57 protein-coding genes, 1 tRNA gene and 1 pseudogene (2 of these 59 only partly in view) are annotated in these 57,671 nt (G+C 39.5%); 28 read left to right on the forward strand and 31 right to left on the reverse strand.

Annotated elements, in window-relative coordinates; all coding sequences use genetic code 11:
- Positions 1–1,141: the 5' portion of a serine palmitoyltransferase gene (spt, locus tag KZC02_RS05695; protein WP_221393226.1), read on the reverse strand. The gene continues 65 nt to the left of window position 1, outside the view; the window shows 1,141 of its 1,206 coding nt (coding positions 1–1,141); the start codon lies at positions 1,139–1,141; its stop codon lies beyond the left edge, outside the window.
- A 126-nt stretch (positions 1,142–1,267) separates the two neighbouring features.
- Positions 1,268–1,882, reverse strand: coding sequence for a TetR/AcrR family transcriptional regulator (locus KZC02_RS05700; protein WP_229254006.1), 615 nt, complete (start codon positions 1,880–1,882; stop codon positions 1,268–1,270).
- Between the two features lie 340 nt (positions 1,883–2,222).
- On the opposite strand from KZC02_RS05700, the gene KZC02_RS05705 reads away from it, so the two are divergent.
- The gene (locus KZC02_RS05705; protein WP_221393228.1) at positions 2,223–2,525 is read left to right on the forward strand and encodes a hypothetical protein; all 303 of its coding nucleotides are present in this window, start codon (positions 2,223–2,225) and stop codon (positions 2,523–2,525) included.
- A 9-nt stretch (positions 2,526–2,534) separates the two neighbouring features.
- Here KZC02_RS05705 and KZC02_RS05710 read toward each other — a convergent pair whose 3' ends face one another.
- From KZC02_RS05710 to KZC02_RS05735, 6 genes and pseudogenes are all read right to left on the reverse strand, one after another.
- The gene (locus KZC02_RS05710) at positions 2,535–3,557 is read right to left on the reverse strand and encodes a CorA family divalent cation transporter (RefSeq protein WP_229254007.1); all 1,023 of its coding nucleotides are present in this window, start codon (positions 3,555–3,557) and stop codon (positions 2,535–2,537) included.
- Positions 3,493–3,732 carry a hypothetical protein gene (locus tag KZC02_RS05715; protein WP_221393229.1) on the reverse strand — a complete coding sequence of 80 codons (240 nt, stop codon included), beginning with the start codon at positions 3,730–3,732 and terminating at the stop codon, positions 3,493–3,495. Before KZC02_RS05715 ends, KZC02_RS05710 begins: the two co-directional genes overlap by 65 nt.
- A 72-nt stretch (positions 3,733–3,804) precedes the next feature.
- Positions 3,805–4,794, reverse strand: coding sequence for a glycosyltransferase family 9 protein (locus KZC02_RS05720; RefSeq protein WP_221393230.1), 990 nt, complete (start codon positions 4,792–4,794; stop codon positions 3,805–3,807).
- Positions 4,791–5,432 carry a glycosyltransferase family 2 protein gene (locus tag KZC02_RS05725; RefSeq protein WP_229254458.1) on the reverse strand — a complete coding sequence of 214 codons (642 nt, stop codon included), beginning with the start codon at positions 5,430–5,432 and terminating at the stop codon, positions 4,791–4,793. Before KZC02_RS05725 ends, KZC02_RS05720 begins: the two co-directional genes overlap by 4 nt.
- A gap of 54 nt (positions 5,433–5,486) precedes the next feature.
- Positions 5,487–5,767: pseudogene (locus KZC02_RS05730) on the reverse strand (glycosyltransferase); the annotation flags it as partial.
- Positions 5,768–5,772: 5 nt separating this feature from the next.
- On the reverse strand, positions 5,773–7,581 hold the full coding sequence (locus tag KZC02_RS05735; RefSeq protein ID WP_221393232.1) for a carbamoyltransferase C-terminal domain-containing protein: 1,809 nt from the start codon (positions 7,579–7,581) through the stop codon (positions 5,773–5,775).
- A 360-nt stretch (positions 7,582–7,941) separates the two neighbouring features.
- On the opposite strand from KZC02_RS05735, the gene KZC02_RS05740 reads away from it, so the two are divergent.
- The 5 genes from KZC02_RS05740 to KZC02_RS05760 are packed head-to-tail and all read left to right on the forward strand — an operon-like array spanning position 7,942 to position 11,936.
- The gene (locus KZC02_RS05740; RefSeq protein WP_221393233.1) at positions 7,942–8,943 is read left to right on the forward strand and encodes a glycosyltransferase family 4 protein; all 1,002 of its coding nucleotides are present in this window, start codon (positions 7,942–7,944) and stop codon (positions 8,941–8,943) included.
- Positions 8,918–9,523 carry a glycosyltransferase gene (locus KZC02_RS05745; protein WP_221393234.1) on the forward strand — a complete coding sequence of 202 codons (606 nt, stop codon included), beginning with the start codon at positions 8,918–8,920 and terminating at the stop codon, positions 9,521–9,523. Before KZC02_RS05740 ends, KZC02_RS05745 begins: the two co-directional genes overlap by 26 nt.
- Before the next feature lie 49 nt (positions 9,524–9,572).
- Positions 9,573–10,244 carry a glycosyltransferase gene (locus KZC02_RS05750; protein WP_221393235.1) on the forward strand — a complete coding sequence of 224 codons (672 nt, stop codon included), beginning with the start codon at positions 9,573–9,575 and terminating at the stop codon, positions 10,242–10,244.
- Between the two features lie 11 nt (positions 10,245–10,255).
- Positions 10,256–10,825, forward strand: a complete 570-nt coding sequence (locus tag KZC02_RS05755) for an HAD-IIIA family hydrolase (protein ID WP_221393236.1) — start codon at positions 10,256–10,258, stop codon at positions 10,823–10,825.
- Positions 10,818–11,936: a glycosyltransferase family 9 protein gene (locus KZC02_RS05760; RefSeq protein WP_221393237.1), complete on the forward strand. Its 1,119-nt coding sequence runs from the start codon at positions 10,818–10,820 to the stop codon at positions 11,934–11,936. Before KZC02_RS05755 ends, KZC02_RS05760 begins: the two co-directional genes overlap by 8 nt.
- A gap of 102 nt (positions 11,937–12,038) precedes the next feature.
- Here the strand turns inward: KZC02_RS05760 and KZC02_RS05765 are convergent, their stop codons facing one another.
- Positions 12,039–12,368: a DUF3175 domain-containing protein gene (locus KZC02_RS05765; protein ID WP_221393238.1), complete on the reverse strand. Its 330-nt coding sequence runs from the start codon at positions 12,366–12,368 to the stop codon at positions 12,039–12,041.
- A gap of 130 nt (positions 12,369–12,498) precedes the next feature.
- Between KZC02_RS05765 and KZC02_RS05770 the strand changes: the two genes are divergently transcribed.
- From KZC02_RS05770 to KZC02_RS05780, 3 genes are all read left to right on the forward strand, one after another.
- The gene (locus KZC02_RS05770) at positions 12,499–13,113 is read left to right on the forward strand and encodes a hypothetical protein (RefSeq protein ID WP_221393239.1); all 615 of its coding nucleotides are present in this window, start codon (positions 12,499–12,501) and stop codon (positions 13,111–13,113) included.
- 122 nt (positions 13,114–13,235) lie between these two features.
- On the forward strand, positions 13,236–14,021 hold the full coding sequence (locus tag KZC02_RS05775; protein ID WP_221393240.1) for an SDR family oxidoreductase: 786 nt from the start codon (positions 13,236–13,238) through the stop codon (positions 14,019–14,021).
- A 216-nt stretch (positions 14,022–14,237) separates the two neighbouring features.
- A complete protein-coding gene (locus KZC02_RS05780) occupies positions 14,238–14,735 on the forward strand; it encodes a ferritin-like domain-containing protein (protein WP_229254008.1) in 498 nt (165 codons plus the stop codon).
- 89 nt (positions 14,736–14,824) lie between these two features.
- Here KZC02_RS05780 and KZC02_RS05785 read toward each other — a convergent pair whose 3' ends face one another.
- The 8 genes from KZC02_RS05785 to KZC02_RS05820 form a co-directional block, all read right to left on the reverse strand.
- On the reverse strand, positions 14,825–15,820 hold the full coding sequence (locus tag KZC02_RS05785; protein ID WP_221393242.1) for a YhdH/YhfP family quinone oxidoreductase: 996 nt from the start codon (positions 15,818–15,820) through the stop codon (positions 14,825–14,827).
- A 66-nt stretch (positions 15,821–15,886) separates the two neighbouring features.
- Positions 15,887–16,873 (reverse strand): chemotaxis protein CheB, encoded by a 987-nt coding sequence (locus tag KZC02_RS05790; RefSeq protein ID WP_221393243.1) that lies wholly within the window; start codon positions 16,871–16,873, stop codon positions 15,887–15,889.
- 329 nt (positions 16,874–17,202) lie between these two features.
- Complete coding sequence (locus tag KZC02_RS05795) at positions 17,203–17,754, reverse strand: hypothetical protein (RefSeq protein WP_221393244.1); 552 nt, start codon at positions 17,752–17,754, stop codon at positions 17,203–17,205.
- A gap of 9 nt (positions 17,755–17,763) precedes the next feature.
- Positions 17,764–18,033, reverse strand: coding sequence for a hypothetical protein (locus tag KZC02_RS05800; protein ID WP_221393245.1), 270 nt, complete (start codon positions 18,031–18,033; stop codon positions 17,764–17,766).
- A 494-nt stretch (positions 18,034–18,527) separates the two neighbouring features.
- Positions 18,528–19,244, reverse strand: a complete 717-nt coding sequence (locus tag KZC02_RS05805) for an outer membrane lipoprotein-sorting protein (RefSeq protein ID WP_221393246.1) — start codon at positions 19,242–19,244, stop codon at positions 18,528–18,530.
- A 53-nt stretch (positions 19,245–19,297) separates the two neighbouring features.
- Entirely contained in the window at positions 19,298–21,856 is a 2,559-nt protein-coding gene (locus KZC02_RS05810) for a TonB-dependent receptor domain-containing protein (protein WP_221393247.1), read from the reverse strand.
- 124 nt (positions 21,857–21,980) lie between these two features.
- Positions 21,981–22,454, reverse strand: coding sequence for a low affinity iron permease family protein (locus KZC02_RS05815; RefSeq protein WP_221393248.1), 474 nt, complete (start codon positions 22,452–22,454; stop codon positions 21,981–21,983).
- Positions 22,455–22,483: 29 nt separating this feature from the next.
- Positions 22,484–23,260: an IS5 family transposase gene (locus KZC02_RS05820; RefSeq protein WP_221389948.1), complete on the reverse strand. Its 777-nt coding sequence runs from the start codon at positions 23,258–23,260 to the stop codon at positions 22,484–22,486.
- A 361-nt stretch (positions 23,261–23,621) separates the two neighbouring features.
- On the opposite strand from KZC02_RS05820, the gene KZC02_RS05825 reads away from it, so the two are divergent.
- Both KZC02_RS05825 and KZC02_RS05830 read left to right on the forward strand, forming a co-directional pair.
- A complete protein-coding gene (locus tag KZC02_RS05825; RefSeq protein WP_221393249.1) occupies positions 23,622–24,386 on the forward strand; it encodes a hypothetical protein in 765 nt (254 codons plus the stop codon).
- 65 nt (positions 24,387–24,451) lie between these two features.
- The gene (locus KZC02_RS05830) at positions 24,452–25,747 is read left to right on the forward strand and encodes a YihY/virulence factor BrkB family protein (protein WP_221393250.1); all 1,296 of its coding nucleotides are present in this window, start codon (positions 24,452–24,454) and stop codon (positions 25,745–25,747) included.
- Positions 25,748–25,785: 38 nt separating this feature from the next.
- Here KZC02_RS05830 and KZC02_RS05835 read toward each other — a convergent pair whose 3' ends face one another.
- The 8 genes from KZC02_RS05835 to ligD form a co-directional block, all read right to left on the reverse strand.
- The gene (locus tag KZC02_RS05835) at positions 25,786–26,271 is read right to left on the reverse strand and encodes a response regulator (RefSeq protein ID WP_221393251.1); all 486 of its coding nucleotides are present in this window, start codon (positions 26,269–26,271) and stop codon (positions 25,786–25,788) included.
- 51 nt (positions 26,272–26,322) lie between these two features.
- Positions 26,323–26,790: a response regulator gene (locus KZC02_RS05840; protein ID WP_221393252.1), complete on the reverse strand. Its 468-nt coding sequence runs from the start codon at positions 26,788–26,790 to the stop codon at positions 26,323–26,325.
- A 29-nt stretch (positions 26,791–26,819) separates the two neighbouring features.
- Positions 26,820–27,272 (reverse strand): response regulator, encoded by a 453-nt coding sequence (locus tag KZC02_RS05845; RefSeq protein ID WP_221393253.1) that lies wholly within the window; start codon positions 27,270–27,272, stop codon positions 26,820–26,822.
- 37 nt (positions 27,273–27,309) lie between these two features.
- A complete protein-coding gene (locus KZC02_RS05850; RefSeq protein WP_221393254.1) occupies positions 27,310–28,578 on the reverse strand; it encodes a HAMP domain-containing sensor histidine kinase in 1,269 nt (422 codons plus the stop codon).
- Positions 28,560–29,897 carry a PAS domain-containing protein gene (locus tag KZC02_RS05855; protein WP_221393255.1) on the reverse strand — a complete coding sequence of 446 codons (1,338 nt, stop codon included), beginning with the start codon at positions 29,895–29,897 and terminating at the stop codon, positions 28,560–28,562. Before KZC02_RS05855 ends, KZC02_RS05850 begins: the two co-directional genes overlap by 19 nt.
- Before the next feature lie 29 nt (positions 29,898–29,926).
- Positions 29,927–31,888, reverse strand: a complete 1,962-nt coding sequence (locus tag KZC02_RS05860; protein ID WP_221393256.1) for a CheR family methyltransferase — start codon at positions 31,886–31,888, stop codon at positions 29,927–29,929.
- Positions 31,889–32,406: 518 nt separating this feature from the next.
- Positions 32,407–32,994, reverse strand: coding sequence for a chemotaxis protein CheB (locus KZC02_RS05865; protein WP_221393257.1), 588 nt, complete (start codon positions 32,992–32,994; stop codon positions 32,407–32,409).
- 390 nt (positions 32,995–33,384) lie between these two features.
- Complete coding sequence (ligD, locus tag KZC02_RS05870) at positions 33,385–34,416, reverse strand: non-homologous end-joining DNA ligase (protein WP_221393258.1); 1,032 nt, start codon at positions 34,414–34,416, stop codon at positions 33,385–33,387.
- A gap of 432 nt (positions 34,417–34,848) precedes the next feature.
- Between ligD and KZC02_RS05875 the strand changes: the two genes are divergently transcribed.
- The 11 genes from KZC02_RS05875 to KZC02_RS05920 all read left to right on the forward strand — a co-directional run bounded on the left by KZC02_RS05875 (position 34,849) and on the right by KZC02_RS05920 (position 47,456).
- Positions 34,849–35,142, forward strand: a complete 294-nt coding sequence (locus KZC02_RS05875; RefSeq protein WP_221393259.1) for a hypothetical protein — start codon at positions 34,849–34,851, stop codon at positions 35,140–35,142.
- Positions 35,143–35,307: 165 nt separating this feature from the next.
- The gene (locus tag KZC02_RS05880) at positions 35,308–35,553 is read left to right on the forward strand and encodes a hypothetical protein (protein ID WP_221393260.1); all 246 of its coding nucleotides are present in this window, start codon (positions 35,308–35,310) and stop codon (positions 35,551–35,553) included.
- Complete coding sequence (locus tag KZC02_RS05885; protein WP_229254454.1) at positions 35,514–36,269, forward strand: MBL fold metallo-hydrolase; 756 nt, start codon at positions 35,514–35,516, stop codon at positions 36,267–36,269. The genes KZC02_RS05880 and KZC02_RS05885 overlap by 40 nt, the downstream gene beginning before the upstream one ends.
- Before the next feature lie 304 nt (positions 36,270–36,573).
- Positions 36,574–37,074, forward strand: coding sequence for a hypothetical protein (locus KZC02_RS32820; RefSeq protein WP_310590409.1), 501 nt, complete (start codon positions 36,574–36,576; stop codon positions 37,072–37,074).
- Positions 37,049–38,422, forward strand: a complete 1,374-nt coding sequence (locus KZC02_RS05890) for a glycoside hydrolase family 2 (protein ID WP_310590410.1) — start codon at positions 37,049–37,051, stop codon at positions 38,420–38,422. Before KZC02_RS32820 ends, KZC02_RS05890 begins: the two co-directional genes overlap by 26 nt.
- A 345-nt stretch (positions 38,423–38,767) precedes the next feature.
- On the forward strand, positions 38,768–39,193 hold the full coding sequence (locus tag KZC02_RS05895) for a metallophosphoesterase (RefSeq protein ID WP_221393261.1): 426 nt from the start codon (positions 38,768–38,770) through the stop codon (positions 39,191–39,193).
- Positions 39,163–39,495 carry a hypothetical protein gene (locus KZC02_RS05900; protein WP_221393262.1) on the forward strand — a complete coding sequence of 111 codons (333 nt, stop codon included), beginning with the start codon at positions 39,163–39,165 and terminating at the stop codon, positions 39,493–39,495. The genes KZC02_RS05895 and KZC02_RS05900 overlap by 31 nt, the downstream gene beginning before the upstream one ends.
- A gap of 208 nt (positions 39,496–39,703) precedes the next feature.
- Positions 39,704–41,551, forward strand: coding sequence for a malto-oligosyltrehalose trehalohydrolase (gene treZ / locus KZC02_RS05905; RefSeq protein WP_221393263.1), 1,848 nt, complete (start codon positions 39,704–39,706; stop codon positions 41,549–41,551).
- Entirely contained in the window at positions 41,544–45,764 is a 4,221-nt protein-coding gene (gene treY / locus KZC02_RS05910) for a malto-oligosyltrehalose synthase (RefSeq protein ID WP_221393264.1), read from the forward strand. The genes treZ and treY overlap by 8 nt, the downstream gene beginning before the upstream one ends.
- Positions 45,765–45,945: 181 nt before the next feature.
- Entirely contained in the window at positions 45,946–46,305 is a 360-nt protein-coding gene (locus KZC02_RS05915) for a hypothetical protein (protein WP_221393265.1), read from the forward strand.
- Between the two features lie 506 nt (positions 46,306–46,811).
- Positions 46,812–47,456: a response regulator transcription factor gene (locus KZC02_RS05920; RefSeq protein WP_221393266.1), complete on the forward strand. Its 645-nt coding sequence runs from the start codon at positions 46,812–46,814 to the stop codon at positions 47,454–47,456.
- A 965-nt stretch (positions 47,457–48,421) separates the two neighbouring features.
- Here the strand turns inward: KZC02_RS05920 and KZC02_RS05925 are convergent.
- Positions 48,422–48,495 (reverse strand) — tRNA-Asp (locus KZC02_RS05925).
- 157 nt (positions 48,496–48,652) lie between these two features.
- On the opposite strand from KZC02_RS05925, the gene KZC02_RS05930 reads away from it, so the two are divergent.
- From KZC02_RS05930 to radC, 4 genes are all read left to right on the forward strand, one after another.
- Positions 48,653–49,753 (forward strand): Nif3-like dinuclear metal center hexameric protein, encoded by a 1,101-nt coding sequence (locus KZC02_RS05930; protein WP_221393267.1) that lies wholly within the window; start codon positions 48,653–48,655, stop codon positions 49,751–49,753.
- Between the two features lie 100 nt (positions 49,754–49,853).
- The gene (locus KZC02_RS05935; protein ID WP_221393268.1) at positions 49,854–50,600 is read left to right on the forward strand and encodes a zinc ribbon domain-containing protein; all 747 of its coding nucleotides are present in this window, start codon (positions 49,854–49,856) and stop codon (positions 50,598–50,600) included.
- Positions 50,601–50,703: 103 nt separating this feature from the next.
- Positions 50,704–52,239: a hypothetical protein gene (locus tag KZC02_RS05940; protein WP_229254009.1), complete on the forward strand. Its 1,536-nt coding sequence runs from the start codon at positions 50,704–50,706 to the stop codon at positions 52,237–52,239.
- Between the two features lie 63 nt (positions 52,240–52,302).
- The gene (gene radC / locus KZC02_RS05945) at positions 52,303–53,007 is read left to right on the forward strand and encodes a RadC family protein (RefSeq protein ID WP_221393269.1); all 705 of its coding nucleotides are present in this window, start codon (positions 52,303–52,305) and stop codon (positions 53,005–53,007) included.
- A 64-nt stretch (positions 53,008–53,071) separates the two neighbouring features.
- On the opposite strand, the gene KZC02_RS05950 is transcribed toward radC, so the two are convergent.
- The 5 genes from KZC02_RS05950 to KZC02_RS05970 form a co-directional block, all read right to left on the reverse strand.
- On the reverse strand, positions 53,072–53,209 hold the full coding sequence (locus tag KZC02_RS05950; RefSeq protein WP_221393270.1) for a hypothetical protein: 138 nt from the start codon (positions 53,207–53,209) through the stop codon (positions 53,072–53,074).
- Positions 53,206–54,021, reverse strand: coding sequence for a DUF3298 and DUF4163 domain-containing protein (locus tag KZC02_RS05955; protein ID WP_221393271.1), 816 nt, complete (start codon positions 54,019–54,021; stop codon positions 53,206–53,208). The genes KZC02_RS05950 and KZC02_RS05955 overlap by 4 nt, the downstream gene beginning before the upstream one ends.
- A gap of 31 nt (positions 54,022–54,052) precedes the next feature.
- Positions 54,053–54,787, reverse strand: coding sequence for a LytTR family DNA-binding domain-containing protein (locus KZC02_RS05960; protein WP_221393272.1), 735 nt, complete (start codon positions 54,785–54,787; stop codon positions 54,053–54,055).
- Between the two features lie 73 nt (positions 54,788–54,860).
- The gene (locus tag KZC02_RS05965) at positions 54,861–55,931 is read right to left on the reverse strand and encodes a sensor histidine kinase (RefSeq protein WP_221393273.1); all 1,071 of its coding nucleotides are present in this window, start codon (positions 55,929–55,931) and stop codon (positions 54,861–54,863) included.
- A 111-nt stretch (positions 55,932–56,042) separates the two neighbouring features.
- Positions 56,043–56,687 (reverse strand): histidine phosphatase family protein, encoded by a 645-nt coding sequence (locus KZC02_RS05970; RefSeq protein WP_221393274.1) that lies wholly within the window; start codon positions 56,685–56,687, stop codon positions 56,043–56,045.
- Between the two features lie 85 nt (positions 56,688–56,772).
- Between KZC02_RS05970 and KZC02_RS05975 the strand changes: the two genes are divergently transcribed.
- Positions 56,773–57,198: a hotdog fold thioesterase gene (locus KZC02_RS05975; RefSeq protein ID WP_221393275.1), complete on the forward strand. Its 426-nt coding sequence runs from the start codon at positions 56,773–56,775 to the stop codon at positions 57,196–57,198.
- A gap of 60 nt (positions 57,199–57,258) precedes the next feature.
- Positions 57,259–57,671 carry the start of a chorismate-binding protein gene (locus KZC02_RS05980; protein WP_229254010.1) on the forward strand. The gene runs 841 nt beyond the window's last position, so 413 of the gene's 1,254 nt are visible here — the first part of the coding sequence; its start codon is at positions 57,259–57,261; its stop codon lies off the right edge, out of view.

The raw sequence follows: 57,671 nt of genomic DNA on the forward strand, positions 1-57,671 counted from the left end.
CTTCTTCTATTTGGCTGAAAGTGTGGGTAGCCATCAATGAAAAACGTATCAGGGTTTCGGATGGTGGTACAGCTGGTGACACAACCGGATTTACAAAGACACCTTCTTCCAGCAGAAGTTTGGTCATCATAAATGTTTTGTCATTATCTCTGATGTAAATAGGCAGAATCGGACTTTCAGTTCCACCCAGGTCGAATCCGTTTACTAAAAGTAATTCCTTTGCATATCTTGTATTGGCCCAAAGCCTTTCCATATGATATGGTTCAGATTCAATAATATCAAGTGCAGCCAGAGTACTTCCTACACTGGCAGGTGTCATACTCGCGCTGAAAATAAGTGAGCGAGCACGGTGTTTGATGTATTCAATTGTTTCTTCGTCACTTGCAATAAATCCGCCGAGAGAAGCAAAAGACTTACTGAAAGTTCCCATGATAAGATCGGTAGACTCGGTAAGATCAAAGTGGGAAGCAGTTCCGGCACCAGATTTTCCTATTACACCAAGACTGTGTGCATCGTCCACTAAAATAGATGCGCCAAATTCCTGTGAAATTGTGTTCAGCTCAGGGAGCTTGGTAATATCGCCTTCCATGCTGAATATACCATCAGTTACAATCAGCTTTACAGCATCCTCAGGCAAAAGGTTTAATTTTTTCCTTAGATCAGCCATGTCGTTATGAGCATACTTAATCACTTTGGAAAAAGACAAACGGCTGCCATCAATGATGGACGCATGATCTCTTTCGTCTAAAATCAAATAATCATTTCTGCCGGTAAGACAGGATATAGCTCCAAGATTAGCCTGATAACCAGTACTGAAAAGTACAGCCGATTGTTTTCCGGTGAACTTTGCCAATCTGTTTTCAAGCTGCTCATGAATATCAAGAGTGCCATTTAAAAAACGGGATCCTGCACAACCGCTGCCATATTTTTCAAGCGCTTTTTGTGCAGATTCTATAACGTAAGGATGCGTCGTAAGCCCCAGGTATGAATTCGACCCAAACATAAGCACGGGCTTTCCACCGATAAGAACTTCGGTATCCTGTGCTGACTGGATTGGTCTAAAATAAGGATATACTCCTTTTGCCCGTACTTCGGCCGCTTCTTTAAATTCAGCGACTCTTTTATGTAGTCTACTTCTCATAATGATTACTGGTGTCTTATGTTAGAGAACCATTTAATAGTTCGCTAAATTGTTAAAATATTCGTTCCCGGACGACTACTTTTGTTAAAATGTCTTGTTTTGTTAGTTTAATTCTTATCAGCCTCATCAGGAACTGACAAAAAGATAGTTTGTTACCATGCCAATCACATGATTTTTATGTTGTTCTGTAAAATCATTGAATTCCCTTTCTGTCATATTATGCATTTTCATGTGCATGTTTTTTCCAACCGAAACAAACTGCAAACTCCCCAAAATAATTGGCATTAAATGCCTGACTTCTATATTGCGAATGGCCCCTTTTTTCACTTCCTCTTCAATCTGGCCAGACAATTTCCTGCTTAAAAGTTCCTTGTATTTCAAAATTTCAGGAATTAAACTTTCGCAATCACGGTGGATCTCATTCATTAAAAACACCACCAGATTCGGCTCCTGCATCATCAAATGATAATCTTCTTCGATCATTGCCACAATTTTCTCCTTTAAACTAATAGGCTTATCAAGGATTTTAATTGTATTAGTATAATATAAAGAGAACAGGTCTTTAAATATTTCAACAAAAAGTTTCTCTTTACTGCGAAAATAATAATTAGTAAGTGCAATATTCATTCCTGCCGCATCAGCAATATCCCTTGCCGTCGTCCCCGCAAAACCCTTTTTAAGAAAAACAGATTTCGCTGCTTCCTTTAATTTTTCCTCACTTGATAGATTGATACACTTCACAATACTACTTTGTTGTTTATGGAACAAAGGTCGCATGCTAAACCTAATTCTCCAATCATTTCAAACTCTAATTTTAAACAAACGTTTAAAATCATCTTTTAAAATGATTAAATATTGAAATAATTATATTTGCAAAAGTAGTTTTTATTAACCGGGAAAGAAAATCTGCTCTAAAAGTAATTATTGTAGAGTACGCATTATCTATTAAACGGCTGCCTGAGTGGCTATAAAACTTTAACCCGATTTTAATATATATTAAAGTTTTATTAACATATTGTTAAGCGTAGTTCTGCTATCTTTTGAATAATTACTTTTGTTTGGCCAATCAACAAGAGTAAATATGATACACGAAAAAAACTTTCTGCTTGACACGGGCAGAATGATCAAAATCATTATCCGGGGCTACAATTCACCGATCGAACCGGCAATCAGCGTCAAAATTGAAGTTCTTATCAAGGATCCCAGGGAAGAATACTTTCATGCTCCTATCGGATTGTTACATCCGCAGTTTTGGAAGCTAAAAAAAATGGATCAGGAAAAAGCTGCGCTTCTGCAGATAAAGTACAGCGGTGTTTCACAAAAACAGATCAACAAGGCAATCAAGGAATTTGAAGACATTGCATCCTCTTCCGTTTTATTTTAATCTGATGAATTAAAGCCAGCCTCTGCGTTTGAACCAAGTATAAATGATCCCGGTAATCGCTACCATCAGCAACATCACACCCGGGTATCCGAACTTCGTTCTCAGTTCGGGCATAAAATCGAAATTCATCCCATAAATGCCCGCTATAAAGGTGAGAGGCATGAAGAAAACCGAAAATATTGTAAGTACCCGAATGATTTCATTCGTCCGTTGGGATGATATTGAAAAATAAATGGTGAGCAAATGATTTGTATTTTCAAACAATGTATCATAAATGGTATGCAGCTTCACATACAAATCCCTGCAATCCCGCGTGTATGTATCGGAATGTTCTTTATCATCAATTTTTTCAATGATTTCATTCGATAATAGTAATATCCTGCGTGTTACATCCACCTTTCTTTTAAGATAATACAAACCTTCCAAAAGTGATGCTTTCCTGTTTTTGAGAAACATGTTTTCTTCAAAGTACTCAATCTCGTGCGTAAGTTCGTCCGCCCTGATTTCATAGGTATGCAGCCCGCTTTTCACAATTTCGTTCAGAATGTTATGTGCGGATTTACAAAGCCCTTGTTTGATAAAATTTTCATTGATTTCCTTAACCTGCGGCCAGTCTTTCCTGTGGATGGTTATGATCAGATCATCCTTCATGAAAATTGCGATCTTATCGGTCAGCTCCTGAACCGTATCTGCCTTGTCCGCAACTTTGTCGGTATGCAAGCGAAAAATTATGAAGACATATGAACCGACATTTTCATGTTTCGGAAGATGGTCCGGCTGCAGGCAATCTTCAACCGAGGAATTGTGAAGTTCATAATTATTGGCAATTTCCTGCAATTCTTCTTTGGAAGGGTCAGTTACATCTATCCATTCAAATTGGTAAGCGGATTTATCGGCTATTGTATTGATCATGTATGAAAACTGTAAAATCGCAAAACGGTAAAGATCGTAAATAGCCAGTGCTTTTTCAAAGATCAGATATTTTCCTGCGCGGAAGGTCGGGCTGGTCTTCCCTGAAATCGCCGGATTCAAATAATGTTTCTCTCTGCTTTATATTTGGTGAACAAACATTCACATCAGATTGGGAGGAATGAGCAAAATGATGATTTTCATTTGCATCCATGCTTAAAAAACTAACTGTGGGAAAAACTGCCATTGCACTGCCTGATCGGTAATGAAACTGGCGTCTTTTGTAAAATGATTCCATGTTGAAATTTTTTGTGCGTTCTCAAAATCATATGCAAGCTAAATCTGGATCTTAAACTCATGTATTTTGAACTCATTCTGCTTCAACCACCAGATGCTGCATTTCTTCCAAAACCATATCAAAATCCTGGTTTTTTGTCCAGTCTATTGTTTTATGCAACGTTGTATCCAAAGGTGCCCAACGCTCCGGTTCACCATCCATACTGATTACAACACTCGGCGTTTTGGTAGCGGCGGCTATATGCGAAACTCCTGTACAGTTACTTATCAGTAAAGCTGCGTCCTTAATTAACTGTCCTATTTCTCCGAGCCCGGTTTGTCCTGTCAGATCAACCGGGGAATAACTCATCCTGTTCACAACCTGGCGCGTTATAGTTGCTTCTTCCCTCGTACCCGTTACAATGATCTGGTAACCATTTTCGGCACAATGATCGGCAAGGCTGGCAAAATTGGCAGGTGGCCATTGTCGCCAGCTTCCTCTGGAACCTGGATGTACACACACATAATTTTTGATTTTCACGGGCAGATTTAACAATTCCAGATTCTTCACTTCTGTATCGGTTATCGGAAATTCCAGGTCAGTCCCTCTTTGAGAAATTCCCAGATTTTCCAGCATAAGTAAATGCCTCAGGATTTCGGAAATTCCGGCTGGGTACTGAATAAATAAATCTCCGGGCATATAATTGCCGGCACTGTGAAATCCTGCAATAACACCAGTTGAAATATTTTGTAACATCTCATTTACAATGCTGCCATTACCCTGCATCTGAAGAATGAGATCAAAATTTTCCTGCTTCATCCGCTGACTGAAATTTGTCCATTCTCTTTCATTAAATGGCTGTTCGGGCAAACCGGGGTAACCCGGGAAATGAATGAATGAATCGATATAGGCTGAAAACCTGCTTACAAAGGAAGCCGCCCAGGGCAACCCCAAAAGTGTAATATGTGCAGCCGGATATGCCGCCCTCAACGCCCTTAATGCAGGAACAGCACAAAGCATGTCACCCAATTGCAATGCCCTGAACACGGCTATTTTCCGAACGGTTTCTGGTTTTAATTTCATAAGAAAAATACTTTATACCTGATCGCACCACATAATGTCCAAAAGACCGATAAATATGGAATAAACAGACTGGTGACAATCATTTCCATGCCATGCGAAAACGACATGACAGTTCCTTTTAAACGTTTATAAATAAATTTTGCAATGAAAAGACCCCACATTCCAATTGTAACAAAACCCGCAGCAAGATGACCTAATGTAAACAATATGATTGCTGCCAAACTCAAAATAATGATAAGATAATAGCTCCAGACCGGATGGGAGGCGATTTTTTTACGATAAAAATCCGGGTACTTTTTAAACAGCAATGCATTAAACATACTTTTCTTTTGATCCCGAATACTTACACCCCAGGGCGCTTTTCTTACGGGATGGATTACTTTGGCATTATCTAATTTTACAATAGGAACCTGGTGTTTAAACAGTTCAAATTCCAGCGCGGAGTCTTCACGCCAGGCGGAAGGAAACGCTTCATCAAAACCATGAACAAGGTCAAGTGCAGGGCGGCTACACGCACAATTTGCTGTGATAAAATCAGCAGTTGCCAGTTGAGAAACATTTCTCTGATAATCCGTAGGTTTTTCTGGAACCGGAACAATTACCTTTCCTGTGAAACTAATTCGTTCTTTTCTGTTCAACTGATATGCGTCCCAGTAATCATCAATCCAGTTTCCGGAAGGAATACAATCATCATCGGTAAAAACTATCAGATCTCCCGCAGCATCTTTCCAGCCGAAGTTTCGAGCAGCGGCAGGCCCCTTTTTTCGGGCAAATGATTAGATTTTAACTGAAAGTTCAGATCAAAAGAGCTCATTTCAAATATTACCTTTTCAGTAGCCGGGTCTGGTCCGTCAGAAACAACAATTACTTCAAAATATCGCTTATCAAAGTTTTGATCATAAATAGCTTTCAAACAACGGGTCAGTAAATCTGGCCGCTTGAAGGTAGGGATCACAACGGAAACACAGATCATCTTATTCACTTTTCCAGGATAAAAGAATTGATAATCAGCGCATCAAAAGGAGACGTCCAAAAACATTCAACAGCATCTCTCGGAGAACAAACAATGGGTTCACCTCTCGTATTAAATGAGGTATTGACCAAAACCGGAACACCTGTCAGCGCTTTAAATTCCCTGATTAGGTCATAATAGACAGGATGCTGCTGTTGATTGATCGTTTGAATCCGGGCTGTTCCATCAATATGCCGCACTGCCGGTATCTGATCCGCTTTTTCCTGCCTAACCGGATAAACGAAGAGCATAAAAGGTGATGTTCCGGCTCCTTCAAACCACTCAGGAGCATCTTCTTCCAGTACTACCGGTGCTACCGGCCTGAAATCTTCCCGGTCTTTAATGTCATTTAGCCTTGCCTGCATATCAGCATGAATTGGAGACGCAAGTATGGAACGGCTGCCGAGAGATCGGGGACCAAATTCCATTCTTCCCTGATACCAGGCTATCACTTTATTTTCGGCAAGTATGGCGGCAGTTTCTTTTGCGATATTGTAAAGTCTTTTATAAGGAGTTTTAGTCCAGAGTAAAAACTTTTCAATTTCTTCGTCCGAATAAGAAGGTCCCCAGTACACATGATCCATTGGAGAGGTGTATTTTTCGGAACTGGTTTTTCCGTTCAGCTTCACATCAATCCACATAGCGGCACCAAGCGCAGTTCCGGCATCGCCCGCCGCCGGCTGAACCCAGATATTTTTAAACGGGCCATTATCACGGATTACGGCATTCATGACGCAATTCAGTGCCACACCACCTGCCATACAAAGATTATCCGTATCTGATTGTGTGTGCAGCCATGCCACTAATTTCAGTACCGTTTTTTCCAGTACTTTTTGAAGCGAATGAGCTATATCATGATGAATCTGCTCAAAAGGATCATCTTTTTTACGTCCGGTGCCCCACCATAATTCCGGATCGAAATCATCAATGGTATACATCCCGTTTTCTCCAGCATGCAGTACAGAATCAAAATGACCGACATAAACAGGACTTCCGTAAGACGCCAGCGCCATTACTTTATATTCGTCGGAAGAATGGAGAAAACCCAGGTAGGTCGTTATTTTTTCGTACAACATGCCCAGTGAGTGCGGCATTTCAACTGTTGCTAATTGTGTAAGTTTATTGCCTTCTCCAATGAAATATCCGGTAGTTGCTTTTTCGCCGCGGCCATCCAGAGTAATTACAGCTGCTTTATTGTAAGGAGAAGGGAAATAGGCACTTGCAGCATGCGCGATATGGTGGTTTACAAATTCCCACTTGTCAGTTAATGAACCCGCATTTTCAAACCGTTTTTGCAAATGATGCGGATAACCATCTCTGAGCTGTTCAGGAGCTTTTCTGATGTAATTCAAAAAAAGTGTGTCCCAGCCATTATAAATATCTGTTTTTGTTTCAAGGCTGGTTTGAAAATATTCATAATCTTCGACCAGGCCTTTGTTTTTCCCCATGGAAATTTCATCTGATAAATTATTCAAAATCTCATCCTTTGATCCATCCGGGATTCCATCCGGGATTCCATCGGGGATTCCATCCGGGATTCCATCGGGATCAAAGGAATAAGCAATCTTGTCTACGTCTTTTAAATGTATTCCGGCCGTTTTCAAACAATAGTCAATGGCATGAAAAGGAAGTTCGTAAGCTGAAAATGGAACAGGCCGCTTACCATGTTTAATATGTGTAAATCTCTCTTCTTCCGCAGCGGCAATGATTTTTCCATCTTTTACCAGCGCAGCGGCAGTATCATGAAAAGCGGCATTAATACCGAGTATATACATACAAAATCAGGTCAGTTTAAAATTTTGCCAACGGGTAAAAGTTTTATGCCAGACGTATCCTGAATTCTAAATCATTTATTAAGCGGTATTACTTCTGTAAATAACCTGCAGGATGATTAAAATAAAGGCAGATTTAGCGATTAAAATGTCTTTGGCAGGATTGAAATCTGCTCGATTTGTAGATTTAATTCCCTATTAACCAATCATTACCAACTAGTTAGACTACAATTAGAAGATATAATTTTTATAAACGCTTTGGAACCGCTTCTACCATTGATTCGGATAAAACGAGAGCCAACTGGCACCGTTTTTTAGCACGCCCTGTAAATTTTTAAAACTCAACGGATCTGACTAAAATGTATGAACAATGGCAATGAAAAAACAAGGCTCAAAATATTTACATGGCACGTTCACGGCAGTTATTTATTTTACTTATCGCAGGGTGAATATGACATTTATATTCCGGTCAATCATGAAAAAAGTGAAGGGTATTATGGCCGCGGACAAACATTTCCTTTTGGTAAAAATGTGATTGAAGTTCCCGCTGAAGAAGTCAGGAATATGACTTTTGACTGCATTCTGTTTCAATCGGAAAAGAATTTCTTAACAGACCAGCACGAAATACTTGCGGATTGGCAAAAGGGACTTCCCAGGGTTTACGTGGAGCACAATACGCCTGAAACCCATCCTACAAACAGTATTCACATACTGACCGACCCGGCGGTAGTGTTGGTGCATGTAACCCATTTTAACAAACTCATGTGGGAGAACCGGAATATACCGTACATCCGGGTAATTGAACATGGTGTAACCGAGCCACGGGTTTCTTACCAGGGGCACATTCCAAAGGGAATTGTAGTGATCAACCATATCCAGCAACGGGGAAGAATAACCGGCTGGGACATTTTTGAAGAAGTCAGAAAACATGTTCCGCTGGATCTGGTTGGAATGGGAACACATGAATCCGGCGGGCTGGGTGAAGTGCTCAATCCCGTACTACCGGAATTCATCAGTCAGTACCGTTTTTTTTTCAATCCAATCAGGTACACGAGTTTTGGTCTGGCTGTGTGCGAAGCAATGATGGCTGGAATGCCGGTTGTAGCACTTGCGACTACTGAATATGTTACGGTCATTAAGAATGGCCACTCCGGATTTATAGATACGAATATCGAAAATCTTATAAATAGCATGAAATACCTCATTAACAACCCGTTAAAGGCGAAAGAAATGGGAGAAAATGCTCAGTATATAGCCAAAGAAAAGTTTAACATCCAAAGATTTACAAGCGATTGGAAGCATACTTTCCAGGAGGCTATTCACTTAACTATCCACAATCATGAGGAAAAAAATAGCATTTATTAGTGAACATGCCTCGCCTCTGGCCGTTCTTGGCGGAGTTGACAGCGGAGGCCAGAATGTCTATGTTGCTGAAATCTGTAAACATCTCATACGCCAGGATTACAGCATTGATATATACACCAGAAAAGACTCTGACCAACTGGAAGAAACCGTTTCGTGGATGCCGGATATACGCGTAATCCATGTTGCAGCCGGCCCTGCCGAAAGTGTTCCCAAAGAATTGTTATTAAGTCATATGGCTGAATTTACAAGCAGTATGATCAATTATATTAAACAAAACCAACTCGAATACGACCTGGTCCATGCTAATTTTTTTATGTCCGGCTGGGTCGCTTCACAAATAAAAAGTCAGTTAAATATTCCTTATGTCATTACTTTCCATGCCTTGGGTAAAATTCGGATGATCCATCAGAAAGAATCTGATGCTTTCCCGCCGAGCCGCCTTATAATTGAACAGATGATCGTGCACGATGCAGATCAGATCATTGCCGAATGTCCTCAGGATGAACAGGATCTGCTGGATTATTATAATGCGGATCCTAAAAAAATAACGGTCATTCCCTTGCGGTTTCAGCTCAAATGAATTTTATCCTTCATCCAAACAAAATGCAAGGACAATGCTGAACCTTTCCATGAAAGATACCGTGCTTCTGCAGTTGGGCCGGATCGTACCCAGAAAAGGCATTGATAATGTGATCCGTGCTGTGGGCAAATTGAAGGATATTCCCAGCTTGAAACTGCTCATTGTAGGAGGTGCAAAGGAAAGCCCGGACTTTGAAAAAGATTCAGAATTTAAAAGGCTTAGAAAAATTGCGACAGATGAAGGTGTTCTGGAATCCGTCATTTTTACAGGGCGTAAAGACAGGGATGAACTTAAATATTATTATCAGGCAGCAGATTTCTTCATCTCAACTCCATGGTACGAGCCATTTGGTATAACGCCGCTGGAAGCTATGGCATGCGGAACGCCGGTGATCGGCTCGGATGTGGGAGGAATTAAATATAGTGTAAAACACCAGTATACCGGGTTTCTGGTACCACCGCACAATCCGGAAGCTCTCGCTTCGGCAGTAAGAAAAGGAATAGCAGATCCTGTGAATTACCAGAATCTGTGCAAAAATGCCCTGAAAAGAGTCAATGAAATGTTTACCTGGGATTGTGTTGCCAGGCAAACCCATATTTTATACGAACAGGTTATCTTCGCTTCCCGACAAAAATCTGTTTTTCTATTGGGCAGCAGTTATTTGAGAAGACGGCAAATGAGAGGATTACGCTATAATTCTCCAACGTATTCTGTACAATAACTTTATCAGAAATGCGCAAAGCTATATTTTTAGATAAAGACGGGACATTGGTAACCGATGTCCCGTACAACATAAATCCGACTTTAGTGCAACTCGAAAAAGGAGTTTTAAGAGGGCTCTCTGCTTTGCAGCATGATGGTTATTTACTGGTCATCATTTCCAATCAGCCAGGCATCGCCATGGGTCTTTTTTCTGAAAATGATTTAAAAAACCTGATCATTTATTTAACAAACCTCTTTGCAGAATTTGGCATCAACATTGACGGGTTTTACTATTGCCCGCATAAGCCACTGAATGGAAAGGAAGTAAAAAGCGGTTGCAAATGCCGTAAACCTGAGCCTGGACTGATTTTACAGGCAGCCAGGGATCTGGAAATTGATGTAAAGAAATCCTGGATGATTGGTGATATACTGAACGATGTGGAAGCAGGTTCGCGGGCCGGTTGCCGTACTATCCTGATTAACAATGGAAATGAAACGGAATGGGAAATGAACATAGACAGGACTCCAACTTATCTTGCCTACGATTTCCTTGACGCATCCTATTATATCCGTAATAAAACAATGGTTAAAAATGGATAGCTGGAAAGATTGCAAAAATATACTTTGTATCAGGGCTGATAACATGGGAGACCTTATAATGACAACTCCTGCTTTCCGGGCATTAAAAGAAACATTGGGTTGCCGGATTACTTTACTTACATCTAAAGCGGGCGGTCTGATCACAAATAATCTCGAAAATATTGATGATGTAATCATACAGGATTTACCCTGGGTGAAAAGCAATGCCAATAATATATCTGCTGAATTACTGTTATTAGCTGAACAGCTTAGAGCAGAAAAATACGATGCTGCCATCATTTTCACAGTTTATAGCCAGAGTGCTTTACCCTCTGCGGTACTTGCGTACATGGCGGGCATCCCCAAACGTTTATCTTATGCAAGGGAAAATCCATATGAACTTTTAACAGATTGGTTGCCTGACCGCGAGCCATACGATTTTATCCAGCATCAGGTAGAACGTGACCTTGCTTTGGTTGCACACATTGCTGCCTTTCCTTCATGCGATTTGTTGAAGGTGCTATATGAAAGTAAAAGCCTCGTTTCAATTAATAAAAAACTGTCTGATTTAGGTATTGAACCAACACAATCCTGGATCATATTACATCCGGGCGTTTCAGAAGACAAAAGAAAGTATCCGGTTGCTTACTGGATTAAAACCGGACAGTTGTTAACGAAAAAATACAGGATCCCGTTGTTAATTACAGGTTCGGCATCGGAAAAAATATTGGCTGATGAAATTGCGTCCGGTATAGGTGGTCAGGCTTTTTCTATGGCTGGTAGTTTTTCTATGGACGAATTTATAGCGCTTATTGATAAGGCAAAATGTGTGGTATCAGTTAACACCAGTACCATTCATATTGCGGCCGCTACCCAGTCGCCGCTGGTTGTATTGTATGCACAAACCAATCCGCAGCATACACCCTGGAAATCAAAACATGTGCTTTTACCATTTTCTGTGGAAGAAAATTTAAGAAGCAAAAATACCATTGTTCGCTTTGTCAGTGAGATGTATTATAAAGATACTATCCCCTATCCTGCTCCTGATATAGTTCTTAAAGCTATAGAGGAACTGATGGAACCTGTCGAAGCCGGTACTTTAAATAAAGAAGTTAGTTTGTCGGCAGCTTAACTTAAGAATTTCGATTAGAACATGGGAAAATCAGATGTAAAACGTGATTGAATTTAAAACATTTAGGGATTAAAATCATTCAAAAACTAGGTCAAAATGACATTATTTCTCAGCGTCTTTATTAGTTTTGTCATCATCTTTTCCAAATGCCTTTCTTAATTCGTCCTTTGCTTTTTCCAATAGGTTTTTTCGGGAATCGGATAAGTTTTTTCCTGCCCGGTTGATGTAAAAATTCAGGGCAGACATAGCGGACTGAAATGGTGTCCCCTTTCTGCGGTGACTTTTAACAGCCGAATTTTTCAGTGACCTGGCAATTTTTGCCGGGTCATCCGCTTTGAATATGTTGCTTTTCGTATCCATAGCATTGCTGGTCCGTATTACTTGCGCCGACCATTTTCTGCCTGATTTACTCCTGTTTCCTGTTCGTGCCATAATGATAAATTGAAAGAAGTTTGTATTAATCGATATAAAAAGAATAATACCAGTGAAATCATATACTATTTCCCATCCGACCTCATTTAAGAAGTTCTAAAAGGCATGATTTTAGTAATCCCGCAAAATTATGGACGAGAAAAATTACACCGGAATTATCCCTGGCCATTCAGATGGACTTGTAATTACTTCACAAAGTACGGCGCAATTGAGCGATGAAGAATCCGCCAGGATTTTGTTTGAAAAAGCAAAAACCAGGTTACTGCTTGTGAACAACTGGCAGGAACTGGCAGGAGAATTCATGGCAGCATTTCAGATAACGGACGAAAATGGAACGGCAATTTCAGGACCGGTTCAAAAAGGTAATTATTTCAAAATAGATATACCCGGCCCAGGAACAAAAGCGGGAGAAGGTTATGATTGGGCTTTGGTTGAAGAAATTGAAGAATATAATTCTTTAAATACCGAAAGTATCGGAATCCGTGTAAGACCTGCTCCAAATCCAATAACGGACAATCCGGATATTGCTCATTTTTATTCTGAGGAATCAACCAGCACATTCACAGTTACGAGAGAATTCACCAAAGTAACCGCGGCTGTATATGACCGGAATACAAAACCCAACACCGATTCGGGCGGAATGATGGATCATGTAAGAAATGTACTGGTAGGTATTGCAGGAATGTTCAGTTTCTCTAAAATCCAGTGGGAAAATTTTACCAATGGCTTGGTAAAAGATTTGTAAAATAATTACCAGGCGGCCTTACAATTTGTATTTCAAAAACAAGATAAAGTACCTGCTTCTCGAGGCACACTATTTTATATTAATCATTGAAAAAACTTCATTACAAAATTAAATTTCCAAATATGAAAAAGTATGCATTAATCACGGGTGCAACAAGTGGCATTGGTTACGAACTCGCAAAGATTTTTGTCCGGGAGCAATACAACCTTGTACTTGTTTCGCGCGATCAGCAGGAACTGGATGCCAAGGCCGATGAATTCAGGCACCTTGGAGCGGAAGTTACTACCATTGCCAAAGATTTGTTTAAGAAAGAAGATGCAATTTCATTGTATAACGATGTAAAAAGTAAAGGGATTGAAATTGAAGTATTAATTAATAATGCGGGTCAGGGCGTGTATGGCAAGTTTGAGGATACAGAAATTGAGAGAGAACTGGACATTATTGATCTGAATATTGCTTCTGTTGTAATTATCACCAAGAGCTTTCTGAAAGATATGATAGCGAGAAATTCAGGAAAAATATTGAATCTGGCTTCAATTGCGAGTAAAACGCCTGGTCCATGGCAATCCGTTTACCACGGAACAAAGGCATTTGTACTGTCATTTACTGAGGCCATCAGGGAGGAATTGAAAGAAACCAATATTACGCTGACGGCTTTAATGCCTGGCGTTACCGATACTGACTTTTTCAATAAAGCAGATATGCAGGAAAGTAAAGCAATACAGGATCCGGAGGCAATGGCTGATCCGGCCGATGTCGCAAAAGATGGTTATGAAGCGCTGATGGCCGGCAAGGATAAAGTCATTTCCGGATTCAAAAACAAAGTACAGATTGGCATAAGTAATATAATTCCTGATACTGTTTTAGCGCATCAGTTAAATGAGCAGCAAAAACCTGTTGATGAATAATTTTTTACTTTTCATAAAGTAAAAACCAACGTATGAAATGACCCAAAAATCAGCTGACCTGATGCAGTTCACATTCCTGAATCAGATTCTACATTCACCAGAAAATAGAATCTGAAAAATATAAACCTAAAAATCATTTCTGGCATGTTTTTATAATCACACCCAAAAATGTAATTCAATTATTAACATTTTAATTGGAAGATTATGGAAAAGGAAATGAAAAATTCAAAATTTCACCAGCTGTTCGTAACAGAGTTAAAAGATATATACTGGGCAGAAAATGAGCTTGTTAATACCTTGTCGGAACTGGAAAAGGCTGCTACGTCCCAGGCTTTATCCATGGCTTTTAAAAAACACAGAGCACAGACTCAGGAACATGTAAACAGGCTGACCAATGTATTCAGGTTACTTGAAGAGAAGGCCGATGGCAAGATTTGTGAAGCTATGAAAGGCCTGGTAAGGGAAGCAAGGGAGATCATTGCTGATACGGATGCTGATACGATGGTGCGAGATGCAGCCTTAATTATTGCAGCACAAAAAATTGAACATTATGAAATTGCAACTTATGGCAGCCTGGCTACGCTTGCCAGAATAATGGAACATATTGAAGTGGAACAGATTCTGGAAGCAACACTGGAAGAGGAAAAAATTACAGATGCTGATCTGACTGACCTGGCAGAAAGTTATATCAACGAAAGAGCATCACAAGAATAATTATGTCAGGATAATAGCTGGGAAAACCGGTAGTCATTTATATGCTACCGGATTTTCTGCTGAATAAGCTTTTGACAAAAAACCTTTATTCATTCATGTTTCAACACATAGCGGCCCGTTGCTTTTCCTGCTAATATATCATCAAGTTTTGGCACAAGTTCATTCAGTGTAATTTCCTGAATCATTTCTGTGAGGTGCAATGGTTTCCAATCGGAGGAAAGCGATTGCCATACTGATTTCCTTAAATCCATAGGTGCCTGTGCCGAATCTATGCCGGCCAGTGTTAGTCCTCTTAAAATAAACGGGAAAACTATGGTATTCAGTTCTGCCGAACCCACATTACCACAGCATGTTACGATGCCATTTTGCTTAACCGATTTTAAAATACCGGATAAAATCGTGCCTCCGACATTATCAATACCGGCAGCAAAATCAGCAGACGACATAGGTTTGCTATTATATTTTTCAACAAAATCTTCGCGGTTTATAATCTGTTTTACACCCAGGACCGAAGTCAGAAACTGGTCTTCGTTTTTACCCGAAACTGCTGCAACGTCAAATCCCAGTTTTGCTAAAATTGCCGCTGCCATACTTCCAACGCCGCCGGTTGCACCACTCACGACCACCTCACCATGATCAGGCCGTACTCCGGCACGGATAATTTTATCTATCGAAAGTCCCGCGGTAAGGCCGGCTGTACCCAGGCTCATTGCTTCCTTGGGCGATAATGCATCCGGCAATGGAATTACCCATTGCGCAGGAACGCTGATATACTGGCCAAAACCTCCCCATGTGTTCATACCCAGATCAAAACCTGTAACAAGTACAGAGGTTCCTTCGGGAAAATTTTCCTTGCTGGATTTTACCACAACTCCCGCAGCATCTATACCAGGCACGTGCGGGAATTTTCTTGTAACTCCTTTATTACCAGAGGCCGACAAAGCATCCTTATAATTTAGCGAAGAATAACTGACTTTGATAAGCACATCATTTTCTGGCAGGGCATCTGTACTTATTTCCTTAATTTCTTTGTGAAAGTTTCCCTCTGTCTGGCTTATCAGTAAAGCTTTGAATAATCTGGTCATGCTCTGGTTTTTGATAAATTAGAATTTACACTTTGCAATAAAGCATTTTTCAAACCAGATATCCCATTATTCAAAAATAAATGCATGGAGCCTTTTGGCTTTTTCCCGAACAATTTCTGCCTTTTCATAGTATTCCTCAGCAAATGATACATTGCCATTTCTTTCAAAAGCATCGGCACTTTCTGTTAATGATATTACAAGCTCCTCCATACTTTTGAGTGCTTCCCAAAGCCTGGATTCAACCGATTCGCTCAGCCCGCCAAGCAATGAACTTGAATGAAATGAATGCCCGGTATGGCATCGGTAACGGATCAGGTTTCCCTCGGTCAGCCGTATCAGTACACCTTTACATTCGGGGCAAGTTATTGGTGTGAATTCTCCCATATCCATAACACCGCTTTCAAATGCATTATTCTGGGCTGCAATGTCAATTTCAATCTTCATTCTTTCCCGCTCGGGTGTAAATAAAGGTTCAGGCTCAGGAACCCTTCCTTCCACCAGCTCACTCAGTAATGGAGCAATACCGAATATCGGGACAACGTGATCTACCTTTACATATTCGAGCACATTCAACGGCATTGCGGGATAGGCAGCTTCCTCAGGTTCCTGTACCACGCACAATCCACCCAATCGCTTGATTGACCACATCCCGGAAGTTCCGTCGTCCAGCATACCGGTCAGCACTACCCCTATGACACGCGATCCGAAATTATAAGCGGCGGATCGGAAAAGCGCATCTACAGATGGCCGGAAACGATTTTCCTTTGGACCCTTTTTAATGAGGATCCGGTCGCCTTCAATCAGCATATGACGATCCGGCGGAGCAATATAAATATACCCGCGTTGAATAGTTTCCCCGTCCGCTGGGTGTACCGTCGTAAGTTTTCCTTTATAGGATAAAATTTCCGGCAGCATGCTGATGGAATCAGCAGAAATATGCTGTACTATAAAAACGGACGCATTAAAATTAACTGGTAAGGACGCCGCAATTTCTTTTAAGGCATTCACTCCGCCAGCTGAAGAACCAATCACAACGATATCTCGATTTTCCATATTCGTTTCACCTCCCTAAGCAAATTGAATAGCTCTTTCTTCTACTTATAATATTATTTTAATTTTAAGAAACCCTGTAAATCATACCATTATTGTCATCCAATACCCGAAGTAAGCCATCATTAAGAACAGTATTTTATTCGAAAAGGACCAAAACACACAGAGATTTACACATAAAAATTATTCCAGAAATAATAAAAAAATACCTTAAAATAGAATTTTATATTTTCTTTTCTAAGGTATTTCCCGAATGGTGTAACTACATTTTTCGAGTGACATTGATTACCTCAGCCGGTTATTTTTTAGATCCTGATTAGTAAAACTTTCACCTAATCCAGTTCAGTATATCCGTCGTCCCCCAGAATATCATGGCCATTGTTTTCTTTAAAATCTTTCACAATGTCCCGTTTTTCCTGTTTATTTTTTGGGTCAACACTGATGATAATTCCTCCTTCCTTCATACTTTCTCCGTATGAATCAGTGTGTTCATCCGGAATACGTGAATTGATATATGAACCGGCCGTTCTATCCGCCGGCATCTCATTCGCACTTCCTGCTATTCTTTTAAACCAAGTATTGGAAATGGCAATACCCAGGCCAGGCAGGGAGATCATACTGGTGACGGAAATAATCGCTTCGGCAATAACAATCTTAGCTTTGTCCAATGCAGAATCAGGTTCCTTTTCCTCTTCCGTTCCTGCATCCACCAAAGATGGATTTTCGTAAATATTCAGTGTTTCGTCAGACATCAGCACTGAAATATCATCAGGCGTATGCCCTCGCCGGATCAGGGATTTATATGCTTTGTCAGCATCCTTTTTTGAGAAAAATACCGCTGAAACAGTGCCAGGCGAATTATATGATATTGCTGAACGATTCATTAAATTGTGTTAATCAAGTGGTATTAAATCCGCTTCTTTAAAATTCTCCTCTATATTTTCACCTTCTTCATTTTTGTAACGGCAAAGTACTTCTCCTGTGAATCCAGACTCGTTTTCGTCATTACTGACCACAGTCATTCCCTTTGTGCCGTTTTTCACTTTTACCCAGTCACCTTCTTTAAATTTTGGATCGTTCATAATTATAGATTTAGTTTTTGTTCTTTTTTTATTCTTTTTATCCTTCTTATCGTCTTTTGAAAATATTTTTTGTAAAAACATTTTCTTCTCTTCCTATTTGACCATTACAGGACCAATGCTGATCTCGCTGTCGATTGAAGATTGAAAATCAAGTATAAATGCATTTTGTAAAACGTTGGTCAATGCCAGCCAAACATTGGTCTTGGGATTGTCCGGACTTCCCTTTTACATTATCCTTGCATGCGCCTGAAAAAAATCATTCAGCTTGAACCAGGTTTGTATATTTCAACCCAGCCGGCATATGAAAAATGTGCACATTGGCCAACGGGCTTATTTTTCACTATATAGCCAGAATCCCTTTATAAATGAAAGCTGTTGATTTGATCGATTTAATTCCATTAACAGAAGTGTGGATATAGTGCAAACTGTACACGAAAAAAATTATACCATTACTTTCATTTAACAATAAATACGTCCTGATTAAAAATATTAAATAAAAAAAGGTACTATGCTTTTCGCATAATACCTTCTCAGCTAATAGATATACTCTACAAAAAAGAACAAAATTTCAGTTCTTATTTTACAGGTTTTTTAAATAATGAATCGTCAACTTTACTGTTGAGCGTGATTTTGTTTGTGATCAATGACATCACCCCCATTTGGTCGTTACTGATATCCATGGCATTTGGAAACTTAATACCTTCCACATCTTTATAATCGAAAAGGCCGATTTCGGCTTCCTGTCCGTTTACATCAACTTTTAATTTGCTCAATAAATACGTATTGGCATCCAGGAACTGGTCAATAGCCTGACCATCCTTTGTTGTTACTTTCAAATGGAAAACGTCTTTTTTATCCAATTTTTCTTTACCAACCAGCTCGACTTTATTCCCTTTTTCTTTGTAATTCACCAAAGAACCAAACGGATCGAGTTGTCCGATCTGTTGTTTCAGCTGATCCGCAGGCATATCCTGTGGTTCACCTGTTCCACCCATCATAGTCGGCAGTATCATCCACCCGGTAGTACCATCCACAACCTGCACCATCGAATTGCCCATGACGGTGGATTCGGTACGCAGGTATTTTCCTACTACAAGAATGGTTTTACTCGGGATCTCCATTCCCTGTATAGCCATAGAACGTTCTGTCACAATGGTTGTTATAGCGCTTATTTTATCAAGGCCACCCAATGCGGCAACGTGTTTGTCCACAATTTCATCGACAGTCTGCGCATAGGCAGAAACTGAAACGAATGCCGCGAAAAGGGTAACGAATAGTCTGTTTGTTTTCATTTTAAGGTATAATTAAGTTAGTCTGTTTGCTCAAATGTAATTATTTTCAAATACTATTTTGGCTGGCCTCCTGCCGGTGCCGGCCCGGATTGTGTCTGGCTTCCTCCCTCACTTTTCACATCATCATTATTTACCGACTTGGCTTTTTTTCTTGGTGCTTCCATAGTCATTTTACCAATTTTGTAAGTGAATGTGAGACGAACGCCGCGGTTATACAAGTACACATCGTTCACCTGGTTGAACTGTGCAGAATTTAATTCTGTATGGATGTTGTAACGGCGGCTCAGGAAGTTTTCAGCAGCCAATCCAACGCTTCCCTTTTTGTTCCCAAATTCCTTTTTTACACCCAGCGTATAAAATCCAAAACCACCCTGCCTGCCTTGCAGCTGTATCTGGGTTCCCTGCATGAATCCAAAAGCCTGAGCTCCCCAGCCATTTTTAAATGTAGCCTGCGAAAATACACCTCCGCTAACGTTGATGCCAGAGTTGCTGATATTTTGGGGCATACCATTTGCATCTGCTGTCTGCCCGGCTAATGTGGTATAAAACGCATTGGAAAATATTCCTACGTTAATTTTAGAGGTAGCGGCTAGATTCGCAAAAAGGTTAATTCCGTAAGCATGCTGTTTCCCGACATTTTCATAGGTAGTTACGATGGCTCCGGCCAGTGTATCAGATGGCTGGCGAACCTGTGAAATGGCATTGTTGGTAACGCGTCCAAAAAATGTAGCATTGATAAAAGTCTTCTTGATATTTTTACTTACACCCAATTCAAAATTATTGGTCAGTTCAGGCCTTAACTCAGGATTTCCGATCGTAATGTTCTGGGGATTGGCAGTATTGAAATTGGGATTAAGCTGCGCAAGCCCCGGCCGCTGGATACGACGGTTGTAACCAAGTTTCAGTGTAGTTCCTTTAATCGTTTTCGAAGCATTTACACTGGGAACCAGTACGCCATAATTACCGATTCCGATCTGCCCTTCCTGTGTACTTGCATCAATAAAAGTATGTTCGTACCGAACCCCGCCTTTAAATGTGTAGCGTTTTTTGGTCGTGTATGTGTAGGATGTATAACCGGCTGCAATGTTCTGATGATATGTTAATTCACCGGAAGGCTGTCCTGCTTCTGGTCGATAATCACCGGTAGACTCGGCTATCAGATAACTGTAATTACTGTTCACTTCCCGAAAAATACCTTTTCCTCCGAATTCCAGCAACTGGTTTTTCTTGATCGGCGTTTGGTAATCTGTTTGAAAAGTAAATTCCTGGTTGATATTTTTATTGATATTTTTCTGGCGGTTAGTCAGTTGGTTACTGCTATTAAGCAAATCCGCATCGAAATCATTGGTCAGGTCATTGCGGCTGTATAAGGTTGAAATACTCCACTCCTGCTGGGGTTTGAATGTATGAAGGTAATCTACATTCGCATCCACAGTTCCTGACAAATTTTTAGTGTCAACATTACGGCTTGATGTAAGATCCGGATCACCATTTTTGAAAAGCCGCGTAACCAGATCCTGCTGGCTTGTGAAATTCCGTACACCATAACGAACGCCGGCCGTAAGGCTTTGGTTTTTGGCCAGATCATAATCAAATCCTAAATTATACTGACCAAAAAGCCCTTTGCTGCTTCCATCCCCACTTTGTCTGGTTAAGGTTGTAACATTATTTACAATACTTGTCTGATCAAGGTTTGTTTTCGTGATGGTATTGTAGTTCCCACGCCCAAAACCACCAATGTTGAAACCTGCTTTACCCTTCCTGTAACTGCCGTTCAGCGAAAGAGATGAGCCACGATTACCAACTCCTGCGTCTACATTCAGGTTCAACCCTTGCAGGCTATTCTTTTTGGTAATAATATTAATGATACCGGCAGAGCCTTCTGCATCATATTTGGACGATGGACTCGTAATAACTTCAACCGTTTTGATCTGGTCAGCCGGGATTTGTTTCAAAGCATCAGAAACACTGGTCGCAATAATTGTACTCGGTTTATTGTTGATGAGAACCTTGATATTCTGGCTGCCTCTCAGCGACACATTACCATCCAGATCAACCGTAAGCAAAGGAACTTTACGCAAAACATCAGAAGCATCTCCTCCTTTTGAAGAAATATCTTTTTCAGCATTATACACGAGCCGGTCCACTTTTTCCTCAATCAAAGCAGCTTGTCCGGTAACAGTTACTTCTTCAAGCGTTTTGGTGTTGGACGCAAATTTTATAACGCCCAGATTCAATTCCTGCCCTTTGGCCAAAGTGATATTGTTAAGCGTTTTGTTTGCGTAGCCAATAAAGGAAATCAGTATCTTATACTCGCCTGCAACTACTTTTTCAAGTTCAAACTTACCCTTTTCGTCCGCCATTGTGCCATCCACTGCTTGTCCGGTTGCTTTGTTATACAGTGCAATGCTCGCAAATTCAATGCCTTTTGTGGTGGTGGAATCAACAATGGTACCGCTGATCTTTGCAGATCCTTTCGGGCTCTGATCACCCGCTGTTCCCGGCAATGCTTTTGGCGCCGCGTTTCCTGCCGATGGAAACTGTGCGAATGCAGGCACCGTGAAAGTGACTGCAAGAATGATAATAGCCAGGAAAAATTTATTCATGTTCATAGTTTCAGTTTTACGCAATAAAGGTGCGATAGAAATGAAACTTCCGAAAATTAAATGTGATGAAGGCATTGATAGCGCGGACGAATGTGTAGAAACGTCCGACAGGCGATTTTAACAATATTGGTCAATCTACTTCCGGTTCATTTTTTCTTGACTTGAATTTCTTCTTTTTCTCGTATAAATCATCGGCTGCGTCTATGGAATGTGAAAGGTGGATGTCGTGGTCCTTTTCTGAAATATCCGAGAGGCGCTGATAAAATTTGTGCAGTGTATCGAGTTCAGCTTCACTTAAATCCTCTATATCGACCATTCTGTTGCTTGCATGCCGGCTTGCTGCAATCAGTTCATTCAGTTTGAGTTGTATGGCTTTGGAATCTTTATTCTGGGATTTCTGGATAATAAATACCATCAGAAAAGTAATAATCGTAGTGCCGGTATTGATCACCAGCTGCCATGTATCAGAATATCCAAATAACGGCCCTGTTATTCCCCAAACTAAAATAATGGCAAATGCAACGCCGAATGCTAACGAACTCCCTGTCCATTTGGTAACCTTGGTGGCCACTTTTTCAAATGCTTCGCTGATCTTTTCTGACATCTAAATTTTGTTTAGAGTGTGTTGGGAAATTAAGTTTGGTTTTTAAGACATATTCGTTGTAACATTAATTGGGTATTTGCTAAATATAGCCATGCAACTGACGAAGATGTGGTATATTCATAGTCTTTGACTAGCCTGCGGAAATAATTAGTCCAAGATATGCTTCTTTCTACCACCCACCGTTTTGCCACTGGAACAAATCCTTTTGCTGATTCTGGACGGGAAGCTTTTTCAAAATCGAAACCAAATTCATTTATATTTTTAGCAAATACGCCGTTATACGCTTGGTCTCCATATATTTTTTCAAGACGATCACTATAATACAAAATATGTGGTACTAGTGCTAGAGCTGCTGGTCCATCTCCAATATTACCTGCGTGGACATGGGCAGCCCAAAGGCGACCACCGCTGTCAACAAGTAACTGTCTTTTACGCCCGTTAACTTTTTTGTTTGCATCAATTCCACGATCTTCAAAAATTCCTGGTGACAGTTTAACACTTTGACTATCAATGCAAAATATGGAAGGATATTCTTCTCTTTCTTGATTTTTTCTATCCAGTTGATTAACGACGCGGTTGATCCTTTCAAATAATCCATTACGTTTCCACTTGTCAAAATAATAGTAAACAGCTTGCCAATTTGGCCATTGAGCAGGAAGGTTTCTCCACTGACAACCAGTTCGGACTACATAAAGTAAGGCATTCATCACCTGCCTAAGATCTAATTTTCTTTTTCTTTTTAAATTAAAAAATGGTAAAATTGCCTCCCATTGGGGATCGGTCAGTTCCAAAAACTGTTTGTTCACATCTTTGAAGTTTGGTCACAACAAAGTTGATACGATCCCTAATATTTTCAATATCCCAACACACTCTTAACTGATAATGGTACGGTTTTAGAATTTCATATTGCTAACAACACAAAAGTCTCCTTTTAATCATATAAACCCTTACGCAAATCATTAATTTTCAGTTAAAATTATGTATTCGGCAACATGTCGCAAACTATCTTTTCTGTGTAGTATGGGGGAAATGTATAAGTTGCAAAAATTAAAAATCAGAACTAATAGCTTATAAATTCAGATTTTCGTGCAAAATCATCTACAATTTTATTTCAAATATATTCGATTACATTTTCCATCTCAACAACCAAAATTAACTTTCGATTTTATGGCTCTTTCTCTACCTACCTCATTTTATCATAGAAAATCTAAATTTCAGCTTATATATTTCCAACTTTTCTTAATTGCTTTTCTTTTTACTTTCAGCAGCTGCAAAAGCATCAAAGACAGCCCGAAATTTAAATTTGAAGATGGTATATATACGTCAAAGGTAAATGGTAAAAAACAATCGGTTTATATCGAGAATACGAACGATTCCATAGTTGTATATGCATTGGCAAAAGGCTGGCAACGATTGTCACTCAATGCTGCCTCTATTCCCAAGCTTACTTATCCGCAAAAAACTTCCACCAAAACAATCCGTACAAACAAATACCAGCAGAATAGCTTTGATATTGATATCCTGACGATTCCGCTCAAATTCCGCCCTTCCGTATCTTCTTTCCCAAGTCAGCTTAACAACAGCCTGAACGGAACGGTATACGTAGGATACAGAAATGACACTTACAGCTTGTCTTACGACAAAAACCCAATAGGGATACTTAGTCAAAAAATTACCCATTACGGAATTTCAGCTGGTATTATTACAGGAATTGGCACGACAGCAATGAATCCCTTTGTAACCAATAACCAGATTGCAATTGAATACGAAGGATTTGTATGGTCAAAAGGAATAGCTGTCATTATGGGTGTTGATAAGTTTACATTTGGAATTGCAGCCGCACTGGATCACCTGATAGATAAAAACCGGAGTTACTGGCAATATCAGGGAAAACCGTACGTCGGCTTGGCATTAGGGCTGAACCTTAACTAAATGGTGGTTGGCATAAAAATTTGTAGGGTATAACAAACTACGTTAAGCCAATAATAAATCCCGTTATGAATAAAGTCAAATTTACTTTCACTCTTGTTAAGGACAGTTTCACAGAATTCATGAACGATAACGGCCTGAAATTAAGTGCCGCACTGTCCTATTATACAATATTTTCCCTGGCTCCTTTACTACTGGTAATCATATCCATAGTTAGCCTTGTGTATGGACGCGATGCTTTTCAGGGAGACCTTTTTGGTCAGATCCGGGGACTGGTTGGTAATGAAGCAGCAATACAGCTTCAGGAACTTATTAAAAATGCAGCTATCTCTGATAAGTCTGGTATAGCGTCGGTTATTGGTATAGTTACGCTTATTATTGGAGCAACGGGGGTTTTTGCCGAAATACAGGATTCCATCAATTATATCTGGGCTATTAAGTCAAAACCAAAGAAAAGCTGGTTGCAATACCTGAAAAACAGGTTGTTGTCCTTTTCGCTGATCCTTACCTTAGGATTTTTACTCATTGTTTCTCTTGGTGTAAATACCGTGGTTGATTTGTTAAGCAGCCGGCTGGAACGTTACTTTTCAGAAGTTTCGGTTATAATCTTTGCCGGTCTGAACATTGCACTCGTACTATTTATTATCACCGCATTATTTACAGTTATTTTCAAAGTGCTACCTGACGGGCACGTCCGTTGGAAAGAATGTATGGTTGGCGCTGCATTTACTGCAATACTTTTTGCAATCGGAAAATTCGGTATCAGTTTTTATCTGGGACAACAGGATTTAGGGGCAACCTATGGGGCATCTGCTTCGATTGTGATACTGCTTACCTGGGTGTATTATTCCTCAATTATTTTATATTTTGGAGCTGAATTTACAAAAGTCTATGCCAAAGTAGACGGAACAGCCATATCTCCGAATGAACATGCAGTACTGATTGTACGGGAAGAAGTAGAGGACAAAGCGGCAACTGCTTTTGCAAGAGCCGCTGATCCGGATGCTGACACTGTTGTACCTGAACGGGAAGAAGCAGAGAATCTCATGCAAATGATCATCCGCTTCATTGATGACAAATTTGATGCGCTTGCAAAAGAAGCAGGTAAACGAATAGGCCAGATTCCGGCTACCGGGGTATTTTACGTGTTAATTTTCGTAGTAGTTTTCGCCGTTGTAGTAACATTTTTATTGCTGATCGGGCAATTGATTAACCGGGGGCTGAATAGTGATTATCTGGGTTATCTGATCCTCCTTGCCTTCTTCGTAGTCGTGATTGTTTTAGGTATTGTATTCCGCAAAAATACAACTGAATTGGTGGAAAAAGTAATATCCCGCTCAGTGAAAGACAATATGAAGGAATAAACCCAATGTAAAATTTACTTTGAATTCGTGATATTACATCAAATGATAGTGGTATCATTAATTTTTTCTGCCTCCTTCGCTGATGGCAACCGATTAAAATCAAGCCAGTAATGACAGATCGTTTCAAGCGTTGTGCGCAAATCCTGAAATTCAATGGGTTTCGTCAAAAACGAGTTTGCACCTGCCTGGTAACATAATGTCACATCCTGAGGTGTTTCATCGCCTGTCATAATAATTATTGGCAGCGTTTTCCATTGTATATGTTTGTTATCAGGCGTTTTCCGAAGTAATTTAAGCAATTCATAGCCATTAAATAATGGCATTCGCAGGTCAAGAACGATCAGTCCGGGATAATTTCCGTTATAGTCATCTCCTGACTGTAAAATCAGAAAATTGTATAAATCTTCTCCGCCGGTAAAGAACCTGACAGGATACTCTGGCAAAAATTTTGTAAAAATGCTTTGTACCAGAAACCTGTGATCGGCAGAATCGTCAACAATGTATAATTCTTTTTTATCGCTCATGTGTGTTCAATTTTGAAAAAAAGAATAAAAAAATATGTTGTTTAAATTGTTTTAATATGGAAGTATTACAGTTTCCATCCAGTGTTTACGGATATTGTTAAAATAATCCAGCCAGGACGCATAATTCAACGGCTTAACTGTATATGCACTGCCTCCATTGGAATAAGCTTCACGAATATCTTCCTGATCCTCGGAACCGCTTAAAATGATAACAGGAAGCATCTTTATTGATGACGTATGCTCCTTTATCCATTTTAAAACCTGCCAGCCATCTTCCTTTTCCGGCAAATATAAATCCAGCAGTATCAATTTCGGCAAAGCAACCTTTAATGCAAGCATTTCATCCAGCAACATCAGAGCCTGGACAGGATCATTGGCAATGATTAGTTCAACCTCAGGAATACATTCCTTTATTGCCAATTTGATAATTTCAGTCTGATCCGGATTATCTTCTACCAGTAAAATTTTACCGTTCCGGAAATTATGTTTTTTAATCTTTTCAATTTCTGTATCTATCATCTTAGTTGATTTAACAACTCATTATTTGTTTACCTGCCTATCAATTCCGGCACTTGATTTATCTGAAGCCAAAAATAGCAAACTGAATTTAAAAGCTCTTTCAGGTGTTCGAACTCAATAGGTTTTTTAAGAAAAGCGTTGGCTCCTGCTCCGTAACAGGCTGATACTTCATCTGGTGTTTCGTCATTGCTCATCATCACGATCGGAATCAGGCTAACAAAATTAAAATCCTCATTTACCGGATCTTTAATCTGTTTTAATGTCTGATAACCGCTCATTTCGGGCATATTCAGATCCATCAGAATCAGAGATGGTGGTTTGTCTACAGAACCCTCTTCCAGCAATAAAAGCTGCTTCAAAACAATTTCCCCTCCAGAAAAAAACCGTACAAAGTACTGTGGTAGGAATTTATTAAAAACCTGCTGAATGAGAAACCGGTAATCATCAGAATCGTCAACAATGTATATTTCCTTCCTTTCCATTATATAAGTTGAGTAAAATTTTCGCGTATTCTAAGTTTTAGTGTTCATTGTAATATGTTGGTAAACTTATGACGAACTTAGTTCCTTCACCAGGCCTGCTGGTTATTTCAATATTTGCCTGAATGAGCTCACATAATCTTTTTACAATAAACAGACCAATACCCTCTCCAGAGGAAGAATTTGAAGATTTTAATTTTGAATTCTCCTCATGAATATGCAACACAGGTTCCTGCAAACCGGTTTTTTCAGAATTATTGGTTAACTTTTCAATAAGAACCGATGAAATCCCCATTCCGGTGTCTTCCACGATAAACTGCCAGCGAGGTGCATTGGATTCTTCTGTATCTTCCGAACCCCAGCTTACAGTTACTCCCCCTTTCTGGATATATTTAATTGCATTTACGATAAGATTTTGCGCAATCCGTTGCACCTTCACAATATCCCCTGTGATCCAAAGACTTTGAGGCCCATCGAAACGGAGCCATAACCCCTTGTCATTTGCCATAGGTGTGATACTCTGAACAAGTTGGGTCAGCATTTCGGCAGCATCAAACTGAGTAATCTGTAATGTTTCCTGCCCGGTTTCAAGCCTGGACAAATCCAGTAACTGGTTCATCATGCTGGCTACCTGTCTGAGGTTACGCTGTATCATGGATAAAGTACGAGTGCGCTCCTCTTCCGTATCCATGATATCCAACAGGGCCGTAGCTCCCATAATGATACCAAAACTTCCACGCAGGTCATGGGATGTTGATCTCAGGAATTCTCCCCTTTTCAGGCTGTATTCACGCATATTGTCGAGAGATTGCAGCATTTGGTTCGAACCAATCAGTTCCTGCATCCAGAGTGCATGCTGGTTCTCAGCTTCTTTTAGCACTGTTATATCCAAGGCTGTTATTACAAGGCCATGGTCGTGGCGCGTAACAGACAGCCCGATCCATTTATTTTCGGTTGCGTTAAAATTTTCCTCATAAAAAGGTTTCCCGGTTTCGAGTACCTCTTTTATCGTTTGCTGAAGTTCGGAAGGATAAAGCTCGCTGGCGTATTTTCCAATGATTTGCTCCACCGACATCTGAAATAATGCGGCATAATTCAAGTTGCACACCACTACCTCGAAATCATCTGAATTTCCGTGCGAAACGGCCTTCAAGAAACCAATTGCTCCCGGAAAACTATCCAGAACTGCCTGAAGGCTTCCTATAGTATTTGTCAGTTCGAGCTCTGCTGCTTTACGCTGGGAAATGTCCAGTATGCTCACAACCACGCCAGTCTGGTCAACCTGGCGTGTTACAAAAAAGCAAAACAATCATTAGGCTGCCGCAGGTTATGAACTTCCCGATATGCCGATTCTCCGGTTGCGAGTACCTGTGCATACAGATCAAACAATTCCTGCTCACGCATTTCCGGCTGTGCTTCCAGCAATGTTTTGGATGTAATATCTTCGTTATTCTGGCCCGTCAGATCCAATGCGGTTTGATTATAAACCGAAGTAGTAAAATCAGTTACTTGGCCTTCGGGTGAATCCTTAACGACTTCAAGTAATGTAATAGCGGCTGGTACTCCGTTCAAAACACTCTGTAAGCGGTGTGCCGTCTGAATCAGTTCTTTATTGGCTTTTTCAAGTTCTACATTTGCCTTTTTTAGCTCTCTCGTACGCTGGTCTACATGTGTATTGAGTTGCTGTGTCAGCGTCTTTTGAATGTGAACTTCTGTACAGGTTCCTATAAAACCGGTAAATTCACCGTCTGGGTTAAACGTAGGCTTGGCGTTTTCCATCATCCAGCGGTATTCTCCGTCAGCACGCATGAGCCTGTATTCAAAATTAAAAGATTCACGGTTCGTAAAACTGCTGAAATACAGGTTCAGGTAATCGGATTTCTCATCGGCATGAATAAACTTTCCAATTTCGATGCTTTCCTTGTCACCTAAACTCTGCCCTGTAAAATCCCGCCAGGCTTTGTTTAAAAAACTTACTTTTCCTTTTACCGAAGAAACCCATATCAGTGCAGGTGCATTTTCAATCAGGTCTTCAAACCATAATTGCCGTTCTTTAAGCAGGCTTTGTACTTTTCTGTGTTCAGTAATATCCTCAATAACAAGCAAAATAGCTTCCTGGCGCTGATGCTGAACTACTTTCCGTGCATGAAGAAGCATTACTTTTTCACCAATTTCTGTAAAGTTCAGTTTTTCTTCAAAAGCTTTGATATCAACATTATGTATAATTACATCTTCGAGCATTTTACGGATATGAGGCATATCCCATTGCCGGTTATCGAGCTCATAAAGCATGCGTCCTTCTGTGGCTTTTTCTGAAACCCGGAAAATCTTGTAAAATGCTTTGTTTGCACTTTTCACACGCAGGTCTCTGTCCAGTATCAGTGTCGCTTCATTTATTGTGCCCAAAATTGCCTCTGAGTAACCATAAGCCTCAGAAAGCTGGTCGTTGCGTACCTGAAGTTCCTGGTTAATGGTCAGCAGCTCTTCATTGGTAGACTCAATTTCTTCCTTACTCGTTTCAAGCTCTTCATTAATACTTTGAAGCTCTTCATTGCTGCTTAAAATTTCTTCATTAGCGGATTGCAGCTCTTCATTTCCGGCTTCCTGTTCTTCCAGGATCGCGTGCATATCTTCCCTGAGCGTAGAAAGCTCGATCTCTAATCCTTTAATGCGCTGGTCACGTGCATTGGATGAATTTTTTTAGATACAAAATGATGTGTTACTTCATCAAAAAGTATCAAAAACAAATTCTGCTCATTGGCATAAAATAGCGGGACTGCTTCAATCTCTACCTGATGCGTTTCATCTTTGATCTTGATTTCAAGGCCCGTTTTTCTTACCGGTTTACCTGATTTATGGGCTTTATGAATGATATTCCTGAGTTCAAAAACCAGGGTCGGCCTTGCCATTTTGAGCAGATTGAAACTTGGTTTTCCTGGCGAAGGCTCTAAAAATAATCCCGTCGCTCCCCTGAACTGAAGTATTTCTAATTCAAGATCCACCACGATACTGACCGGCACATATTTATTTAAAAGAAGGCTGTCAACCATCTTATCCAACTCATTTCCAGGTGCCACGGGCATAATTTTAGATTCGTTTCTCTTAAAATCATGCTTTTCCTGCATGGACCCAAACAGGCGCGGCCTCAATTCGAAAGATGTACTGCTGGAAGCTACATTTCTTCTTGTAAATATTTTATGATTTTTATCAATCTGTGTAAAAAGAGAAGGCGAGCTGCTCACCGCTTCCGATTTGCCCAAAAGTAAAATACCGCCGGGATTCAAAGCATAATGAAAAGTAGCGATTACTTTCTGCTGTAAAATAGTATCAAGATAAATCAGCAGGTTCCGGCAACTGATCATATCCAGTCTGGAAAAAGGCGGATCACGGAGCACGTTATGCGGAGCAAATACGCACATATCCCTGACTTCCTTTATGATCCTGTAATGATCGTCTACTTTAACAAAGAAACGCTGTAACCTTTTTGATGAAACATCCTGAACTTCGCTTAATCCATAAGTGCCGAGCCGTGCCCTCGTAATAGCTACTTCGCTCAGGTCGCTCGCAAATATCTGGATCGGCATAGTTGAGGCACGGTCTCCCAGTATTTCGAGTAAAATAATTGCCAGCGAATACGCTTCCTGCCCCGTTGAACAACCGGCAATCCAGATACGCATGGGTTCATTGAGGGATTTATTCTTAATCAGCTGTGGAAACAGTTCCTTTTTCAGATAGTCCATCGTATTACTATCTCTGAAAAAATTAGTAACATTAATTAGCAGATCGCCATAAAGTACGTGTGCTTCACCAGGATTTGATTTAATGTATTCAATATAATCTTTAAGTGTTTCCAGTTTATAAAGCAGCATCCTTCGCACTACCCGTCTCCTGATTGTGGTCACCTTATAATGGTCGAAATCCACTCCGATTGCCGTTTTCAGATACTGGAGTATGTTGCTCAGGTCCTGATCGGCGCTCTCGTCAGCCTGTTCTTTTTCGGCAATGGCAGTTAACCTGAAAATTTCGGCTTTACCGCTCAGCCTTTCCAGTTCGCTCGCAATTTCACCCGGTGAAAGCACCAGATCTACTACATCTTCGGCTATGGCCGATTTTGGCATACTTTGATATTTGGCACTTTCATCCTGGACTATGGTAATTCCACCCGCAACTTTGATTGCTTTCATCCCCAGTATTCCGTCATGTCCCATACCTGATAATAATATGGCTATGGCTCCATCTTTTTGACGCTCTGATAACGACAGAAAAAACTGATCGATAGGCAAATGGACTTCCGGTTGCGGTCGCCGTTCCATCAGGGTTAAAACGCCGTCAATTACCTCCATATCTTTATTAGGAGGAATAATATATACATGATCGGGCAAAATACGAAGCATATGCTCAGCTTCCTTAACGGGCATATCAGTAACTCTTCCTAAAATATTGGAAAGCTGGCTTTCAAAATTTGGTGAAAGATGCTGGATGTATACGTAAGCTAATCCTGTTGTTGGCGAGAGATTCTCTAAGATCTCTGAAATTGCTTCCAAACCTCCTGCCGAAGCACCAATCGCAACAATGGGAACCGGTAAATCCGAAGATTGTATTTTCTTTCCTTTTGACATTTTTTAAACATTTTGAAGCACCATATTGACTAAATATGCCAATAAAGGAACAGGGGTTCAATCCCGAATTAACCTCGTTTTTTATATTTAATTTTAGTGTGCTGTTTGTTCGAAATGCAAACAAGCCGTATCCGAAATTCAGAATATTTTTACAAGCATTCCGAAAATAACAGGCGAGTGCATCCGATCAATTAATACTATTTCAATTAAAAAAATAATTCGCAGTTAAAAATTTTACACGAACTGCAAATATGAATATACAGACAAAATATAAAATTTATTTTACCTATAAACAATTCAAATGCACTTAAGCATTAAAATATTTATCACGGCAATATTAACACATTCTGATTAAAACAAAGAAGTAGATTTGATAAAATTCTGTCGCATTTCAAACATGCCCGAAAACTCTGATATCTTCCTAATTTATAAATTGGCACCAATTGATCAACTTATTTTTAGGCTCATGATACTGCTCAGAAGCAAAAAGGTTTTTTAATACAGGGCCAAAATTAATATTAACCTATCAGTTGTAAGTCTAAAAACGTCATTAGCGCATTCGCCAGGTTTTTCGGTGAAAGTATTTTAAACGGATGATCTTTAAGGATCACCGCATTAGGCATACCTACAAAGAGTGCAGTTTCCGGATCCTGCACCATGATCATTCCATCTTGCTCATACATGCTCACTGCTCCCAAAGCTCCGTCCGATCCGGCTCCTGAAAGGATAATTCCAACCCCCATCGCTTTTACATGCTCTGCCATAGATTTAAAGAAAATATTAATTGCCCAATTACTTTTATCCAGCGGATTCCTGCTATAAGTTTCAAGATATCCGTTTTCAATGGTCATAAATTTGTTCACCGGAAGCATATAAATATGATTTGGCTCTACCAGATGATGGTCTGTTGCCCAACTGACCGGCATGTGTGTATGTTTGGCCAGTAAAATATCCGCGATGCTTTCAGTATGCCGCCATAGGTGCTGGATTATAACAAATGCTACATTTGGATTAGGTGGAATCTGACTGAAAAAATCATGCAGATCACTTGCTCCTCCCGACGAAAAGCCAATAGCCACAATAAAAAACTTTTCTTTCTTAATCATGATTATGAAGGGTTGATAGTAAAATGTTATCAATAGAGATAGGTAATTTTATTAACCCAGTCTACAAGCTGATGCTAATTTTTTGCCTGCTGAATAAGAAGAAATACTGACATTGTAAGTTAATCATTATAATCAACACTAAATAACATTACGTTTAATATCACGATATGTAGCTGATCATTAACCAGTTTATAATTTCCTGGCCTTCTTTAACCCGTCAATAATTGTTTGTAAGTTAAGGTCAATAGACAGCAAAATATTCTACTCCTGAAAAACCTTATGAATTGCAGTGGAATCGTCTTTGATCAGTAAGTGAATAAATATACTACCAATGGCTTTTCAGGGCTTTCGCTAAGGCCAGGCAGAGAAAAACGAACTGGTATGTCATTATCAATATAGAAGATTTATGGAATCAATGCCGGCTTCCGTTTCTATAATTACTTCTTTTGCCTGCTTGTCTTCTCTGAGCCCGACAAATGATGGATGACGGAAAACACCGTCTGTCGTAACTTCGGAAAAATGTACTTCACAAACAATTACCGGCTTTATCCATACGATACCGGAACCGGATAAACTGCCCCGAAAACGCTCGAACCTATTGTAAGCAGATTTTGCAGTAAATGGGCTGCTGCTTATAATCAGTGTTTCGAAAATTTTCAGGAGCTCTTTTTGCTGTTTGTCTTTAAATCCTGTACCTACTTTTCCTGCATATTCCAGTATATTATTGTTATAAACGCCGAGCAAAAGTGAACTGAAAAGTTTTGATGTGCCTTCGTTTCTTGTATAACCGACAATAATGACTTCCTGGCGCTTTTGTATCTTTATTTTCAGCCAATCCTTTGTGCGGACACCAGGCAGATAATTACTATCTGACCGTTTGGCCATGATTCCTTCCAGACCTAACTTTTTTGCCGCTTCAAAAAAACTAATTCCATCGGATTTTACACTATAACCGCTTCGGATTATACTGTTTTTTGGCAGAATGCTTTTTAGTAAAGCTTTTCTTTCCGAAAGTGGTATTCCTGTCAGGATTTTCCCTTCCATCCATAAAATATCAAAAACATAAAATAACAGTTCGCCGTCTGATTCACTCCGCCAGTTTTGTAAGGAGCCGAAATCGGCAATTCCGTTTTTGTTTACAACGACTATTTCCCCGTCAACAACTGCATGAACATTCCACTTTTTAATAGCTTCCAGAACCGGTGGAAATTTGCGGTTAAAGGAAATATTATTTCTTGATTTTAGCTGGGAATCCTCTTCATTAACGAATGCAAGCGCCCGGTAACCATCCCATTTGACTTCATATTCCCAGCCCTCATTTTCAAAGGGAGCATCCGTTAATGTTGCAAGCATTGGTATCCAATCAGGGTCGAAATCTCCTATTGGTGCCTTTTCCAGCACAGAACTTACCTTTTTCTTCATGTGGCTTATTCTTTTAGTATTGCTCGGCATATTGATTTTTGACGAGAGGTATAAATTTTAATACCAAAAAGATGCCAGAACCTGAAAATTCAGGAACCAGTTTTCATACAATCAGTACAAAAATCCCTTAAAACCAACTAACTCTTGCCTTATACGTTTAAATAGTTAAGAATAGCCCATTTTGAAGAATTATACTACACTTGTGGATATACGGAGCAAAATATCTACAATAAACTATGAATCAATTTTTTACATATTATCCAGTCCGTATAGTTAGGACGTTAAAATTTGAATAATTGCAGGGATTTTGATCACAAATTATCTAAAGTCAGCGAAGCGGCTTTCGTATAAGCAGGATTTGAGCTGAAACTGGAACAAATTTTGATACCACAAATTCTGATATAACTCAATATCAACTAAATAAGTCACAATATGAAAAATCTTACAAAGATTGCCTTACCAGCACTCCTATTTGTGTCAGGCATCACGTACGCTCAAACAACAACGACTCCGTCTACTCCGCTCAATTCACAGCCAAGTACCCCATCAACCGGGAATCCTTCCGAAGACACACTGATCAAAGGTAAAAAACCAGGAATGGCTATGGATACAACAAACAAAAGCACTACCGAGATGAAGGCAGACACTACAAGCAAAACTCCTAATTCAACAGGAACAACAAACAGTAGTGACACAACTGCAAATCCACGCAAACCGAATGACTAGAATTATTTAGTGGTTCGCAAGGTACAGGTCAGCATGCCGCACGGTTCAGAATAGTACTAATTATTCATTTTTTGGTATATTACAAAATGAATAGTAATTGAAAGCAAACATTACTTGACTAGTTACACTTAGCCTAACGTATTTTAACTATGAATACATTTAACTATGAAAGGTAAGCGAACCGTTAGTGATTATTTTGAAGTAGCACCGGGTGTTTGGGGACTGAAAGATATACTTGTAAACATTTATATGATTCAGGATGAAGAAGATTACTCCTGGGTGTTACTTGATACTGGATTTAAATCATCTTACTCAAAAATCAAAAATATGGCGGTTGAGCTTTTGGTGAACAAAATCACCCGGAAGCAATTATTCTTACACACGGCCATTTTGATCATGTCGGTTCGGTAGCACAACTGGCAGAGTGGTGGCAGATTCCAATTTATGCACATTATCTGGAGTTGCCATATCTAACAGGAAAATCATCGTATCCACCTCCGGATTCAACAGTCGGAGGTGGTGCAATGAGTTTTCTTGCAGATTTTTATCCCAACGAACCCATTGATATTAAAAGGCATATCAAATCATTACCGAAAGACTCCAGCGTTCCCGGCTTGCCCGACTGGCGTTATATACACACTCCAGGCCATGCTCCCGGCCATATAAGTTTATGGCGGGAAAAGGATAAAATACTTATAGCAGGAGATGCGTTTGTTACCACCCGGCAGGAATCTGCTCTGTCGGTTATTTTACAATATCAGGTCATAAGCGGCCCTCCGAAATATTTTACTTACGACTGGGCACAGGCAGAAGAATCAGTACAGATCCTTGCTGCCCTTGAACCTGAAATCGTCGCTGCCGGACATGGTAAGCCCATGAGCGGGAATGAAATGCTGCTGGAATTAGAAGAACTTGCCGAAGAGTTTAAAGACCAGGCTATTCCAAAACATGGACGATACGTAAGTGAACCGGCGATTGCTGATAAAAACGGGGTTGTGTATGTTCCTCAAAAGGAAGCGGATTCCTATACAGCCATTGTAGCAATAAGTGGAATAGCCGCAGTACTTGTACTTGGCTGGATATTAATTTCCAAAAATGCCAGAAATAAACGGGAAGCAGGAGTTTAAATTATTAAGGTTTAATTGTTAATGCTTTGACATGTAAGTCGAACGCTTAATCCATCAATGTTTATCCTGCAACTCTAAACCTAAATAACCTTAATTCCTTAATGGTTAAATAATTGATTCAAGGTTAAACCATCGAAATGTTTGACACCCGGAGGTAAAACTTCGTTCGGTATTGATAAATTAACATGTTATATTATTTCTTAAAGGTCGCACACAGCGGCCTTTTTATTTGTAATATGCAGGTACATGGAATGATTGTTTTTTATGTAACCGTAAAGGCGTATTATTTAAGTATAAGTAACTCATGACCACAGTGGCAATACATCCAAATTACGGGTTTTCTAAATCGAAGGAAGAATTAGTTGACAATGAAAATTATGTTTATCCATTACCACGTGCGGTAATCCGTCCAAATGAATACTTGCTGCTCGACGGAGAATGGAGGTTTTCACATGATATTCACGACAATGGTTTACAGGAAAAATGGTTTATAAAACATGACTATGAACAAATTGCACACTGGCCGGGAAGTGTGGAGACTCATATATCACAGGCAATAAAATCTGAGTCCTGGCAGGACAAAGTGGTGGTTTGGTACGAACGGAATTTTGATCTTCCTCAGCTTGAGGCTGATCCACAAGATCCGGGTTCGCTTTTTCAGCTCTCTTTTGGAGCCTGCGGATATGAAACACAGGTTTGGCTAAATGGTTTTCCGCTAACTACCATTGAAGGTGAAGAAGTGCATACAGGTGAGTATACTTCCTTTTCGTACGAACTGGATGAAAAAAATCCTGCTCCCGGTTAATAGAATAACAGTCAGGATCGCCAGTTCTATGGATGCGGATCTTACGCGCGGCAAACAGGAATCACGTGTTTATAAACGTGGAGGTATCTGGTATCAGACTTACACGGGTGCGGTAAGAAGTATCTGGCTCGAAACGGTGGAGAGAAACCGTTTACGCTCGAGGGTTGGTGTTATTAGTATTATTGAGGATAACCTGGTACGTTTTAACCTGACTACACGTATACAAGATCCTGGTTCATACAAAATCCATTTGAAAGTTTATGATGACAAATCCGGTAATCCTAATCCGATTGCAGAAGACGAATTTCCAATAGTTTTGCATTCCGGGCAAAAATCGCAACGGCTGGTAATGAAAATCCCTGACGCAAAATACTGGTCTCCACAATCCCCTGCTTTATATCGCCTTGTAGCGCAGCTCATTGATAAAGATGGTTATATAGCAGAAATAGAAACCGGGTTTGGGCTTAGGAAAATTGAAGCGCATGGAAGCTGTTTATACCTGAACCATGAACCTGTTTATATGGATGGTATTCTATATCAGCCAGGTGCATCTTCTTACGAAGAAATAAAGAGGCATATGTATGCCATGAAAGATTTGGGCTGTAATCTGGTAAGGATCCATATTTCCGGGGTCGATCCGCGTATCTATAAACTGGCTGATAAAATAGGAATGCTTCTTTGGGTTGAAGTACCAAGCCCGCATCAGTCGAGTATGAAAAGCCGGGACAATCACCGAAACGAATTATTAAGAATGCTGGCGCTGATCGGAACACATCCTTCGGTTATTATCTGGAGTTTGTATAACGAAGACTGGGGCGCACAGGATATTGCTACCAATCCCGAAACAAGGCAGTACATTATGGACACTTACCATTATATGCAAATTGCTTATCCGCAGTTTCTGGTGGTTGACAATGATGGCTGGCAGCATATTTCGTATGAAGGAAGTCTCAAATCAGATTTGTTAACAGCCCATTTGTATACCGCAGACCCTCACAGATGGAACCAGATGCTGGACGATCTGTCGGCTGGAAAACTGGATACCGTTGCTGCGTTTCCGCTGGTGGTAGGCGACCCATACTTTTTCCGCAAACAGGTTCCATTGATCGTTAGTGAATGGGGAGGTTTTGGTTTTGCCAATTATGGCGGCCCACAAAATGATGACGCAAGAGCGACTTTAATAAAATCATTCAAGGACGAATTGCGAAAAAGGCCAGTAGCAGGTGATATTTATACGCAGGCTACCAACATTGAAGAAGAGCAGAACGGCCTGATTGACGCTAAAACGGGTAAATTAAATGTGCCGGCTGGTTTATTGAATTCGCAGGATTTTGGGTTTACAAAGTAAAATGCTTATTGCCAACGAGTTACCACCGCACAAATTCAAGGTTGATACTTGGTGTCCCGGTAACTTGGTGGCAAATATATTTTACATTAGTATCTCTTTTATCCTTCCAATACTTTAATAATATTACTCCCCAACGTATCAATGGAATAGTATGCATGTGAGCACATTTTGGAATCGGATAGGTTTGTGAATTTTCCTTATTTTTAATATTGACTCCGCCGTATTTTAAGGAGATTTTATGTCGAATTCTTTCGTATTACTATCAGCAATCGTCAGCCATCAAATTGATGAAAGGAACGAGATTTTGTATGATAGCAGAAGCAATACTGTCTTACAATACAATTCATGAAAAGGTCTGATACAATGAAATCAAAAACCTGGGTGTTAGGAGATATTCACGGAGCATACAAAGCGCTGAAACAAGTGATAGAAAAAGCTGGTATCGGTCAATATGATCAATTGATCTTTCTGGGGGATTATGTTGACGGCTGGCCTGAGTCTTATCAGGTTATTGATTATCTCATGAATCTTTCCAGGCATTACTCATGTACCTTCATTCGTGGTAATCACGATATCTGGTGTGGTTCCTGGCTTGCAGAAAATGTGGCAGATCAGGCCTGGCTGGAAAATAAGGGCAGTTCTACTATCACTAGTTACGCCGGAATCGGCCAGGAAGAAAAAGCTTGCACTCCGTTTTTTTTGAGGGTTTCAAAGACTATTATCTGGATGAAGAAAACCGGTTGTTCGTCCATGCAGGATTTACAGCTATAAAAGGCGTAACCGAAGAACCTTTTACTTTTCATTTCAATAACGACAGAACGCTCCTTGAAACAGCACTGGCCATGGATCAGAAAATGGACACTGAATCATTATTTTTCCCAAAACGATTAAAACTTTATAAGGAGATTTACATTGGCCATACTCCAACCACGAAATATGCTATTACCGTCCCGATCAATGCCTTGAACTTATGGAATATGGATACCGGTGCATCACAGGGCGCCCGTATATCTATTATGGATGTCAATACAAAAGAATTCTGGCAAAGTGATAATGTAGAGGATCTTTATTGAATTTTATGGAATTCAAAATATTCTACAAACAAATTTTCATCATCAATTTTCCATGGAATTAATTCAATTGATTCTACATTAGTTATTCATTTTAACCTACGAAATTGAAAGAAAGGGAATAATTTTCTACTATTCCCCTGTTCCTGATTGGCATAGTATTTATCTGCAATCACTTCAACCGGCAGCTAACTAAATTCCGGTTGATTATATGAACAATGTGAATATTGCCACCCGGATCATTGGCGTGAATTTCGATAAAAAAGGGCAGGCAAATGTAGTTTTATGGGCACCAGAAGTACAACAAGCCGAAATTGTTATTCTGTCCCTGGATCAAAGCATTCCGTTAGTAAGAAAAGAACATGGCTATTGGACGCTCACAACCAATGCCCTGAAAGCAGGTGAACTGTATCGTTTTATATTAGACGGCAACGAGCAGTTTCCTGATCCTGTTTCTTTATCACAGCCGGATGGCGTTCATGGTGCTTCACAGGCTATGGACATCACATCATTTGAATGGTCGGACCAAAACTGGAAAAATCATCCGTTGAAAAATTTTATCATATATGAGCTCCATACAGGCACCTTTACGACTAAAGGTACTTTCGCATGTTTGGAAGATAAACTTGATTATTTGATAGATCTTGGCGTCACGGCCATTGAAATTATGCCGGTTGCGCAATTTTCCGGAGACCGTAACTGGGGATATGACGGGGTTTTTCCGTTTTGTGTTCAAAATTCGTACGGAGGAGCTGAGAGTTTACAGCATTTGGTTGATACATGCCACGATAAAGGACTGGCCGTAATTCTGGATGTTGTATTCAATCATATTGGCCCGGAAGGTAACCATCTGGAAAGCTTTGGCCCTTATTTTACAGACAAATACCATACACCCTGGGGTAATGCAATAAACTTCGACGATTCGTGGTGTGATGGTGTCAGGCAGTTTTATATTGAAAATACATTGATGTGGTTCCGTGATTTCCATATTGATGCATTACGTATGGATGCGGTTCATGCCATCAAGGATTTCAGTCCGGTTCATATTCTGAAAGAGATTAAAGAACATGTTGACCAGCTGATGCAGGAAACCGGCCGCCGCTATTACCTGATCGCCGAACTGGACTTGAATGATACGCGGTTTATTAATGCGATTGATAAAGGCGGATATGGAATGGATAGCCAGTGGATTGATGAATTCCATCATGCATTAAGGGTCAGTTCGGGACAGGAACGATCCGGATATTATTCAGATTTTGACGGAATCACATCTCTGGCAAAATCATTTCAGGACGCCTACGTATACGATGGACAGTACTCGGATCATCGTAAAAAGAGATTCGGAATTAAAGCTTCTGACAATCCCGGACAGCAGTTTGTTGTATTCTCCCAAAACCATGATCAGGTAGGAAACCGTATGCTTGGAGAGCGCACCAGCGAACTGGTTAGCCCGGAAATGCAAAAACTATTGGCAGGAGCCGTTTTCATAAGTCCCTACATTCCAATGCTTTTTATGGGAGAAGAATATGGCGAAACAAACAGGTTCCAATATTTTGTCAGTCACACAGATCCTGAGCTTGCAGAAGCCGTTAGGAAAGGCCGGAAGAAAGAGTTCGAAGCATTTCATAGGGAAGGACAAGCTCCCGATCCAATGGGCGAAGAAACTTTCATTAATTCCAAACTGCAATGGGAATTAACTGATAAAGAAACACATAAAACATTACTCAGCTATTATACCAAACTAATTGAAATCAGAAAGCAGCAGCCGGCAATACATGTTTTAAACAGAAAAGAATTATCTGTGGAATGTAATGTAGAGCAGAAGATAATCATTTTACACCGGCAGTATAAAATTCAGGATATTATCTGCCTGATGAATTTTTCAAGAAAAGCGCAGCAAATCCGGGTTCCTGTTTATGCACCAGTATGGTCAAAACTGTTAGCATCATCTGACAAAAAATGGAACGGGCCAACCGATTTACCTGAGTCAGTCTCAGAAGAATTATCACTGGTGCTGCCGCCGGAATCGTTTACAATTTACACCAACATGTATGAATAACCCAATTGCAACGTATCGTTTACAATTCCATAAAGCGTTTACTTTCACAGATCTTGAAGAAATCATTCCTTACTTACAAAAGTTAGGAATAAGTACCATTTATGCTTCTCCCGTTTTTAAATCAACATCCGGAAGCACACACGGTTATGATGGAGTGAATCCCAATGAAATTGATCCGGAAATTGGTACACTTGAAAAACTGTCTGAAATAAGTAAAACTTTAAAAACACATCAGATTGACTGGTTACAGGATATTGTCCCCAATCACATGGCTTTTGGTTCCGAAAATCCCTGGCTGATGGATATTTTCGAAAAAGGCAGGCAGTCGGTATACGCATCGTTTTTTGACATTGCCTGGAACAGCCGATTGTTTCATGGAAAACTCATGGTTCCATTTCTGGAATCGGATTTGGACGAAGCTTTGGAAAACAATAAAGTAACGGTTGAATTTGCTTCCGGCCGGTTGGTGCTCAAATATGAAGAATCGGCTTTCCCGCTTAACTCAGGTTCATACCTTACCATATTGAGTTCGGAAGAGCTTACTAAAAACCAATCCATGGCTCAGATTTCGGCTCAAATCAAGGAAATTAACGAATTGGAAGAACCACAGGTTTTTTCCCAAAGATGGAATGAGCTTGTATTACAATTGGCTTCTCTGTACAACAATGAAACAATAAAAAAACTCATTGAAGTTAGACTTGATGAAATAAATGAAAGCAAAGAAAAATTATCCGAGATAATTGATCTGCAAACGTATGAATTATGCCACTGGCAAAAAACAGAGCACCAGATCAACTTTCGGAGGTTTTTTACTGTTAACGACCTCATTTGTATTAATATTCAAAATGAAGAAGTTTTTCAGGAATACCATACACTTATTAAATCCCTGATTGAACAAGGCGTTTTTCAGGGATTGCGGATTGACCATATTGATGGCCTTTATGATCCGGAGTTGTACCTGAACCAGATCCGGGAACTGGCTGGCAATGATACTTATATAGTTGCTGAAAAAATTCTTGAAAAGGATGAAAATTTGCCTCAAAACTGGCCAATTGAAGGCACAACCGGATATGAGTTTCTGGCAATGGTCAATAATTTACTGACTGATAAAACAAGTGAACAAACATTTACAAACTTTTATCAGGAATTAAAAGGAGAAAAACTACCCGTAAAAAATCAATTGCTCACAAAGAAATCGCACATTCTATATGACCAGATGGGCGGAGAACTGGAAAACTTATTTCAGTTATTTGCAGAGTTGAATCTCGCTGAGAAGGAACATATCGAAGAAATCGGCAAAGAAAACGTCAGGAACGCTATTGGTGAATTTTTAATTCATTGTCCGGTTTACCGCTATTATGGCAACCGTTTTCCAATTGATCATGAAGAGTTTACCGCATTGGAAAATATTTTTAATGAGGTAAAGAAAATCCATCCCCAACTTTCAGCAGCCGCCGGGTTGATAGAGCAATCCTTACTGGAAAAGACAAAAGAGGGTAATAAGGAATATAATGAAAGGGCATTAGAGTTTTATCAGCGATGTATGCAATTTACTGGTCCGCTTATGGCAAAAGGCGGTGAAGATACATTGATGTATACTTATGAGCGCTTCATTGGGCATAATGATGTTGGCGATACTCCTGAAAGTTTTGGACTTTCAATGGAGGATTTTCATAAAAAAATGAAACAACGCCAAAATGACTGGCCCCTCTCGCTGAATGCTACATCCACACACGATACCAAGCGCGGGGAAGATGTGAGGGCAAGATTGAATGTACTCACTGAACTTCCTGATTACTGGATTGACAACGTTAAGAAATGGCAGGAGATCAATGCTCCACTTAAGAAAAAGTTGTCCGCACCAGACAGCAATGATGAATATCTGATCTATCAAATGTTACTGGGAGCATTTCCCATGCCAGACGAAGATGAGGACGACTTTGCCAATCGGTTTGATGAATATTTGCAAAAAGCCTTACGCGAAGCAAAAACAAATTCCAGCTGGGCTCAACCTAACGAAGATTACGAAACCGGAACGAAGGAGTTTGTACATACCATAATGAGTAAAAACAGTGATTTCTGGAAAGAGTTCTCAAAATTCCAAAGTGAAATAGCCGATTACGGTATTGTCAATTCACTTGCGCAGTTATTGTTGAAGTTTACTTGTCCGGGTATACCGGATGTGTATCAGGGTTGTGAATTGTGGGATTTCAGCCTGGTTGATCCTGATAACAGGCGACCGGTTGATTTTGCAAAGAGACAACGATGGCTTACTGAACTTGAAAATGATCAGGAAAACTTTTTGGAAAACCTCTGGAAAGATCGTAACAACGCGTGTATTAAACTTTGGCTGACACAGCAGCTTTTCAGTTTACGGAAAGAAAATCATGCACTTTTTTCAAACGGCAATTATGTTCCGCTGAAGGTGAAGGGAATATACAAGGATAATATTCTGGCTTTTGGACGTAGTTATAAAAATACTTTTCTGGTTGTAGCGGTGCCTATACATTCTGCTGGTTTGTGTAAAAAACAAGGAAAAGATTTATCCGAACTGGATTGGAAAAATACGCAGATTGTTATTCCCAAAGGCCTGAATGCCGGGTGGGAAAATATATTGGATGGAAACAAAACAGAACATTCCTCCAATTTTTCACCTTTTGAGCTGTTTAAAAATTTCCCCGTCGCAGTTTTACAAGGAAGTAAAATGGCTAACGAGCGAAATTCCGGGATTCTGGTACATATTACTTCGCTGGCTTCGCATTTTGGTATTGGTGATATGGGTCCCGAAGCCTTTGCTTTTGCTGACTTTTTGAACCGTGCTAACCAAAAAGTATGGCAATTACTTCCTCTAAATCCAACAGAAGCCGCTCAGGGAAACTCCCCATACAGTGCTTTATCAAGCCGGGCCGGAAATCCGCTTTTGATAAGTCCGGAAGTGCTCGTTAAAGATGGTTTACTGGAAAATACGAATTTGCAAGAATATTATTTACCGCAGAATGGTAAAACAGACTACGAAAAAGCGGAGCGAGTTAAAATAGATTTGCTTGAAATGGCTTATGCTAATTTTACAGAGGATACTATTTCGTTTCCAAAAGAAAACTTTGAACAGTTTTGTACAGATAATAAGGAATGGCTGGATGATTTTTCAATTTATATGGTTTTGAAAAACTTAAATGAATGCAAACCATGGTATGAATGGGAAGAAAAATTCAGGCTCCGGGATGCTGAAACGTTAACAAATCTGGAAGACGCTGAAGCTGATCAGATACAGTTTGTAAAATGGGTGCAGTACATTTTTGACAAACAATGGAAATCACTCAGAAAATATTGTAATAATCTGGATATTAAACTACTCGGAGATATTCCGTTTTATGTAAGCTATGATTCAGCCGATGTTTGGGCACATACAAATCTTTTTCTCATAGATAAAACCGGAAAAATGACAGGAGTTGCAGGCGTACCTCCCGATTCCTTTTCAGAAGATGGCCAGCTTTGGGGAATGCCGGTTTTCAACTGGGAAGCAAATAAAGAGCAGGAGTATAAATGGTGGATAGCTCGTTTGCGCAAAAATACTGAGTTATTTGATGTGGTCCGTCTGGATCATTTCCGTGCTTTTGCCGATTATTGGGAAGTTTCGGGCGGAGAGAAAACCGCTGTTAACGGAGAATGGAAACCTGGACCGGATGCGGCTTTTTTCATAACCGTTGAAGCTGCGTTGGGAGGATTACCGTTTGTTGCTGAGGATCTTGGAGAACATAGCGCCGCAGTTTCCAGGTTACGGGATGAATTTAATTTGCCGGGCATGAAAGTACTGCAGTTTGCTTTTGAGGATAACATGCCACAATCAGATCATATTCCGCATAATTTCACACCCAATTTTATCGGTTACACAGGAACACACGACAACAATACAATAAAAGGCTGGTTCAGACAGGATATAGATGAGGAAAAGCGCAAAAGACTGGAAGAATATGCAGGACGCAAACTGGATGAAAACAATATAAATCAGGTGATGGCAGCCATGATTTATTCTTCTGTTGTAAAAACGGCGATGCTTCCGATTCAGGATGCATTAAATCTGGACGAAACCAGCAAAATGAACATTCCTGGTTCCAGTAAAGACAATTGGTTATGGCGTTTAAAACCCGGACAACTGACCCGGGATGTAGAAAAGCGGCTTAAAAAATGGACTGCACTATACAACCGTGATTGATATAAATTATTTGGGAGATGAAGTTGGGAGATACCTTATGCCCTTCTTCACTTTTATTTTTCAACTTCATCCGTTTGGTACTTCCGGGGAATAATTCTTTTATCAGGTTTAAATACAAACTATTGATTATCAACAATATTTAAGATTAAATCTTATCAAGGTCTGGGGATCAAATATGCAAATGGAAAAAGTAGATTTAAACCTGCTGGCTATCATTAATCAGATTATTTCGGATCTTTCCGATCGGTCAAAACACTATCTGGTTTTAGCCAATTATTATTTTTATCATGACAAGCTAACCAATTTTGCTCCGGTGTATTTTAATAATGATGCTATTGACGATATACAATTAACGGAAGACGGAATGAGATGTAAACTGGTTTTTTACAAAGAGGATAGCGATGACAGATTTACGATTCGGATTCCCTATAACCAGATTGGGAAAATTACAAAATGCGAGGATTCGGAATTTGTTAAGGAACACACCCTTTTTTTAAATGAAGAAGTCATGCTGCGGTACGAGGTCTTTAAAGATATTTGACAAAGCTAATTTACATGTAAAATTGCAGTGGAAGTCATTAGTTTTAATTCTATAATAAATAATCAAATCCTATATTTGTTCTATATCAATAGAAAACATTCCCCATCCAAACAGATATTATGTATTTAGCTGTATTAATAAATACGTAAAAAAAACTGCACTAATTTAAAATGTAGCCGCCTTGTACAATTTTTTAAAAAATACTCATAGTATTTTTGCCATCAGCTACAAACAATATGGCGATATCAGTCAGTTTATTAGCAATTAAAAACCCTTTTGATAAATCATTGTCATTTATGTTTGACATAAAAAATTAGAATTAATCCCATAGCGGGCAAAATAAAACAATAAGCATTTCTTGTAATAGAGCTACCATAATTGTAGCTGCATTTCAAACCGATTTTATAACGTTGAGTTTAAACTTTCATACTCCTGGCTTTGCCGGGAGTACTGATTCTTTTTTTGATTGCAAAATATTGAAAATATTCACAACAAACCATACCACAATGACAATTGCATTAATCGACAAACATCCCATTCTACGCACTGGACTGGTTTTTTTCATTAAAGATCACTTTACTGAGGCGACAATACTCGAATCTGACAGTATAGTTACTTTTTATGAATCCTACCGTGATCAAAAACCAGATCTTATCATTTTAGGGATCAGCCAGGATTCCAATAGTAACAATCTTAATTTTATTAATCTTGTAAAAAAGAAATATCCAAAGGCAGCAATTGTACTTTATGATGAAAAGCCGGGAACATCAATGGGCTTCCATTATTTGAAGGCGGGCGTTAAAGGATATTTGTCAAAGCAAAACAATCTAACTGAGTTAATTGACTGTATTACAGACGTTTTAAAAGGAAAAAGGTATATTTGCAATGATGTATTAGAAATTATACTGGACGGAAATTTTGTAGAAAAAATTGATTCCCAGGAAGAAAATATCTCCCTTACATCCCGCGAATACGAGATCGCGCAATATTTAAGCCAAGGCATGAAAACATCCCTGATTGCACAAACGTTGGGAAGAAAAATGTCAACAATCAGTACAATCAAGACCAATATCTTTAAAAAGCTGGAAGTAGATAATATTCTGAAATTAAGAGAGGTATTGTTACCAAAAAGCAGCGTATCGATGAGATAAAAACCAACAGGAAGACAGCAGTTATTTTATACGTTCATAGAGAAGCGTCAGCATCACATTTAATTCCTGGTTGGTAAAATTTTAGGATTATACCAATCAGGATTTTTTGTATTTTTATTCGAAGACAATTCAACATGGTTACCTAATTTCAATCCATGTTCAAATCAACAATGCTCCAAGACGCTTTTTGATATTGCCCCAAAATCTAACTTCCGCCAAGACCAATAAATAATTTATTCTATCTGACTACTTCGGTAAATAGAATTTAGTATTATTTGTATTTTTCATTCCTTACATATTATTGTTGAGAGCGAAATTTATTGAATAGAAAATTTATCTGTATTCTTCAAATCGAGTTTAATCGTAATTGTTTTACTTTCAAAAGGAATTTGAATACTAACAAGCTTACAAATCCCAAATAATTGTAAAACAGCAAGAAAAAATTATTAGCGAATACTACAAAAGATATTGGCATTGAGCTTATTAAATTCACATGAATTTTAAGGATTATATGACTTCGAAGATAAATTCGGATATCATTTTAATAGGATCACAATAATCCAAATCAGTAGTCTTCTTTTTACTTCCAGTATTTGAAAGATGATTCAAATATATAATCCTGCAAAAATTAAATCGTACTGGTTTTTTATAACTAATCTTATGGAGGAAACTCTGTTCATCCGCATTAGGCTAAATGGCGATCCGTTACGAGTTGATTTATTTCAGGCATGCATTTTCCAGGTAACGAAAAAATCTAAGGCATAAAAAAAGCCCAGATTTCTCTGAGCTTTTATTCGGCGGTCTGGGGATACGGCCATCCGGCGGGACTTGAATTGCGTGGCAATCGTAGCACCTGCGAAACGTCTTACCCGGACTACTACATGTGTGGCATATATATATATCCAAACCAACTTAAATCTCTAATTCATAAAAAAAAGCCCAGATTTCTCTGAGCTTTTTTTCGGCGGTCTGGACGGGACTCGAACCCGCGACCCCATGCGTGACAGGCATGTATTCTAACCAACTGAACTACCAAACCGTTTCGTTTGTACCATCTTTCTGGTTAACGTGGTGCAAAACTAGTATTTTTATTTTCCATTGCAATACTTTTGGTTTTAAAATTGTTATTTATTTGCAAATAAAATGTGAAATAATCAGAAGCATTCTGATTATGAAATAGTTGTAACTCGTTAAAAATGTCACAAATTAAAGATATTACCAGGGTGCTGGAAAAACTTGCGCCTCTATCCTATCAGGAAAGCTATGATAACGCCGGATTACTCGTTGGAAGTCCGGAAACTGAAATTACCGGCATTTTATTTAGCCTGGATGTTACAGAAGAAATAGTTACTGAAGCAAAAAATAAAAACTGTAACCTTATAGTTGCGCATCATCCCATTATTTTTAAAGGACTGAAAAGACTTAATGGCAGTAATTATGTTGAAAGAACTGTAATTAAAGCAATCAAAAATGACATTGCCATTTATGCCAGTCACACGAACCTTGATCATGTGAAACAAGGTGTAAACTGGAAAATAGCAGAAAGGCTCGGACTGGAAAATGTTAAGATCTTATCCCCAAAATCGCAGCTTCTGAAAAAGCTGACTTTTTTTGCTCCAAAAGCAAATTCGCAGGCTGTTTTGGAAGCGCTATTCGAAGCGGGTGCTGGAAGTATAGGACAGTATCACAATTGTAGCTTCAAACTGGAAGGAACCGGAACATTTTTACCTGATGAATCTGCGCATCCATTCATTGGTACAGCCGGAAATCTGGAAGAGGTAAATGAGCACCGGATCGAAGTTATGTTACCTGCACATTTGGAGTCCAGGATTATTTCCGTTTTACATCAGGTTCATCCTTATGAGGCAGTTGCTTATTATATGCATGCACTTGAAAATAAAAATCAGGAAGTAGGAGCCGGGGCCATAGGGGAACTTTCAGAAGCGATGGAAGTGAATGACTTTTTACAGTTGTTAAAATCGCGGATGAATGCCGGTGTTGTAAAATACACTGCTCCGTTTGAAAAAAAGATTAAACGGGTTGCTGTATGTGGCGGAGCCGGAAGTTTTCTGTTATCCGATGCAAAGCGGGCTAATGCAGATGTTTTTGTAACGGCTGATTATAAATATCATGAATTTTTTGATGCGGAAAATAATATAATGATCTGTGATATTGGACATTACGAAAGCGAAGTATTTACTAAAGATTTACTGTATCATTATTTGTCAGGAAAATTTAGTAATTTCGCACTCTGTTTGTCGGAGGTCAATACCAATCCTGTCAAGTATTTTTTTTAGAAAGCAATTTATAAAGTTAAATATCTGATAACCTGTTAAAAACGCCGACTTACTTTCTCTCACCAAATTACGCATTGAAACAAGTCCATTAAAGACATACATGGAAAACACAATCGCTCAAAAATTAGACGCTCTCCTGAAATTGCAGGAAATTGATTCAAGCCTTGACGAAATTCTGAAAACTCGTGGCGATCTTCCGGAAGAAGTTAGGGATCTGGAAGATGAAATTGCCGGTTTTGAAACACGGTTATCAAAATTTAAAAGCGAAATCGCTAGTTTAAATTCTGAGATTGACAGCTTCAAAAATGCTCAGAAGGATGGAGAAAAGCTGATCAAAAAATACAAAGATCAACAAATGAATGTTCGCAATAACCGCGAATATGACGCTATCACCAAAGAAATTGAGTTGCAGGAACTTGATATGCAACTGGCTGATAAAAAAATTAACGAGGCAAAAGCCCGTATACGTTTGATCGAAGATGATGCAAGCCGAGCTGAAAATGTATTAAACGAAAGGAACGAAGACCTTAAAGCTAAAAAAGGAGAACTTTCTGTTATTACCAGCGAAAGTGAATCGGAAGAAAAAGCACTTCTGTCAGAACGTGAAAAACACATCAAAAAAGTAGAGGAACGCCTTTTGAAATCTTATCAGAAGATTCGCGATAATTCCTTAAACGGATTAGCAGTTGTACATGTTTCCCGCGGTGCATGTGGGGGATGTTTCAGTATTGTTCCGCCACAAAGACAAGCAGATATCCGTGAACGCAAAAAATTAATTGTTTGCGAACATTGCGGTCGTATTCTTGCCGATGTTGAAAGTGTTGAACCAGTACATCAGCGCAGATAAAAAATATTATCATTGAGTAAAAAGGTTGTCTTTCCGGCAACCTTTTTTTGTTGTTACCTGCTTTTGTCTTTGATACTAAACATTCCCGGTTGCTGAAAATGAATTGTTTTTTTCAAAAATTTGCAAACTCAAAAACTATCCTCATTTACTCTGCCTGATCTTTATATTTTCAGTTGGATACTTATTTACGGTTCAGGCAGATACCAGTAATTATTATGTAAAGTTTACCCCCAAATTACAAAAGGCATATTTTGAAATCCAGAAACTACGCATTCAGCCCGCACGTAACCTGATCGACGAAGAACGTGCAAGCAATACTGGAAATGGATTTATCCAATATCTGGATAACTATGCTGATTTGCACTATCTGCTCATTTCAGAAGATAAAATAGCTTACAAAAAAATGTCAGAAAAAGAAGATGAAAGGCTGGCTTCATTGAACAAGCTCCCCGATTCTTCTCCCTACAAACGTTTCTTCCAGGCGGAGATACGAATGCACTGGGCATTTGCAAAAATCAAATTTGGCAATGAGATCAGTGGCTCATGGGATGTGATCAAAGCCTATCGCCTGCTTGATGAAAACCGAAAAAAATTCCCGGCTTTTCTCCCTACTTTAAAATCATTAGGGCTTCTACATATTTTAATTGGTTCAGTACCCGATAATTATACCTGGGTCACTAAAATTTTAGGTTTAAAAGGAAATATCAAATTAGGGGTTCAGGAAATAGAAACAGTCATAAGTGAAGAACCATTTTTCCACCAGGAAGCACAGTTGATAAATCTGCTGCTTCATGCTTACACGCTACAATTAAGCGAGCAGCAACTGGCCAAAATAAAACAACTACCGAAAGATCAGCCGGATAATCTGCTTTTACATTTTTTTGCGACTACAATCCTGATAAAGGAAGGAGACAGCCAAAGTGCTTCCTATTATCTTAGTTCAGCTCCTACCGGCAATACATATATTGATTTTCCTTTTTTAAATTACCTCAAAGGCGAAATAGCGTTACAACGGGGCAAATATGATAGTGCAGCGTCTTGGTATTTGCTTTTCCAGAAAGAGTATAAAGGATTTAATTACATCAAAGACAGTAACATGAAGCTGTTTATGTGCGAGTGGCTGGCTAATGATGATGTGCATGCGGATATTTATATCAAAAAAATTATCGCTGGCGGAAGTGCCATTATTGAAGGTGATAAATTCGCACAAAGCTTTGCTGAGGAATACCAATCCGGCAAAATAACTTTCCGGCAAAAAATCCTGTACCGGTCCCGATACGCAACCGATGGTGGTTTTTTAGATCAGGCAATGGATATTTTAGCTCCTTATTCAGAAAAATCATTTGTTACCCTGGAAGATAAGGCTGAATTCAATTACCGTAAGGGACGGATTTTACAAAAATCGGACAAAACAGAGCAGTCAGTCTCCTATTTTGAGCGTGCTGTTACACTTACTAAAAATTCTTCAATTGGATTTGGTGCCAGCGCTGCCTTACAATTAGGATATATATCGAAAGATAAAAAGCAAAATGTACAAGCTATTTTTTTCTTCAAAGCTGCCATGGCTTATAAGAAACATGAATACAAAAATAGCATTGACAATAAGGCACACGCTGCATTAAGCGAACTTGGACAATAATTATCCATTACTATTTTCTTCATGTTTCGTCATAGGAATCAGCGATTCTCATCCATAATTCCTATGTCAGAAAACGATTACTACAATCCAAGAAAAATCCTAACCTGGGCGGAAGAAGACCGTCCCCGCGAAAAACTTTTACTGAAAGGAAAATCAGCTTTATCCGATGCTGAACTTATTGCCATTCTGATTGGCTCAGGAACGGTTAAACTTTCTGCGGTCGATGTAGCCAAAGGTATTATGAATGGTGCATCCAATAATATCAATGACCTTGCAAAACTGAGCCTGAAAGATCTGATGAAAAACAAAGGTGTCGGAGAAGCTAAAGCCATCACAATAATAGCAGCGCTGGAACTAGGCCGCAGGCGAAAAGATACTATTGTCGAAAAACGGCGAAAAATTATGGGATCGCAGGATGTCTACAACGAAATGCGGCCTCATCTACTGGATCTCCGCCATGAAGAATTCTGGATTATTTTATTAAACAGGGCAAATGAAGTTATTCGGCCATTCCAAATCAGTATTGGCGGCGTGACAGGTACAGTAGCTGATACCAAAATGATCTTCAAAATGGCTATTGAGAATCTGGCAAGTTCCCTGATATTGGTTCACAACCATCCATCAGGTCAATTAGTACCCAGCAAAGCGGACAGAGATCTTACACGGAATATCGTTGAAGCCGGACATATTCTGGATATCCCTGTATTGGATCACATGATTTTCACGGATAATGGGTTTTATAGTTTTATTGATTCCGGGGATATGTAAAAGAAAGGTTAAGAAAGTTTAACGCTGGATTGTGATGGGTTAGCAAAGTACGCTATGGGTTTAATTAATTTGGATAATAATCCGTGGCACGGCTGTTCAATACAGCTTTGAGAATAACCGCATGGATCAGCCGTGGATACGCACTCAATTCATCATTATCAGCAAAATACAAGTCCTTCTCTGCGTGAATCCTCAATTTCAAAAAACCAGCTCCTTCTTAACCATTCCGTTCAACTCCGCATAGGGAATAGTAAATTGGATCACGCCCTTTACATACGGAGCTATTTCGTAAGGATTATAATAGAATAGGATACCATTACGGGTGAAGCTGTAATTTGCAGGCAGAAAAAACCGGTGGTTTGATAAAAAATATCCTTCTTCTTCGAGATCCTTATCTGAGGTTAATTTTTCGGTTTTCCTGAAAGCCGCCTCTACTTTCTTCAATAGTGCAGCTGTATCAGAAACAAAAGTTTTCATCTCCATTTCAGCACCCGTTTTTCCATCAAATATATGCAGCGATTTGAAACTGTTGGGATGTGCACCACCTGTAAAGGAATAATGATCTATCTGATATAAAAAAACCTTTGGAGTTACCATAATTGTATCCCCTTTCACCTCAACTTCCCAGCAACCCGGAGCATCAGGAAATTCCTTTTTAAAAGCTGCATAATTTTTCGCAAAAACTTCATACGCCGCTTTTACGCTATTTCTGGCTTCCGGATTGGAAGCAACACTTGCAGAATCGGCGTATGAATTAATTCTTTCAATAACCTTTTTATCAAGCTGAGCACTTATCTCTTTTGTGACTTCACCGGAATCAGACGGCATCCATAAATTTACCCGTACAGAAACTCCACTGTTGCTAACTGAATCACAATAGCCAAACTTTTCCTTGTTTTGTTTGCCATTATTCAGGCCAGGTACTGTTTCAGCAACTTCCTTTTTGGAAGCAGGATTACAGGATAATGTGATTGCAAAAAGTGCCAGTAAAGTAAAATATCCGGATAGACGCATTTTAAAGAAGTTAAATAGACCAGAAGGAATGTTATAGACTCATCAGCTCTTTGAAACGTATTGCCTGGCGACGGGAAATTTCAATTTTATCGCCTCCCTGCAATGTTACAAGTAATCCTCCGCTAAACCAGGGCTCAATCTTTTCAATCCAGTGCAAATTAATAATGTGTTTACGGTTAGCCCTGAAATACGTATTCGGATCAAGGCGTTCTTCCAGATTATTCAGCGATTTTAAAACAAGCGGTTTCTGGTCATCAAAGTGCAGGCGCACATAATTTCCCATTGATTCGAACAAACGAATTTTACCCAATTTTACAAACCAGCATTTTTCCCCGTCTTTTACAAAAACCTGGTCCGTTTCTCCCAATATTTTTTCTGCTCTTTCCTGTGTGGAAGGGTGAACGTCCGGCAATGCCTGATTTTCTTCAATACGATGTATCGTATCTTTTAAACGCTCATTATCAATTGGTTTTAAAAGATAATCGAGCGCATTAAACTCAAAAGCTTTAATCGCATACTCATCATAAGCCGTTGTAAAAATTACTTCCGGGCTTTTGCCCTCAATAGCGGCTAACAGCTCGAACCCATTTCTGCCTGGCATCTGAATATCAAGAAATAGCAACTCCGGCTGCAATTCTTCTATCATGATCAGCGCTTCATCGGCATTGGCAGCTTCCCCGACTATCTCAATTTTCGTATAAGGTTCCAGTAATCTTTTCAGTTCATTACGCGCAAGGCGTTCATCATCTACTATTAATGTTCTCATGGCCGGGTATTATGGTTATAAATAGTTAGTGTTATTCGTCCTTGGTTTTACTTATTATAAGGTATTCTTTATTTTAGTCATTTTCTCCAATCATAATCGCATTGTCAGAAAGTGTCGGTATCCTGACCTCCGAACATACAGTTCTTTCTGTTTCCTGAAAGATCCGGAATGATGCTCCTTTACCATATAATATAGAAAGCCGTTCCGCTGTATTTTTCAACCCTACTCCACCTGATTCCGAATTGGTTGATTCCGTCGATTCCAGATTCCCCGAATTACGAATGGTAACGAACAAAATATCATCCTCAATTTCCGAAGTAATATTAACAAATCCGCCTCCCATTTCTTTTGAAACGCCATGTTTGATTCCATTTTCAACTAGTGTTTGCAACATCATAGGTGGTACCTGCCAATAGACTGCCTGGGGATTCGTAGCGATGGAGTAATTCAGGCGGTCTTCGTAACGTACTTTTTCAAGTTCGAGATAATCCACAACAGTTTTTAGTTCTTCCTGTAAATCAACTGTTTTTCGGCGGTCGGCTAAAAGTGAATTTCGTAAAATATTGGATAATTGCGTAATACTGATCTGCGCTTTTGCAGGATCTTCAAAAACCAATGCGCGGATGCTGTTTAATGCATTAAATGTAAAATGCGGATTGAGCTGAGAACGAAGCACTTTTGATTCTGCTTCACGCATAGACATCCTTAACATAATTTTCTCATAACCAGCCAGTCGAGTTTGCTCAACATAATGATAAACCGTATAAGACAATATCCAGGCCAGAAGATTTTTACACCAGGTAGAATAATAACCCCAAAATATAAGTGGTTGATTTAAGAGATTTTCTGCAAGTACTTTACGATCCAGAGGCTGATTGACCAGAGTCATGACCAGTCCTAAAAATAACACAGAATACAATACCCGCAATGCAAGCCGCGGAAGAGGAAGCGACGACCAGTTCCATTTCCTTATTACCAGCCGGTAAGCATGGGTTAAACCAATTCCAAGCAGGATATTGGCGATAGCCGTATAAAAAGTACCGAGATCAAAGCCAAATTCGAGTGCGTATGGAACGTACTCGAACATTATGAGCAAGGTCCATCCAATAATTTGTAAGAGCCAATAAATGCGTCTTTTGGACATGAATTAAGTTTTTCCGCCGATTATACAACAGACAAGTCACAAAAGTATACAAGCAGGCAGAAGTTACGGCTGGAAATACACCAAAGGAACCGCCCCTACACAAACGGCTTTTTACAATGTTTGAGGAATTTCCAGTGAGAGAAGATGGGTTATATCGTTTGAAAGTTCCAGCTCAAATTTCTGGGTATCGTAGGAATAATTGATTTTATACAAACATAAATTACTGTGCTCGTAATCATCCATTCTGAGCAGGGGCTCATTAAATAATACAGTTAACAACACACGCATTGCACGGCCATGCATAGCAACAAGGATATTACGTTCGTGTGGACGGGACAAAATCGTTTCAATGACAGGAATTTGCCGTGCACGAACCTGTACCGGACTTTCCCCTCCTTCTGCTGCACAGTCTATATCACCATTTCTCCACGCGGTTACAAGTTCTTTATAATAGGTGTTGTCACCAACATTTGGCTCTCTGCCTTCTCTTATCCCCCACGAAATCTCATTCAGGCCCTCATAACTCTCATGCGGAATTCCCTGTTTGATGAACCCGCGAACTGTTTGGTGTGTTCGCAGTAAATTGGAGGTATAAATTTTATCAAAAGGAACATGCTGATAAGCATTGTAAAAAGCAGTGGCCTGAGCCTCACCCCATTCATTAAGAGGAGAATTTACACCACTTCCCTGAACTACTCCTCTTCGATTAAAATCAGTTTCGCCGTGACGAATAAGATAGATAGACTTTCTTTTCAAAATAATTGTATTATTTAAATATTAATTTTTCAAATACCTTGTTTCTGATTCATTGAGCCATTACAAATTTATACATTTTTTAGATATGTTCACTACTTCCATTACACTCGATGCCATTCATTCATTAAGTAAAAATACGATTTCGCAACATTTAGGAATTGAATTCACAGAAGTTGGAGATGATTATCTTGTGGCCCGGATGCCGGTTGATCAGCGTACACACCAGCCATTCGGTATTTTACACGGAGGCGCCTCAGTAGTTCTGGCCGAAACTTTGGGAAGTATTGCTTCTTACCTTTGTTTAAAAGATCCCGAAAAACAACATGCTGTTGGTTTGGAAATTAATGCGAACCATATTCGTTCTGTTAAAACAGGATATGTTTATGGCAGGGTTACGCCGATACATATAGGAAGGTCAACACAGATCTGGGATATTAAAATTACAAATGAAGAAAATAAACTTGTCTGTATAAGCAGACTTACAGTAGCAATTATAGATGCAAAAGGATAAACTAATTTGCATAAATTTTTGTCAATCAATAGTGACATTACGACTCATTACAGACTAAAAATGGTTTCAGTTCAAACAGAATCCAGGTTTTCAATATTTACTGGATTACAGACGGAGGATTTGTGGAATGCATCCAAAGCAATGGGTTTTCCTTCGGCAATATGGAAATTACCATATACCAACGAAATTAAACTCCTGATTTCAATACGTGAAGGCATTACAAGAAAGCAGCCGGATTTTGAGAATTTAACACCTGGCTTTATTATAAGTCCTTTTCACTGGGAAGATGATCAGGATGTGCTTTTCATGGAAGGAGACATCATTGTATCATTTTCAGAAACTGACCAGGTAACCCATGCGGACAATCATCTTGGAGAAGAACATCCCGAGATAAAAAAACTGGTTAGCCTGGCTAATGCGATGCATACTGATGCGGCTCAAAAAGAGATATCGGGCGATTATTTGTTAAAAAA

This window comes from Dyadobacter sp. NIV53 (assembly GCF_019711195.1).
GTDB lineage: Bacteria > Bacteroidota > Bacteroidia > Cytophagales > Spirosomataceae > Dyadobacter.

Excerpts from the sequence above, each read along its gene's own strand:
- KZC02_RS05715 (WP_221393229.1), bottom strand. The coding sequence starts at position 3,732 with ATGGAATCATTTTACAAAAGACGCCAGTTTCATTACCGATCAGGCAGT.
- KZC02_RS05770 (WP_221393239.1), top strand. The coding sequence starts at position 12,499 with ATGGACGAGAAAAATTACACCGGAATTATCCCTGGCCATTCAGATGGA.
- KZC02_RS05895 (WP_221393261.1), top strand. The coding sequence starts at position 38,768 with ATGAAAAGGTCTGATACAATGAAATCAAAAACCTGGGTGTTAGGAGAT.
- KZC02_RS05855 (WP_221393255.1), bottom strand. The coding sequence starts at position 29,897 with ATGCACGCGATCCTGGAAGAACAGGAAGCCGGAAATGAAGAGCTGCAA.
- KZC02_RS05735 (WP_221393232.1), bottom strand. The coding sequence starts at position 7,581 with ATGTATATACTCGGTATTAATGCCGCTTTTCATGATACTGCCGCTGCG.
- KZC02_RS05875 (WP_221393259.1), top strand. The coding sequence starts at position 34,849 with ATGAAAAATCTTACAAAGATTGCCTTACCAGCACTCCTATTTGTGTCA.
- KZC02_RS05750 (WP_221393235.1), top strand. The coding sequence starts at position 9,573 with ATGAAAGATACCGTGCTTCTGCAGTTGGGCCGGATCGTACCCAGAAAA.
- KZC02_RS05805 (WP_221393246.1), bottom strand. The coding sequence starts at position 19,244 with ATGAAAACAAACAGACTATTCGTTACCCTTTTCGCGGCATTCGTTTCA.
- KZC02_RS05755 (WP_221393236.1), top strand. The coding sequence starts at position 10,256 with ATGCGCAAAGCTATATTTTTAGATAAAGACGGGACATTGGTAACCGAT.
- KZC02_RS05920 (WP_221393266.1), top strand. The coding sequence starts at position 46,812 with ATGACAATTGCATTAATCGACAAACATCCCATTCTACGCACTGGACTG.
- KZC02_RS05720 (WP_221393230.1), bottom strand. The coding sequence starts at position 4,794 with ATGAAATTAAAACCAGAAACCGTTCGGAAAATAGCCGTGTTCAGGGCA.
- KZC02_RS05740 (WP_221393233.1), top strand. The coding sequence starts at position 7,942 with ATGAACAATGGCAATGAAAAAACAAGGCTCAAAATATTTACATGGCAC.
- KZC02_RS05965 (WP_221393273.1), bottom strand. The coding sequence starts at position 55,931 with ATGTCCAAAAGACGCATTTATTGGCTCTTACAAATTATTGGATGGACC.
- KZC02_RS05840 (WP_221393252.1), bottom strand. The coding sequence starts at position 26,790 with ATGATAGATACAGAAATTGAAAAGATTAAAAAACATAATTTCCGGAAC.
- KZC02_RS05935 (WP_221393268.1), top strand. The coding sequence starts at position 49,854 with ATGGAAAACACAATCGCTCAAAAATTAGACGCTCTCCTGAAATTGCAG.
- radC (WP_221393269.1), top strand. The coding sequence starts at position 52,303 with ATGTCAGAAAACGATTACTACAATCCAAGAAAAATCCTAACCTGGGCG.
- KZC02_RS05760 (WP_221393237.1), top strand. The coding sequence starts at position 10,818 with ATGGATAGCTGGAAAGATTGCAAAAATATACTTTGTATCAGGGCTGAT.
- KZC02_RS05880 (WP_221393260.1), top strand. The coding sequence starts at position 35,308 with ATGAAAGGTAAGCGAACCGTTAGTGATTATTTTGAAGTAGCACCGGGT.
- KZC02_RS05830 (WP_221393250.1), top strand. The coding sequence starts at position 24,452 with ATGAATAAAGTCAAATTTACTTTCACTCTTGTTAAGGACAGTTTCACA.
- KZC02_RS05790 (WP_221393243.1), bottom strand. The coding sequence starts at position 16,873 with ATGGAAAATCGAGATATCGTTGTGATTGGTTCTTCAGCTGGCGGAGTG.
- KZC02_RS05745 (WP_221393234.1), top strand. The coding sequence starts at position 8,918 with ATGAGGAAAAAAATAGCATTTATTAGTGAACATGCCTCGCCTCTGGCC.
- KZC02_RS05780 (WP_229254008.1), top strand. The coding sequence starts at position 14,238 with ATGAAAAATTCAAAATTTCACCAGCTGTTCGTAACAGAGTTAAAAGAT.
- KZC02_RS05800 (WP_221393245.1), bottom strand. The coding sequence starts at position 18,033 with ATGTTTTTACAAAAAATATTTTCAAAAGACGATAAGAAGGATAAAAAG.
- KZC02_RS05775 (WP_221393240.1), top strand. The coding sequence starts at position 13,236 with ATGAAAAAGTATGCATTAATCACGGGTGCAACAAGTGGCATTGGTTAC.
- KZC02_RS05795 (WP_221393244.1), bottom strand. The coding sequence starts at position 17,754 with ATGAATCGTTCAGCAATATCATATAATTCGCCTGGCACTGTTTCAGCG.
- KZC02_RS05835 (WP_221393251.1), bottom strand. The coding sequence starts at position 26,271 with ATGAGCGATAAAAAAGAATTATACATTGTTGACGATTCTGCCGATCAC.
- KZC02_RS05845 (WP_221393253.1), bottom strand. The coding sequence starts at position 27,272 with ATGGAAAGGAAGGAAATATACATTGTTGACGATTCTGATGATTACCGG.
- KZC02_RS05890 (WP_310590410.1), top strand. The coding sequence starts at position 37,049 with ATGAAAAAAATCCTGCTCCCGGTTAATAGAATAACAGTCAGGATCGCC.
- KZC02_RS05765 (WP_221393238.1), bottom strand. The coding sequence starts at position 12,368 with ATGGCACGAACAGGAAACAGGAGTAAATCAGGCAGAAAATGGTCGGCG.
- KZC02_RS05915 (WP_221393265.1), top strand. The coding sequence starts at position 45,946 with ATGGAAAAAGTAGATTTAAACCTGCTGGCTATCATTAATCAGATTATT.
- KZC02_RS05955 (WP_221393271.1), bottom strand. The coding sequence starts at position 54,021 with ATGCGTCTATCCGGATATTTTACTTTACTGGCACTTTTTGCAATCACA.
- KZC02_RS05785 (WP_221393242.1), bottom strand. The coding sequence starts at position 15,820 with ATGACCAGATTATTCAAAGCTTTACTGATAAGCCAGACAGAGGGAAAC.
- KZC02_RS05865 (WP_221393257.1), bottom strand. The coding sequence starts at position 32,994 with ATGATTAAGAAAGAAAAGTTTTTTATTGTGGCTATTGGCTTTTCGTCG.
- KZC02_RS05930 (WP_221393267.1), top strand. The coding sequence starts at position 48,653 with ATGTCACAAATTAAAGATATTACCAGGGTGCTGGAAAAACTTGCGCCT.
- KZC02_RS05825 (WP_221393249.1), top strand. The coding sequence starts at position 23,622 with ATGGCTCTTTCTCTACCTACCTCATTTTATCATAGAAAATCTAAATTT.
- KZC02_RS05860 (WP_221393256.1), bottom strand. The coding sequence starts at position 31,888 with ATGTCAAAAGGAAAGAAAATACAATCTTCGGATTTACCGGTTCCCATT.
- KZC02_RS05705 (WP_221393228.1), top strand. The coding sequence starts at position 2,223 with ATGATACACGAAAAAAACTTTCTGCTTGACACGGGCAGAATGATCAAA.
- treY (WP_221393264.1), top strand. The coding sequence starts at position 41,544 with ATGAATAACCCAATTGCAACGTATCGTTTACAATTCCATAAAGCGTTT.
- treZ (WP_221393263.1), top strand. The coding sequence starts at position 39,704 with ATGAACAATGTGAATATTGCCACCCGGATCATTGGCGTGAATTTCGAT.
- ligD (WP_221393258.1), bottom strand. The coding sequence starts at position 34,416 with ATGAAGAAAAAGGTAAGTTCTGTGCTGGAAAAGGCACCAATAGGAGAT.
- KZC02_RS05975 (WP_221393275.1), top strand. The coding sequence starts at position 56,773 with ATGTTCACTACTTCCATTACACTCGATGCCATTCATTCATTAAGTAAA.
- KZC02_RS32820 (WP_310590409.1), top strand. The coding sequence starts at position 36,574 with ATGACCACAGTGGCAATACATCCAAATTACGGGTTTTCTAAATCGAAG.
- KZC02_RS05960 (WP_221393272.1), bottom strand. The coding sequence starts at position 54,787 with ATGAGAACATTAATAGTAGATGATGAACGCCTTGCGCGTAATGAACTG.
- KZC02_RS05810 (WP_221393247.1), bottom strand. The coding sequence starts at position 21,856 with ATGAACATGAATAAATTTTTCCTGGCTATTATCATTCTTGCAGTCACT.
- KZC02_RS05815 (WP_221393248.1), bottom strand. The coding sequence starts at position 22,454 with ATGTCAGAAAAGATCAGCGAAGCATTTGAAAAAGTGGCCACCAAGGTT.